Annotated in this window: 47 protein-coding genes (2 of these 47 only partly in view); 26 read left to right on the top strand and 21 right to left on the bottom strand. The window is 69.5% G+C overall.

All coding sequences use genetic code 11. The annotated features are described in order from the left end of the window. Together AAHA49_RS00785 and AAHA49_RS00790 are read left to right on the top strand one after the other, a co-directional pair. Nucleotides 1–343: the end of a nitrilase-related carbon-nitrogen hydrolase gene (locus AAHA49_RS00785; protein WP_339392964.1), read on the top strand. The gene continues 455 nt to the left of window position 1, outside the view; 343 of the gene's 798 nt are visible here — the last part of the coding sequence; the start codon falls outside the window, past its left edge; the stop codon is at nt 341–343. A gap of 97 nt (nt 344–440) precedes the next feature. Beyond that, a complete protein-coding gene (locus AAHA49_RS00790) occupies nt 441–1,223 on the top strand; it encodes a TetR/AcrR family transcriptional regulator (RefSeq protein WP_342036875.1) in 783 nt (260 codons plus the stop codon). Nucleotides 1,224–1,303: 80 nt separating this feature from the next. Here the strand turns inward: AAHA49_RS00790 and AAHA49_RS00795 are convergent, their stop codons facing one another. Continuing rightward, nucleotides 1,304–1,615 carry a hypothetical protein gene (locus AAHA49_RS00795; protein WP_339392966.1) on the bottom strand — a complete coding sequence of 104 codons (312 nt, stop codon included), beginning with the start codon at nt 1,613–1,615 and terminating at the stop codon, nt 1,304–1,306. Further along, nucleotides 1,612–3,192, bottom strand: a complete 1,581-nt coding sequence (locus AAHA49_RS00800) for an acyl-CoA carboxylase subunit beta (RefSeq protein ID WP_339392967.1) — start codon at nt 3,190–3,192, stop codon at nt 1,612–1,614. The genes AAHA49_RS00795 and AAHA49_RS00800 overlap by 4 nt, the downstream gene beginning before the upstream one ends. Before the next feature lie 67 nt (nt 3,193–3,259). Here AAHA49_RS00800 and AAHA49_RS00805 point away from each other — a divergent pair, with 67 nt between their 5' ends. Together AAHA49_RS00805 and AAHA49_RS00810 are read left to right on the top strand one after the other, a co-directional pair. Then, complete coding sequence (locus AAHA49_RS00805) at nt 3,260–4,276, top strand: biotin--[acetyl-CoA-carboxylase] ligase (RefSeq protein WP_339392968.1); 1,017 nt, start codon at nt 3,260–3,262, stop codon at nt 4,274–4,276. Next, on the top strand, nt 4,276–6,009 hold the full coding sequence (locus AAHA49_RS00810; RefSeq protein ID WP_339392969.1) for an adenylate/guanylate cyclase domain-containing protein: 1,734 nt from the start codon (nt 4,276–4,278) through the stop codon (nt 6,007–6,009). Before AAHA49_RS00805 ends, AAHA49_RS00810 begins: the two co-directional genes overlap by 1 nt. A 296-nt stretch (nt 6,010–6,305) precedes the next feature. On the opposite strand, the gene AAHA49_RS00815 is transcribed toward AAHA49_RS00810, so the two are convergent. The 3 genes from AAHA49_RS00815 to AAHA49_RS00825 form a co-directional block, all read right to left on the bottom strand. Then, nucleotides 6,306–9,014 carry a DNA gyrase/topoisomerase IV subunit A gene (locus tag AAHA49_RS00815; protein ID WP_339392970.1) on the bottom strand — a complete coding sequence of 903 codons (2,709 nt, stop codon included), beginning with the start codon at nt 9,012–9,014 and terminating at the stop codon, nt 6,306–6,308. Nucleotides 9,015–9,126: 112 nt separating this feature from the next. Beyond that, entirely contained in the window at nt 9,127–9,681 is a 555-nt protein-coding gene (locus tag AAHA49_RS00820; protein WP_339392971.1) for a TetR/AcrR family transcriptional regulator, read from the bottom strand. Between the two features lie 266 nt (nt 9,682–9,947). Then, complete coding sequence (locus AAHA49_RS00825; protein ID WP_342036876.1) at nt 9,948–12,620, bottom strand: bifunctional acetate--CoA ligase family protein/GNAT family N-acetyltransferase; 2,673 nt, start codon at nt 12,618–12,620, stop codon at nt 9,948–9,950. Between the two features lie 51 nt (nt 12,621–12,671). Here AAHA49_RS00825 and AAHA49_RS00830 point away from each other — a divergent pair, with 51 nt between their 5' ends. Together AAHA49_RS00830 and AAHA49_RS00835 are read left to right on the top strand one after the other, a co-directional pair. Continuing rightward, entirely contained in the window at nt 12,672–13,259 is a 588-nt protein-coding gene (locus AAHA49_RS00830; RefSeq protein ID WP_339392973.1) for a DUF5998 family protein, read from the top strand. Beyond that, nucleotides 13,259–14,431, top strand: coding sequence for an alkaline phosphatase family protein (locus tag AAHA49_RS00835; protein WP_339392974.1), 1,173 nt, complete (start codon nt 13,259–13,261; stop codon nt 14,429–14,431). The genes AAHA49_RS00830 and AAHA49_RS00835 overlap by 1 nt, the downstream gene beginning before the upstream one ends. Here AAHA49_RS00835 and AAHA49_RS00840 read toward each other — a convergent pair. Beyond that, nucleotides 14,391–14,936, bottom strand: a complete 546-nt coding sequence (locus AAHA49_RS00840; RefSeq protein ID WP_339392975.1) for a GtrA family protein — start codon at nt 14,934–14,936, stop codon at nt 14,391–14,393. The genes AAHA49_RS00835 and AAHA49_RS00840 overlap by 41 nt on opposite strands. Nucleotides 14,937–15,096: 160 nt before the next feature. Between AAHA49_RS00840 and AAHA49_RS00845 the strand changes: the two genes are divergently transcribed. The 6 genes from AAHA49_RS00845 to manA all read left to right on the top strand — a co-directional run bounded on the left by AAHA49_RS00845 (nt 15,097) and on the right by manA (nt 24,268). Further along, entirely contained in the window at nt 15,097–16,269 is a 1,173-nt protein-coding gene (locus AAHA49_RS00845; protein WP_422614433.1) for a 5-(carboxyamino)imidazole ribonucleotide synthase, read from the top strand. 1 nt (nt 16,270) lies between these two features. Then, nucleotides 16,271–16,795, top strand: coding sequence for a 5-(carboxyamino)imidazole ribonucleotide mutase (purE, locus tag AAHA49_RS00850; RefSeq protein WP_339392977.1), 525 nt, complete (start codon nt 16,271–16,273; stop codon nt 16,793–16,795). Between the two features lie 36 nt (nt 16,796–16,831). After that, a complete protein-coding gene (locus tag AAHA49_RS00855; RefSeq protein WP_339393027.1) occupies nt 16,832–17,980 on the top strand; it encodes an acyl-CoA dehydrogenase family protein in 1,149 nt (382 codons plus the stop codon). Nucleotides 17,981–18,218: 238 nt separating this feature from the next. Beyond that, on the top strand, nt 18,219–19,742 hold the full coding sequence (locus tag AAHA49_RS00860; protein ID WP_339392978.1) for an LCP family protein: 1,524 nt from the start codon (nt 18,219–18,221) through the stop codon (nt 19,740–19,742). Nucleotides 19,743–20,134: 392 nt separating this feature from the next. After that, nucleotides 20,135–22,702, top strand: coding sequence for an NlpC/P60 family protein (locus AAHA49_RS00865; protein ID WP_339392979.1), 2,568 nt, complete (start codon nt 20,135–20,137; stop codon nt 22,700–22,702). A 249-nt stretch (nt 22,703–22,951) separates the two neighbouring features. Continuing rightward, the gene (gene manA, locus AAHA49_RS00870) at nt 22,952–24,268 is read left to right on the top strand and encodes a mannose-6-phosphate isomerase, class I (RefSeq protein ID WP_339392980.1); all 1,317 of its coding nucleotides are present in this window, start codon (nt 22,952–22,954) and stop codon (nt 24,266–24,268) included. Nucleotides 24,269–24,613: 345 nt separating this feature from the next. Here the strand turns inward: manA and AAHA49_RS00875 are convergent, their stop codons facing one another. From AAHA49_RS00875 to AAHA49_RS00890, 4 genes are all read right to left on the bottom strand, one after another. Continuing rightward, nucleotides 24,614–25,279 carry a CoA transferase subunit B gene (locus tag AAHA49_RS00875; RefSeq protein WP_339392981.1) on the bottom strand — a complete coding sequence of 222 codons (666 nt, stop codon included), beginning with the start codon at nt 25,277–25,279 and terminating at the stop codon, nt 24,614–24,616. A gap of 11 nt (nt 25,280–25,290) precedes the next feature. After that, complete coding sequence (locus AAHA49_RS00880; protein WP_339392982.1) at nt 25,291–26,076, bottom strand: CoA transferase subunit A; 786 nt, start codon at nt 26,074–26,076, stop codon at nt 25,291–25,293. Next, entirely contained in the window at nt 26,064–26,891 is an 828-nt protein-coding gene (locus tag AAHA49_RS00885) for a hypothetical protein (RefSeq protein ID WP_339392983.1), read from the bottom strand. The genes AAHA49_RS00880 and AAHA49_RS00885 overlap by 13 nt, the downstream gene beginning before the upstream one ends. Before the next feature lie 120 nt (nt 26,892–27,011). Further along, complete coding sequence (locus tag AAHA49_RS00890) at nt 27,012–28,139, bottom strand: coenzyme F420-0:L-glutamate ligase (RefSeq protein ID WP_339392984.1); 1,128 nt, start codon at nt 28,137–28,139, stop codon at nt 27,012–27,014. A gap of 307 nt (nt 28,140–28,446) precedes the next feature. Here AAHA49_RS00890 and AAHA49_RS17820 point away from each other — a divergent pair, with 307 nt between their 5' ends. The 3 genes from AAHA49_RS17820 to AAHA49_RS00905 are packed head-to-tail and all read left to right on the top strand — an operon-like array spanning nt 28,447 to nt 33,697. Beyond that, nucleotides 28,447–28,887, top strand: coding sequence for a WhiB family transcriptional regulator (locus tag AAHA49_RS17820; protein ID WP_425286489.1), 441 nt, complete (start codon nt 28,447–28,449; stop codon nt 28,885–28,887). Continuing rightward, entirely contained in the window at nt 28,884–32,243 is a 3,360-nt protein-coding gene (locus AAHA49_RS00900; RefSeq protein WP_342036877.1) for a glycosyl transferase, read from the top strand. The genes AAHA49_RS17820 and AAHA49_RS00900 overlap by 4 nt, the downstream gene beginning before the upstream one ends. Further along, nucleotides 32,240–33,697 (top strand): DUF5719 family protein, encoded by a 1,458-nt coding sequence (locus AAHA49_RS00905; RefSeq protein WP_342036878.1) that lies wholly within the window; start codon nt 32,240–32,242, stop codon nt 33,695–33,697. Before AAHA49_RS00900 ends, AAHA49_RS00905 begins: the two co-directional genes overlap by 4 nt. Nucleotides 33,698–33,734: 37 nt before the next feature. On the opposite strand, the gene AAHA49_RS00910 is transcribed toward AAHA49_RS00905, so the two are convergent. Continuing rightward, nucleotides 33,735–34,097, bottom strand: coding sequence for a metallopeptidase family protein (locus AAHA49_RS00910; RefSeq protein ID WP_339392987.1), 363 nt, complete (start codon nt 34,095–34,097; stop codon nt 33,735–33,737). A 133-nt stretch (nt 34,098–34,230) separates the two neighbouring features. Between AAHA49_RS00910 and AAHA49_RS00915 the strand changes: the two genes are divergently transcribed. Genes AAHA49_RS00915 through ahcY form a run of 3 tightly spaced genes read left to right on the top strand, consistent with a single transcriptional unit; the run spans nt 34,231 to nt 37,528 of the window. Beyond that, nucleotides 34,231–34,554 carry a DUF3499 family protein gene (locus AAHA49_RS00915; protein WP_422614432.1) on the top strand — a complete coding sequence of 108 codons (324 nt, stop codon included), beginning with the start codon at nt 34,231–34,233 and terminating at the stop codon, nt 34,552–34,554. A 32-nt stretch (nt 34,555–34,586) separates the two neighbouring features. Further along, a complete protein-coding gene (locus AAHA49_RS00920; protein WP_422614434.1) occupies nt 34,587–36,029 on the top strand; it encodes a phosphohexomutase domain-containing protein in 1,443 nt (480 codons plus the stop codon). Nucleotides 36,030–36,067: 38 nt separating this feature from the next. After that, nucleotides 36,068–37,528 (top strand): adenosylhomocysteinase, encoded by a 1,461-nt coding sequence (ahcY, locus tag AAHA49_RS00925; protein WP_339392990.1) that lies wholly within the window; start codon nt 36,068–36,070, stop codon nt 37,526–37,528. Here the strand turns inward: ahcY and AAHA49_RS00930 are convergent. Continuing rightward, nucleotides 37,522–38,343: an RDD family protein gene (locus AAHA49_RS00930; RefSeq protein WP_339392991.1), complete on the bottom strand. Its 822-nt coding sequence runs from the start codon at nt 38,341–38,343 to the stop codon at nt 37,522–37,524. The genes ahcY and AAHA49_RS00930 overlap by 7 nt on opposite strands. A 73-nt stretch (nt 38,344–38,416) precedes the next feature. Between AAHA49_RS00930 and AAHA49_RS00935 the strand changes: the two genes are divergently transcribed. Continuing rightward, nucleotides 38,417–39,415 carry a stage II sporulation protein M gene (locus AAHA49_RS00935; RefSeq protein WP_339392992.1) on the top strand — a complete coding sequence of 333 codons (999 nt, stop codon included), beginning with the start codon at nt 38,417–38,419 and terminating at the stop codon, nt 39,413–39,415. A gap of 69 nt (nt 39,416–39,484) precedes the next feature. Here the strand turns inward: AAHA49_RS00935 and AAHA49_RS00940 are convergent, their stop codons facing one another. The 5 genes from AAHA49_RS00940 to AAHA49_RS00960 are packed head-to-tail and all read right to left on the bottom strand — an operon-like array spanning nt 39,485 to nt 44,776. Further along, the gene (locus tag AAHA49_RS00940) at nt 39,485–40,771 is read right to left on the bottom strand and encodes a DUF58 domain-containing protein (protein WP_339392993.1); all 1,287 of its coding nucleotides are present in this window, start codon (nt 40,769–40,771) and stop codon (nt 39,485–39,487) included. Further along, nucleotides 40,772–41,803, bottom strand: a complete 1,032-nt coding sequence (locus tag AAHA49_RS00945; RefSeq protein ID WP_339392994.1) for an AAA family ATPase — start codon at nt 41,801–41,803, stop codon at nt 40,772–40,774. Continuing rightward, nucleotides 41,800–43,026, bottom strand: coding sequence for a DUF4350 domain-containing protein (locus tag AAHA49_RS00950; RefSeq protein ID WP_342036879.1), 1,227 nt, complete (start codon nt 43,024–43,026; stop codon nt 41,800–41,802). The genes AAHA49_RS00945 and AAHA49_RS00950 overlap by 4 nt, the downstream gene beginning before the upstream one ends. Then, nucleotides 43,023–43,724: a DUF4129 domain-containing protein gene (locus AAHA49_RS00955; protein ID WP_339392996.1), complete on the bottom strand. Its 702-nt coding sequence runs from the start codon at nt 43,722–43,724 to the stop codon at nt 43,023–43,025. Before AAHA49_RS00955 ends, AAHA49_RS00950 begins: the two co-directional genes overlap by 4 nt. Further along, nucleotides 43,721–44,776, bottom strand: coding sequence for a hypothetical protein (locus AAHA49_RS00960; RefSeq protein WP_342036880.1), 1,056 nt, complete (start codon nt 44,774–44,776; stop codon nt 43,721–43,723). Before AAHA49_RS00960 ends, AAHA49_RS00955 begins: the two co-directional genes overlap by 4 nt. Nucleotides 44,777–44,867: 91 nt before the next feature. On the opposite strand from AAHA49_RS00960, the gene mtrA reads away from it, so the two are divergent. From mtrA to hpf, 5 genes are all read left to right on the top strand, one after another. Further along, nucleotides 44,868–45,548 (top strand): MtrAB system response regulator MtrA, encoded by a 681-nt coding sequence (mtrA, locus tag AAHA49_RS00965; protein WP_009374854.1) that lies wholly within the window; start codon nt 44,868–44,870, stop codon nt 45,546–45,548. Next, the gene (gene mtrB, locus AAHA49_RS00970) at nt 45,545–47,329 is read left to right on the top strand and encodes an MtrAB system histidine kinase MtrB (RefSeq protein WP_342036881.1); all 1,785 of its coding nucleotides are present in this window, start codon (nt 45,545–45,547) and stop codon (nt 47,327–47,329) included. Before mtrA ends, mtrB begins: the two co-directional genes overlap by 4 nt. After that, complete coding sequence (locus AAHA49_RS00975; RefSeq protein ID WP_342036882.1) at nt 47,326–49,050, top strand: LpqB family beta-propeller domain-containing protein; 1,725 nt, start codon at nt 47,326–47,328, stop codon at nt 49,048–49,050. Before mtrB ends, AAHA49_RS00975 begins: the two co-directional genes overlap by 4 nt. Before the next feature lie 8 nt (nt 49,051–49,058). Then, nucleotides 49,059–49,769, top strand: coding sequence for a ComF family protein (locus AAHA49_RS00980; RefSeq protein ID WP_342036883.1), 711 nt, complete (start codon nt 49,059–49,061; stop codon nt 49,767–49,769). Nucleotides 49,770–49,835: 66 nt separating this feature from the next. Then, the gene (gene hpf, locus AAHA49_RS00985; RefSeq protein ID WP_342036884.1) at nt 49,836–50,501 is read left to right on the top strand and encodes a ribosome hibernation-promoting factor, HPF/YfiA family; all 666 of its coding nucleotides are present in this window, start codon (nt 49,836–49,838) and stop codon (nt 50,499–50,501) included. A gap of 102 nt (nt 50,502–50,603) precedes the next feature. Here the strand turns inward: hpf and AAHA49_RS00990 are convergent, their stop codons facing one another. Genes AAHA49_RS00990 through AAHA49_RS01005 form a run of 4 tightly spaced genes read right to left on the bottom strand, consistent with a single transcriptional unit; the run spans nt 50,604 to nt 54,058 of the window. After that, nucleotides 50,604–51,632: a DUF418 domain-containing protein gene (locus tag AAHA49_RS00990; RefSeq protein WP_339393002.1), complete on the bottom strand. Its 1,029-nt coding sequence runs from the start codon at nt 51,630–51,632 to the stop codon at nt 50,604–50,606. A gap of 56 nt (nt 51,633–51,688) precedes the next feature. Continuing rightward, nucleotides 51,689–52,330, bottom strand: coding sequence for a response regulator (locus AAHA49_RS00995; protein WP_339393003.1), 642 nt, complete (start codon nt 52,328–52,330; stop codon nt 51,689–51,691). A gap of 58 nt (nt 52,331–52,388) precedes the next feature. After that, nucleotides 52,389–53,474, bottom strand: a complete 1,086-nt coding sequence (locus tag AAHA49_RS01000; RefSeq protein WP_342036885.1) for a sensor histidine kinase — start codon at nt 53,472–53,474, stop codon at nt 52,389–52,391. A 26-nt stretch (nt 53,475–53,500) separates the two neighbouring features. Beyond that, the gene (locus AAHA49_RS01005; RefSeq protein ID WP_339393005.1) at nt 53,501–54,058 is read right to left on the bottom strand and encodes a hypothetical protein; all 558 of its coding nucleotides are present in this window, start codon (nt 54,056–54,058) and stop codon (nt 53,501–53,503) included. Nucleotides 54,059–54,194: 136 nt separating this feature from the next. Here AAHA49_RS01005 and AAHA49_RS01010 point away from each other — a divergent pair, with 136 nt between their 5' ends. Both AAHA49_RS01010 and secA read left to right on the top strand, forming a co-directional pair. Next, a complete protein-coding gene (locus AAHA49_RS01010) occupies nt 54,195–55,439 on the top strand; it encodes a winged helix-turn-helix domain-containing protein (protein ID WP_339393006.1) in 1,245 nt (414 codons plus the stop codon). A 54-nt stretch (nt 55,440–55,493) separates the two neighbouring features. After that, nucleotides 55,494–57,671 carry the 5' portion of a preprotein translocase subunit SecA gene (gene secA / locus AAHA49_RS01015; protein WP_342036886.1) on the top strand. Its footprint extends 519 nt past the window's final position, so 2,178 of the gene's 2,697 nt are visible here — the first part of the coding sequence; it begins with the start codon at nt 55,494–55,496; its stop codon lies beyond the right edge, outside the window.

The following is a 57,671-nucleotide window of genomic DNA, read 5'->3' on the forward strand; positions in this document are numbered from 1 at the left end:
CGAACTCAGCCGCCGAGGCGCACGGCTGGCGATCGTCTCCGCCTCGTGGGGTGCGGGGCCGGGCAAGGTCGAGCAGTGGGAGCTGCTCGCCCGGGCTCGGGCGCTGGACTCGAACATGTTCGTCCTCGCCCTCGGTCAGGCCGACCCCGAGGTCACCGGGGTCGACGTGCCGCCGAAGGGACCGACGGGCGTCGGCCACAGTCTCGTCGCCGACCCGTTCGGCGCCGTCGTCGTCGAACTCGGCGGGGAGGAGATGCTCGAGGTCGTCGACCTCGACCTCGGTCTCGCCGATGAGGCCGCCGAGGCGCTGCCCGTGCTCGTCAACGCGAAGCTGGGGTACTGAACCGGCTTCGGCGGGAGTGGGTCGGAAGTGAGCGTGCAGCCCGTGAGCACGGTCACGGCATTTGAGAGGCGATCGCACCGAGCGCGATAATGGCGGCATGGCAGCAGCAGAGGAGACCGTGCCGGAAGAGGGACTGCGGGAGCGGAAGAAGCGCGAACGAGAACAGGCCCTGCGTCGGGCCGCCCTCGACCTCACCGCCGAGAACGGCTTCGCCAACGTCACCATCGAGGCGATCTGCGACCGCGCAGGAGTCTCCGGTCGGACCTTCTTCAACTACTTCGGCAACAAGGAGGAAGCGCTCCTCGGGCGCTCCGACACCGTCTTCGACGACGAGGACCGTCCGGCGATCGCCGAATTCGAAGCCGGCGGCCCGTCAGGGCGTCTGCTCACCGACCTCGAAGGCCTGCTCACCGTCGTCATCCGCAGCCGGCTGCGACGCCGTGAGGAGATGCACCGGTTTCACCAGATCCTCAAGCAGGAGCCTGCGCTCATGCAGCTGCAGATGTCGCGCATGGGCAGCAACGAGCGCCTCTTCCGCGAGATGATCCACCGTCGACTCGAGGGCGGGCCACCAGTCGACGGCTCAGCACCCGTCGACGGCGTCGCACCGGACGACGGCGCCACACCGGCTGGGCACGCAAGGGAGACGGATACGACTGACGACGCGACCGCCTCGGCGGGGGAGGTCGGGAACTGTCTTGGTGACGAGGGGCCACCCGTGTCCCCACGGGCCGAAGCGGTGGCCGCCTTGGCGATGATGGCGATCAGGACGACCTTCATGCGCCTGCGCCGCGACGAGGGCGACCCGGATCCCGTCATCCGCGAGATCTTCGCCGAACTCCGCGCGGTCTTCGCCGAGGATGAGCGCAGCGCGGACTGACCAGCTGCCCGGCACTCGGGTCAGCTGCCCGGCGGCCGAGTCACCGGCCCGCCGTCTGAGTCACCGCCTCGGCGACTGAGTCAGCGTCCCAGCGGCTGCGTCCAGGTCTGGGGCAGACGCCGGCGGACGTTGCGGCGCGGGGCGTTGAAGCCGGCACGGTCGTGCTTCTTCGTCTCCACCTCGGCGAGGGCTTCGGCCTGGTGGGCGGCATAGGCGAGCGCCACCTGTCGGATCGCGACGACGGCGGCCACGGCTGCGGCGCTGGCCATCTCGTCGCTGACCGGCTGACCGTCGTCGGCGCGCACCCGAGTGCGGTCTTCGACCGACGCAGACGTCTCCGGCGTCGACGCGGACCGTGCACTCGATGCGGTCTCGGTGAGTTCCTCGCTCATAGGGGGATGTTACCGTGCTTGCGCGCCGGCGCGTCGACGTGCTTGTTCTTCAGCGCCCGCAGGGATCGCACGATGCGCGCCCGGGTCTCGCTCGGCTTGATGACGGCGTCGATGTAGCCCTCCTCGGCCGCGAGGTACGGGTTGAGCAGAGCGTCCTCGTAGTCCTGGATGAGTTCGTCGCGCAGGGCGTCGACGTCCTCACCGGCCTCCTCTGCGGCCTTGAGCTTGCGGCGGTAGACGATGTTCGCGGCCCCCTGGGCACCCATGACGGCGATCTGCGCCGAGGGCCACGCGAGGTTGATGTCGGCGCCGAGCTGCTTCGAACCCATGACGCAGTACGCGCCGCCGTAGGCCTTGCGGGTGATGAGCGTGATGAGCGGGACGGTGGCTTCACCGTAGGCGTAGATGAGCTTCGCACCGCGGCGGATGATCCCGCCGAGCTCCTGATCGGTGCCGGGCAGGAAGCCGGGGACGTCGACGAAGGTGAGGATCGGCAGGTTGAAGGCGTCGCAGAGGCGGACGAAGCGGGCCGCCTTCTCCGAGGCGTCGATGTCGAGGGTGCCGGCCAGCTGCATCGGCTGGTTGGCGATGACGCCGACGCTCACGCCTTCGACGCGGCCGAAGCCGGTGACGACGTTGGGGGCGAAGAGCTCGGAGACCTGGAGGAACTCCCCGTCGTCGAGGACCGTGGTGACGACGTCGAGGATGTCGTAGGGCTGCGAGGGCGAATCCGGCATGAGGGTGTCGAGCGCTTCGTCCTCGGTGGTGAGCTCGAGGTCGGATTCGAAGACGTCGGCGTCGGCCGGGTCGAGGTTGTTCTGGGGGAGGAACGAGAGGAGGTCGCGGACGTAGTTGAGGGCGTCCTCCTCGTCGCTGGCGAGGTAGTGGGCGTTGCCGGAGACCGTGTTGTGGGTGCGTCCGCCGCCGAGCTCCTCGTGGCCGACCTCCTCACCGGTGACCGTGCGGATGACGTCGGGGCCGGTGATGTACATGTGGCTGGTCTTGTCGACCATGATCGTGACGTCGGTGAGCGCCGGGGAGTACACGGCACCGCCGGCCGAGGGGCCCATGATGAGCGAGATCTGGGGGATGACGCCGGAGGAGGCGACGTTGAGGCGGAAGATCTCGGCGAAGAGCGCGATCGAGCCGACGCCCTCCTGGATGCGGGCGCCGCCGGAGTCGTTGATGCCGATGATCGGGCAGCCGAGCTTGAGCGCGAGCTTCTGGACCTTGACGATCTTCCGGCCGTTCGCCTCGGCGAGAGAGCCGCCGAGGACGGTGAAGTCGTGGGCGAAGACGGCCACGGTCTTGCCGTCGATCGTGCCCAGGCCGCAGACCACGCCGTCACCGTCGGGACGGTTCGCGGCCATCCCGAACTGGGTGTTGTGGTGGCGCGCGAACTCGTCGATCTCCTGGAACGATCCGTCGTCGAGGAGCTGGTCGATGCGTTCGCGGGCGGTCTGCTTGCCGCGCTTGTGCTGGTTCTCCACCGACTTCTCGTTGCCGGTGTGGGCCGCGTCGCGGCGGGCTTCGAAGGCGTCGATGCGCTCGGCGGTGGTGCGTGGAGTTTCCGTCATGCCCCCACCTTATCGAGGGCGCACGAGTTCATTGTGCACTCCCACCAAAAGAATCTAGAGTGGACTGGTGACCAGCCAACACGCGCCCTTCCTCGTCGATGTCCGCTCGCTGCGCGCCCGCGCCGAGGCCGCCGGAATCGACCTTCCGCTCATCATCTGGGACGAGACGAGTCCGTCGACGAACGATGAGCTCGCGGCCCTGGTCCGCAGTCCTCAGACGCTGTCCGCCGAGGCGGGGGGGGGCGCCCCCGCCGACGAGGTGAATGGTTCCTCCGCCGAGGCGGTCGTCCGCGAGATCGCCGGGGACGTCGACCTCCCCGACGGCCTGCCCGAGCTGACGATCCTCGGCACCGACTACCAGAACGCCGGTCACGGCAGGCTCGGACGCACGTGGACGGTTCCGCCGCGCAGGTCGCTGACCTTCTCGATCCTGCTGCGCCCGAGCGTCGGGGTCGAATCCTGGGGGTGGATCCCGCTCATCACCGGTGAGGCGGTGCGTTCTGCCGTCGCCGAGGTGGGAGTCCCCGCCGTGCTCAAGTGGCCCAACGATGTGCTCACCGCCGAGGGGAAGAAGCTGTGCGGGATCCTCGCCCGCATCGAGATGCTCGACTCGGGTCCGCACATCGTGCTCGGCATGGGGATCAACACGCGACTCGAACCCGAAGATCTGCCACGGGAGGACGCGAGCTCCCTGGCGATCGAACTCGGAGATGCGGGTACGGGTCCTGGCGGTGAGCCGGGTTCAGAGATCGATCATGAAGCGTTGCTAGTGTCGATCCTCAGCACACTCATTCCTGCCCTGAGGGAGATCGACGAGTATGGTGACGAGGACTTCAGCCGCAGCCGGACCGCCGAGCAGGTGCGTGCAGGCATGGTGACATTGGGAACCAGGGTCAAGGTCGAACGCCCCGACGGAGGGCACCTCATCGGCCGCGCCACCGGACTCGACCCCTCCGGCGACCTCGTCATCGATGACGAGATCACCGTGAGCGCCGGCGACGTCCACCATCTGCGCCCGGCCCCTGAGACCCTGTCCGACGAGACCGCCTCCGGGACGACCCCATCCGGGGCGACAGAGAGATGATGAGTGAGGACACCCAGCACGGGTTTGCGTCTGCCGCCGGCGACGACACGCAGCGTCGCGATGATTCCCCGCACACCGTGACAGAGAGGCAGTCCCATCACCACCCGGCCGATGAGCGGCAGGATGGCGTCGAGGCCGGACGGGCAGGTGCCAGGCGGGATGATGCCGGGCAGAATCACGTCGATCGGCAGGCTGCCGCGCAGGTTGACGTCGAGCGGCAAGCTGCCGAGCGGGAGGATGCGGGGCAGGCTTACCTGGAAGGCTCGGATGCCGATGAGCTGGATCCCCAGCCGTCGGATGTTCGGCCGTCGGCTGCCCAGTCCTCGGATGCTCGGCCGACCGGTGAGCGACGCCCCGCTGACCGCGGAGCTGCACACGACGCGGCGGTCGCAGGGGCCTCGGCAGCGACCGGTCCTGCGGCGGCCGGCGCTGCAGCGTCCCGCCCCGGTTCTGCCGGAGTCCGCGGTCGCTTGCGGGTCGATGACAGCGAACTGCCTGCCACCTCGGCGATGCCGATCATCCGTGAGGACATGATTCCCGGTCGCGCATCCGGTGAGAGCACCGGTGGGGGAGCGACCGACCCCGCGGAATCCGGGACCTCGACGTGGGACGACTTCTCCGAGGGACTGCACGAGGATCCGCGCACCTCGGCGATCGACATCGTCGACGAGGACGACGATCCGATCTACGAGACCCGATCCGCGGCCGAGCGTCTCGAGGAGATCCTCCTCGACGGCAAACGCGTGCTCGATCGGCGGGAGGCGGCGAAGCTCGGCGGGATCTCGACGGTCTCGGCGAGGAAGATGTGGCGGGCGCTGGGGATGTCCCAGACCGACGCGCACGACAAGGCGTACACGGTCAGCGATGCCCATGCCCTGCGGATGTGGGCGAAGCCGGTGGCCGACGGGCTCATCGACCAGGAGACGGCGCTGTCCCTGGCGCGCGCGATCGGGCAGACGACGGACCGCCTCGTCGTGTGGCAGATGGAGACGCTCGTCGAATACCTCACCGAGGAGAAGGGGATGAGCGAACCCGAGGCCCGGCGGGAGGCCCTCGAGGTCATCGAGGATCTCATCGACCCGATGCAGAAGATGCTCGTGTACTCGTGGCGGCGCAACCTCGCCGAGGTGATGGGCAGGCTCAACGTCAACGTCTCCGACGGGCTCGCGATGGACAACCGGCAGGGCTGGTACGACTCGTCGATGCCGCTGGCCCGGGCCGTCGGGTTCATCGACCTCGTCTCCTACACCCGGCTGTCGCAGAAGCTCGAACCGCGTCAGCTGGCGAACATGGTCCAGGAGTTCCAGGGCATCTGCTACAACATCGTCGCCACCGGCGGCGGGCGGATCATCAAGACCGTCGGCGACGAGGTGTTCTTCGCGGCCGAGACGCCGATGGCCGGCGCGGAGATCGCGATGACGCTCATGGAACGCGTCACCGCGGCCTCGGATCTGCCGCAGGCGCGCGTCGGATTCGTCTGGGGCCGGGTGCTCTCCCGCCTCGGCGACATCTTCGGCTCGAGCGTCAACCTCGCGGCCAGGCTCACGGCCGTGGCCGAACCCGGCACGATCTTCACCGACGAGGAGACCGCGCGGGTGCTCTCGACCTCCGACGCCTACGTGTTCGAACCCCGCGGATCGCTCACCCTGCAGGGGCTGGGGGAGACGGGGATCTGCCGGATGGAGCGGGGCACGGCCGCACGGATGAAGCTCGACCTCGACGACGAATCCTGAGCCGCCTCGGTCACCGCAGCGGCATCGGTCGCCGCGTCACGTCGTCGGCGTCAGGTTCCGCCGCACGTACCAACAGTCACCCTCAGCGCTACGTCCTACCCTTCCTGGTGTAGGAGAAGAAGCTGCGGGTGCCGTTCGGTGAGCGGAGTGGAGGACGTAGAGCCGAACGTGCGATTGAGTGCTGGATGTAGGACGTGGCGCTGCGGGTTCCGGTTGATGCGGCACCCGCAGTGCTTCGACTCGAAGTGCACGTCAGGAGGACACGCTTCGGCGAGCTCGTGCGTGCGGAACACGCGTCAGAAGAGCGCTGAGTCGTCGTCCTCGGCATCCTCGTCGTGGGAGACGATGACGCCGTTGTCGGTGTCGATGCGGGCGCGGGAGATCGCCTCGCGCGCGTCGTCGAGATCGAGGTCGAGACCCTCGAAGCTCGTCGCCAATCCGCCCGAAGCGGCCGCCTGCGGCTCACCGCCGCCGCCCGAACCGTCAGAGCCCGACGCCTCAGAGCCCACTCCGTCGCCGCCGCCGTCACCCAAGTCCCCATCGACCGTGCCACCGGTGACGTCCTCACCGGGGGCGCCGAGGCGAGGCAGCGTGCCGATGACATCGATCTTCGCCTCGAGCGGGGAGCCGGTGCCGTCGCGGCGAGACATCTCGCCCGGCAGGGCCCTCGCCCCACCGGCCTGCGCGGCCGCCTGCGGCGAATCGCCGACCCAGGCGAGCGAGAGCTCGGTCTCGCCCTTGAGGAACTTGTGGGCGCGCACGCCCGAGGTGGCGCGTCCCTTCGTCGGGAACTCCGCGAACTCGCTGACCTTGATCGACGAGGACGGTGCCCCGTAGAAGTTCTCGCCGCTGGCGATCGTCACCACCGACAGGCTCATCTCCTCGTCGGCCTCATGGGGGACCGCACCGAAGAAGATCGCCTTGGCCTCGGCGCCGAGCTTGATGCCGGCCACACCCGAGGCGTTCCAGCCCTGCGCGCGCAGACCCGAGGCGTCGAAGGCGAGCAGCTGGGCCCCGGAGGTGACGAAGACCGCGAGCGATGCGTCGATGTCACGCGGTTGGGCGAGACCGATGACGGAGTCCTTGCCCTTGAGTGCGATCGCATCCCATTCGGTCTTGTTCGGCCGACCCGCGACGGACACGCGCTTGACGACACCGTCGGCGGTGCCGAGGAGGAACTCGCGTTCGAGGTCGATCAGCCCGATGACCTTCTCGTTCTTCTCCAGCGCCGCGTACTCGGCGATTTTGACGCCTCCTGCGACGTTCGGCCGCGAGGCTCCCGGCGGGAGCGCCGGCAGGTCGACGACGTCGATCATGTGCAGGGTCCCGGACGAGGTGACCGCCCCGATCTTCCCCTGGGTCGTCGCGACGACCTCGGAGACGAGCGCGTCATGGCTGGCACGTTTGCCCGACCGGGAGAGCACCGCGGCATCCGAGGTCCGCGCGATCCGGCCCGACGTCGAGAGCAGCACCCGGGTCGGGGCGTCGGCGATCCTCAGGTTGTCCGGGGCCTTCTTCCCCTTCGCCGTGAGCTCCTTCATCGACCCTTCGATGAGGACCGTGCGACGGGGCGTGCCGATGATCTCGGCGGTGGCCTCGAGTTCCGTGGCGACGAGCTCGCGCAGCTTCGACTCGTCGGCGAGCAGACCTTCGAGGTACTCGATGCGGTTCTTCAGCTCGTCCCGCTCGGCCTCGAGTTCGAGACGCGAGAACTTCGTCAGCCGCCGCAGCTGGAGGTCGAGGATGTAGGTGGCCTGCAGCTCCGAGAGGTCGAAGACGTCCATGAGCCTCGTCCGCGCGGTGCCGGCATCGTCCGAGGAGCGGATGAGCTGGATGACCTCGTCGATGTCGAGGATCGCGATGAGCAGGCCCTCGACGAGGTGGAGGCGGTCCTTGGCCTTGCGCAGCTGGAAGACCGTGCGCCGACGGACGACGTCGATGCGGTGGGAGAGGTAGACGGTGAGGAGCTCGCGCAGCCCGAGGGTGCGCGGCTGGCCCTCGACGAGGCAGACGTTGTTGATGCCGAAGGACTCCTCGAGCGGAGTCTGCCGGTAGAGCTCGGCGAGGACCGCCTCGGGGTTGAAGCCGTTCTTGACCCCGATGACCAGGCGCATGCCGTTCTTGCGGTCGGAGTAGTCGTCGATCGAGGCGATGCCGGTGAGCTTCTTCGCCCCCACGGCGTCCTTGACCTTCGCCACGACCTTCTCCGGGCCGACGAGGTAGGGCAGCTCGGTGACGACGATGCCCTTGCGGCGGGCGTTGATGTTCTCGATCGAGACCGTCGCCCGGGTGCGGAACGTCCCGCGCCCCGTCTCATAGGCCTCCCGCACCCCGTCGAGGCCGATGATCCGCCCACCCGTGGGCAGGTCGGGGCCCGGGATGAAGCGCATGAGCTCGGCGAGATCGGCCTCGGGGTTGCGGATGAGGTGGCAGCACGCGGCGATGACCTCACCGGGATTGTGCGGAGCCATGTTCGTCGCCATGCCCACCGCGATCCCCGAGGCTCCGTTGATGAGGAGGTTGGGGAAGGCGCTGGGCAGGACGTCGGGCTGGGTGAGGGTGTTGTCGTAGTTGGGGACGAAGTCGACGACCTCTTCGTCGAGGCCGGCGATCATCTGCATCGACGCCGTCGTCAGCCGGGCCTCGGTGTACCTCGGAGCGGCCGGACCGTCGTCGAGGGAGCCGAAGTTGCCGTGGCCGTCGACGAGCGGGACCCGCATGATGAAGTCCTGGCTCAGCCGCACCAGCGCGTCGTAGATCGCCGAATCCCCGTGCGGGTGGAGCTTGCCCATGACATCGCCGACGATGCGGGAGGACTTGACGTGGCCGCGGTCGGGCCGCAGACCCATATCGCCCATCTGGTAGACGATGCGCCTCTGCACCGGTTTGAGGCCGTCACGGGCGTCCGGCAGAGCCCTCGAGTAGATGACAGAGTACGCGTACTCGAGGTACGAACTCTCCATCTCCGCCGAGACGTCGACATCGATGACTCTGCCTTCGGTCATGGAACTCCTGTCTCACACGCCGGTCCGCTGTCCCTCAGCGGCGGCACCCGTCGATTCTAACGTTCGAATCGTGTTCCCCGGCTCACCCGGTCGGGCTCGTGTCGTCAGGCGTTCACTGCGCAGGCGCGTAGTCGTTCATCCAGGCGGCGAGTTCGTTGATGTAGGACTCGACATGCTCGCGCTTGGGGGCACCCGACATCAGCTCGCTGATCATCATCCCCAGCACCGAGCTCGTGATGCGGCGGGCCAGGTCGGCGTCGATGCCGCTGAGCTGCATGACGAAGGAGTCCACCGTGGCCATGTTCGCCTTCTTCGCCGCGAGCGCCTCGGCGGGCAGGGCCGGGTCGAGGCTGAGCATGACGGAGGTGTAGAAGCGGTTGCGGTCGGTGGTGAGCAGGTCGAAGCACAGTCCGATGGCAGCGTCGACGAGCGGGGTCCCACCCGTCGTCGTGTTCTCGACGAGGCGATCGAACTGGCGGGAGTTGAGCTCGCCGATGCGCTCGAGGATTCCGGTGACGAGGGCGTCACGCGTGCGGTAGACGTTGGATGTCGAGCCGACGGGGAGTTCGGCCATGGCGTCGACCGCACGATGGGTGAGTCCGCGGACCCCCTGCTCGGCGACGACGGCGATGGCGGAATCCGTGACGACATCTTTGCGCGAAATCAATGCTCTCTGCCTCGCTCTCGTGGACACCCCTGAAGCACAAGGGTGCCTGCTGACGGTAATGACCCACTTCGGTCACAGACTGCGGCCGGGGACCGGCCGTGCTATTTAGGGCACAAATGCATAACTATTCATGCTCGAACGGATACAGACACTACATGTTCGGTCGATGGATTGGTATATGACTCGCCAAAAAGTCAGTCGGTTCCCACCAATCGGGTCGGCTGCGTCCAGGACCGCCGCGAAATCGGCAGACATCCGATCTCTGCTCAGCTGAGCAGCCGCCTGGTCGTGTCGATCCGTGTCGCATCGGCGAGCAGCGAGATGCGCACGTCGAGGATGTGGCTCTTCGTCTCGGTCGCGACGATCGGGTGCATCTCGACGTCGAGGATCTGCGGATGGCGTTCGACGAGGACGGAGAGGCGTTCGAGGACGTCGATGAGCGGATCGATGTCGACCGGGGGCAGCCCCCGGTAGCCGAACAGCCTCGGCGAGGACTTGATCGACCGGATCATGTCCCCGGCGTCCTTGTCCGTCAGCGGCGCGACCCGATGCTCGACATCGCCGAGGAGTTCCGTGGTGTCCCCGGCCAGGGAGAACGAGAGCATCGGTCCGAGCAGGCGGTCCTCGCCGGCGCGGATGACGCAGGGCACCCCGGGCGGCGCCATCGCCTGGACGTCGACGAGCAGCTCCTCGTCCCCGGGCAGGGAGGAGATGAGGCTCTGGATGGCGGTGAAGTCCTCCGTGAGCTCCTCGGGCGTGTCGATGTTGAGGCGGACCCCGCCGAGCTCCATGCGGTGGCGCAGCGACTTCGTCACGGCCTTGAGCGCGACCGGGTAGCCGATCGTCTCCGCGGCTTTGAGTCCTTCGGCCACCGAGGCGGCCGTGATGTAGGGGACCGTCTCGATCCCGTAGCAGCTGAGCAGGTCCCGGGCGCGCTCGCGGGAGAGGACGACGGGGCAGCCGGGGCCGGCGCCCTCGAGTGCGGCATCGACGATCTCGCGCACCCCTTTGTCGTCGAGGTCCTCGATCTCGAGGAAGCGTCCGTGGTCGGCCGCACGCCACCGGGAGTAGTCGGTGGCCCGGGCGAGCGCCCACACGGCGTCCTCGGGTCCGAGGTAGCTGGGCACCGTGTGCGTCACCCGTTTGCCCTCGTCATCGGTGAGGAAGCTCGTGAGCTCGTCCTGGACGCCGTGGATGCCGAGGAAGCATGCGACCGTCGTCTTCTCCGACCGGGCCGCGGCCTCGGCGAGGCGGGCGGCGATCTCGTTCTCCTCGGCCCCGGCCGACGGGGTGAAGGTGACGATGACGGAGTCGATGTCGGAGCGGGCGTACATCGCCTCGAGCTTGGTGCCGAAGGTCTCGGCCTCGACCTCGGGGTGGAGGGAGACGACCGCGGATTCGACGGTCAGCCCTTCGGCGCGGGCGCGCTGGACGATGAGCGTCGACAGGGCCGCGGAGTTGCCGATCACCCCGACCCGGCGCCCGGCCGGCAGCGGCTGGGTGGAGAAGACCTGCGCCAAGTCGAAGAGCTGGTGGACGGTGTCGGCGCGGACCACTCCGGCCTGGCCGAGCACCTGGTCGAGGGCGTGCGGGGCGAGCGAGGAGGTGCGCACGACGTGTCCGGGCGGCAGTTCGCGGCCCGTGACATCGGATTTGACGACGATGACGGGTTTGACGCGGGAGACCCGGCGGGCGATGCGGGAGAACTTCCGCGGATTGCCGATCGATTCGAGGTAGAGGCCCACCGTGTGCGTGGCCGGGTCCTCCTCCCAGTACTGGAGGAGGTCGTTGCCGGAGAGGTCGGCGCGGTTGCCGGCGGAGACGAACGTCGAGATCCCCAGGCCGCGGTTCTTCGCCGTGGCGAGCAGGGCCGTGCCGAGCGCCCCCGACTGGCTGAACAGGCCGAGGGTGCCGGGTTCGGGCAGGAACGGGGCGAGCGAGGCGTTGAGTCTGACATCGGGGGCCTCGTTGACGATGCCGAACGAGTTCGGTCCGATGAGCCGCATCCCGTAGGCCCGGGAGGTGGCGACGACCTGACGTTGGAGTTCGGCGCCGGCCCGGCCGGTCTCGGCGAAGCCGGAGGAGATGACGAGGACGGCCTTGGCCCCGTGGGCGGCGCACTCCTGGACCACCTCGGTGACGGAGTCGGCGGGCACCGCGATGACGGCGAGATCCGCAGTGCCCGGCAGGGCGTCGAGGCTCTCATACGCGGGCACGCCGGCGACCTGGTCGGCTTCGGGGTGGACGACCCAGAGGTCCCCGGTGAAGTGGGCTGAGACGATGTTGCGGATGAGGAGGTTGCCCGTCGAGTTCCGCTTCCGGCTGGCGCCGATGACGACGACGGAGGACGGGTGGAGGACGGTGCGCACGCTCTTGGCCTCCGCGCGGTGCTCGCGCGTGGCCTGGACCTCGATCGAACGGGCCGTGGGGTCGATGTCGAAGGTCACGGCCACGACCCCGTCGTCGAAGCCGCGGCTGACCTCGTAGCCGGCGGCCTGGAAGACCTGGAGCATCGAGCGGTTCTGGGGGAGCACCTCGGCGGTGAATTTCCTCAGCCCCGACTCCCGGGCGGCAGCGGCGAGGTGCTCGAGGAGGATCGAGCCGATGCCGCGCCCCTGATGGGCGTCGGCGATGTTGAAGGCGACCTCCGCCGAGGTGGGGGAGATCCGGTCGTAGCGACCGACCCCGATGATGTCGTCGCCGATCGTCATCACCAGCGCTACCCGGTCGTTGTGGTCGACGTTGACGAACCGGTCGAGGTCGCGTTGGGGCAGCTTGGGCAGGGGAGCGAAGAAGCGCAGGTAGATCGACTCGGGCGACTGGGCCTCGTGCATGCGGGCCAGCGCCTCGGCGTCGGAGGGCACGATCGGGCGCAGATGGGCGGTGCCGCCGTCGCGGAGGACGACATCGGCTTCCCACCCGGCAGGATAGTCTTCCATGGCTCAAGCATAAATGCGGGGCGCGGGGACGAGTACGGCACAATGGAGTCCATGGCATTACCCGAAGTCCTCGTCCGCGACCTCCAATCGGCCGGATACTATCCGCAGCTCACCCAGGGCATCCTCACCGATTCCCTGTTCGGCGAACCGGTGCTCAGCCACTTCGTCCACATCGACACGCACGTCGACATCGAGTCCATCCACCGTCACGTCACCGCGTTCGTCCTCACCGAGACCCGCCTGCTGCTCGCCCACGTCGACGACGACCCGGCCGTGGCCCCCGGTGGGAAGGCGCGGGCCGTGACGAGCAGCGAGGACATCGAACTCGAACGCCTCGGCACCGTCATGGTCGGGCGCACCTTCGCCGACCCCGCCTCGTATACGCCGGGCGAGGCCCCCGTCGAGGTCTCGCTGACCCTCTCCTGGGGTGCCGCCCGCCGGATCGAGGCGTTCCCCGAGACCTGCGGTGACCCCGACTGCATGGGCGACCACGGCTACGGCGGATCGACCTTCGCCGAGGATGTCGTCCTCCGCGTCTCCGCCGAAGCCGAGGGGCAGGCCGCCGTCGACCGCATCGCCGCCTTCGCCGACCGCCTGCGCCAGGCCGTCTTCCACGCCCGCCTCCGGTCGCGGCGCTGATGGTGGGATCCCCGACCGAGAGCCTCGAGACCCTGCTCGGACCTCCCGACTACGCGGGACCGATGCTCTCCGACGTCGTGCCCGCCGCGGCGCTCGCCCTCGGTGCCGGCCACATCCTCGACGGCACGGCGCTGAGCCGGGCCGAGGCGCTGGGCGCCGACCGTGAGGTGCGCACCGCGATCGTCGTCCTCATCGACGGACTCGGAGAGCGGCTGCTGAGCCGCGACAGCGGGTACACACCCTTCTTCCGCTCACTGGCCTCCGCCCGCCGCCCGATCTCGGCGGGCTTCCCGTCGACGACGGCGAACTCCCTGTCCTCCCTGGCCACCGGCCGTCTGCCCGGGGCCCACGGCGTCGTCGGCTATCGCCTCCTCGACCCGGCCAAGGACGCCGTCTTCAACCAGCTCACCTGGGACCTCGACGTCGACCCTGTCGCCTGGGTGCCCGATGCGACTCTTTTCGAACGCCTCGAATCGGCCGAGGTCGACGTCGTCAGCCTCGGCGAGGCGAAGTTCGCCGGTCGGGGACTCAACCGGGCCTCGCTGCGCGGCGGCCGGTTCCGGGCCTCGAAGACGCTCGAGGAGCGCAGCGCGCAGGCGCTTGCCGAGGTGCGCGCACCGGGCACCCGGCTCGTCTACCTCTACTGGGGCAACCTCGACAAGACCGGCCATGTGCACGGTTCGAACTCGGCGGCCTGGACCGAGGAGCTCGAGCGCATCGACCTCGTCCTCTCCCGGCTCGCCCAGGACCTGCCGCACGATTCGGCTCTCTTCGTCACCGCCGACCACGGGATGGTCGACATCGACCACGACACTCGCCTCGACCTCGTCGACGCCCCCGAGCTCAAGTCGGGGCTGCGCCACCTCGGCGGGGAGCCGCGTGCCCTCCATCTCTACGCCGAACCTGGCGCCGAGGCGGACGTGGCGGCCGCGTGGACGGAGACCCTGGCCGGGCGCGCCCTCGTCCTGCCCCGCGCCGAGGCCATCGCCCGCGGGTACTTCGGACCCGTCGACCCGCGGGTGCTCGGGCGCATCGGCGACGTCATCGCGATCTGCGCCGACGGCTTCGCCGTCGTCGATTCGGACACGGAGTCCGCCTCGGCGCTCGCCCTCATCGGCCATCACGGCGCGACTACCGAACGCGAACTCCAGGTCCCTCTGCTGCTCGTGTGAGACCGGCGTCGGCGACGGCATCGTCCGTGACTGCGGGGTCGGTGTCGGCGACGACGACCTCCCGCCTCGGCGAGGCTGTCGTCGAGGCGCTGCCGGGCACGCGGTAGAGCACGCGGGAGTACATGAGGTAGCGGAATATGTTGCCGAGCAGGACACCGACGACGTTGCCGGAGATGTTGTCGGCGAGCGGCGAGGTCAGGCCCATGACGTAGTGGCTGATGACGAGGCAGAGGCCGGCGATGCCGAGGCCGATCGCATTGACGGCGAAGAAGCCTGCCGCCTCCCGCCACGGACGATGGGTGCGACCGTCGCGGAACGTCCAGTGCCGGGACCCGAGCCAGCTGACCGTGGTCGCCGCGGCCACCGAGACGACCTTGGGGATGAGCGGGCCGATGTCGGTGGTGAAGAGGATGAGGTTGAAGACGGCGAGGTCGACGAGGAAGGCGACGGCGCCGACGGCGGTGAACTTCGCCAGGCGGGAGAACTCGGTGCGCGTGCGGCCCACGGTCCCCTCCTCACCTCGTGGCACTCGACGAGGTCCATCGTACGACAGTGAGGATGTCGGTCAGCTGGGAGCCGCGAGCGTCCTGGGCCGGGCCGCCGTTAGGATGGGAGGCGTGACTTTTCCTACCATCGGCGTCATCGGCGGAGGCCAGCTGGCCCGCATGCTCGCCCCCGCAGCTGAGGCACTGGGAGTCCGGTTCGCCGTCCTCGCCGAGACCGCCGACGCCCCGGCCGCCCAGGTCATCCACGACGTCGTCGTCGGCGACTACACCGACTTCGCGACGCTCAAGGCCTTCGCCGAGACCGTCGACGTCATCACCTTCGACCACGAGCACGTCCCGCCCGAGCACCTCGAGGCGCTCGTCGCCGCCGGGCACGCGGTCCGTCCCGGCCCGCAGGCGCTCATCTTCGCCCAGGACAAGATCCTCATGCGCCGCCGGATGGACGAACTCGGCCTGCCCAACCCCCGATGGGCGGAGATCACGAGCGTCTCCGATGCCGAGGCCTTCGCCGCCGAGGTGGGCCTGCCGTTCATCCTCAAGACCCCGCGCGGGGGCTACGACGGCAAGGGCGTGCGCGTCATCTCCTCCCTCGACGAGGTCGGTGAGTGGCTGCGCGAGGTCCCCGTCCTCCTCGCCGAAGAGAAGGTCGACTTCACCCGTGAGCTCGCCGTCATGGTCGGCCGGTCCCCGATGGGGCAGACCGCCGTGTGGCCCGTCGTCGAGACCTGGCAGCAGGACGGGGTGTGCAAGGAGGCCATCGCCCCTGCCCCCGGCCTCTCGGGCGACAAGGCGAAGGAGATCACCGAGGCGGTCCTCACCGTCGCAGGCGCCCTCGACGTCACCGGGGTGATGGCGATGGAGATGTTCGAGACCCCGGACGGCTTCCTCATCAACGAGTTCGCGATGCGCCCCCACAACACCGGCCACTGGACCCAGGACGGGTCGGTGACCAGCCAGTTCGAACAGCATCTGCGTGCCGTCCTCGACCTGCCGCTCGGCAGCCCCGAGGCCAGGGAGGACGTGTCGGTGATGGTCAACATCCTCGGCGCCGAACACGAGGACCTCTACCAGCCCTACCTCCACGTCATGGCCCACGACCCCGCGGTCAAGGTCCACCTCTACGGCAAGGGGGTGCGGCCGGGACGCAAGGTCGGCCACGTCAACGCCTACGGCGATGACCGGGAGCTCGTCCTCGCCCGTGCCCGGCATGCCGCGGACTTCATCGCCGGCGTCGACACCGACCCGCATCCCCGGATGCCCGAGGCCACCGCCTCGGCGGCCGCGACACCGACGAACCTCACCGCACCGAACAACCCCGGGGAAGGGGCCTGACATGAGCACTCCAGCAGACACACCCGCACCGGCGGTCCCCGTCGGCATCGTCATGGGCTCGGACTCGGACTGGCCGACGATGGCCGCCGCCGCCGAGGCGCTCACGGAGATCGGCATCGCCTCGAGCGCCGAGGTGGTCTCCGCCCATCGGATGCCCGAGGACATGGTCGAGTGGGCGAAGACCGCGGCCGACCGCGGTCTGCGCGTCATCATCGCCGGAGCAGGCGGAGCCGCGCACCTGCCGGGCATGATCGCCTCGATGACCTCGCTGCCGGTCATCGGCGTGCCCGTGCCGCTGAAACACCTCGACGGCATGGACTCGCTGCTCTCGATCGTCCAGATGCCCGGCGGGGTCCCCGTGGCCACGGTTTCGATCGGCGGGGCGAGGAACGCGGGTCTGCTCGCCGCCCGCATCCTCGGTGCCGGAACGGACGCCGAATCACTGCGGATCCGGGCAAGTCTCGACGAGTATCGGGCGCGCCTGCGCCAGGTCGCCCTCGACAAAGGGGCGGCGCTCGGGCAATAATTGCTGACTGAACGATCGATCAGTCAAAGGAGCATGATGTTCGACCTCTACCAGCCCAGTGAAGAGCACGAAGAGATCCGCGCGGCGGTGCGCGACGTCGTCGAGAAGCGGATCACCCCCTTCGCCGCCGAGGTCGACGCCGAATCCCGGTACCCGCAGGAAGCCCACGACGCGCTCGTCGAGACCGACTTCTTCGCCGCCCACGTCCCCGAGCAGTACGGGGGAGTGGGCGCCGACGCGCTCGCGGTGGCGATCATCATCGAAGAGGTCGCCCGCGGCTGTGCCTCCTCCTCCCTCATCCCCGCCGTCAACAAGCTCGGCAGCATGCCCGTCCAGCTCGGCGGCGATGAGGCGATCAAAGCGAAGTACCTCGCCCCGCTCGCCCGCGGCGAGGCCGGATTCTCCTACGGTCTCTCCGAACGCGAAGCCGGTTCGGACACCGCCTCGATGAAGACCCGTGCCACCCGAGACGGCGATGACTGGATCCTCAACGGCGTGAAGACGTGGATCACCAACGCCGGGGTCTCCGAGTACTACACGGTCATGGCCGTCACCGACCCCGACGGGGCGCGCGGACGCAACATCTCCGCGTTCGTCGTCGAGAAGTCCGATGAGGGCTTCACCTTCGGGGAGAAGGAGCGCAAGCTCGGCATCAAGGGCTCACCGACGCGGGAACTGCTCTTCGACAACGTCCGGCTGCCCGGTGACCGCATCGTCGGTGCCCCCGGTGAGGGGCTGAAGATCGCCCTGCGCACCCTCGACCACACGCGGGTGACGATCGCCGCACAGGCCGTGGGCATCGCCCAGGGCGCGCTCGACTATGCGCTGGCCTACGTCAAGGAGCGCCAGCAGTTCGGCAAGCGCATTGCCGACTTCCAGGCGATCCAGTTCATGCTCGCCGACATGGGCATGAAGCTCGAAGCCGCCCGTCAGCTTACCTACACCGCAGCGGCCAAGAGCGAGCGCGGGGATGAGGACCTCACGTACTTCGGGGCCGCAGCGAAGGCCTTCGCCTCCGATGCGGCGATGGAGATCACCACCGACGCCGTCCAACTCCTCGGTGGGGCCGGCTATGTCGTCGACCATCCCGTCGAGCGGATGATGCGGGACGCGAAGATCACGCAGATCTACGAAGGCACCAACCAGATCCAGCGTCTCGTCATGGGCCGCCAGCTGCTCGGCTGAGCGCAGCTCGCAGTCCCCGCGGCGACCGACCGCCCTCGCACCCGTGCGAGGGCGGTCGGTTGCGTGAGTGTGGGGCAGAACACGTGCGCAGGCACGACATGCGAGGACCGGATGTGCGGGATTCGGCCGCGCCCACGGGACACAATGGATGGACACAGAGGACTCGGACGTTGGTTTGGCAGGATTGATGCCTGTGCAGGGACGGTGGGTCGGCACGCGAGCAGAAGAAGGTGAGGCAGTGGCCGAGACGAGATACATCGACCCCATCCGCTTCCCGTCCTACGCTTCGCAGCCGACGCGGGACGTGCGGGCGTGGTTGCTCCTCCTCGTCTCAGCCCTGCTGCCCGGCGGCGTTCAGCTGCTCTTCCGCTCCCGGCGCTGGGCGAAGATCTCCCTGTCGATCACCGCGATCAGCTGGATCCTCCTCATCGCCTCGGTCATCGCGATCCTCATCAACCGCACCTTCGCGTTCACGATCGGCACGAACCCCTACATCCTCACGTTCCTCACCATCTGGGTGCCCGTCGTCGGCCTCAACTGGGTCATCTGCCTCTTCGACACCGTGCGCAGGATCCGGCTGGTGACCCTGTCGAAGAAGGCGCGCACGCGGTTCCTCGGCGCCTTCTGCGCCCTCCTCCTCGTCGTCACCGGGCCTCTGGCGTGGGGGACGACGATGCTCAACTCCCAGCGCGGGCTCGTCAGCGACCTCTTCGCCTCCGGCAAGGCCGCGAAGCCCGTCGACGGCCGCTACAACATCCTCCTGCTCGGCTCCGACGCCGGCAAGGGCCGCACCGGCATCCGTCCCGACTCGATGTCGCTCGTCTCGATCGACGCCGAGACGGGCAAGACCGTCATCGTCGGTCTGCCCCGCAATATGCAGAACGTCCCCTTCGCCGAGGGCTCGCCGCTGGCCTCGATCTACCCGCAGGGATTCAACTGCGGCAACGAGTGCCTGCTCAACGCCGTGTTCCAGCAGGGGGAGAAGTACAAGGACAAGTTCCCCGACCCGAAGCGAGCAGGCGAGCAGGCGACGATGGACGCCGCCTCGGCGATCACCGGGCTCAAGGTCCAGTACTACGCGATGGTCAACCTCAAGGGCTTCGAGAAGCTCATCGACTCCCTCGGCGGGATCACCCTGGTCTCGGGCAAGCGCGTGCCGATCTCCTCGAAGGTCAACCCGGCCACCGGCAAGCACGGCCCCGTCAAGGGCTGGATCGAGCCGGGCAAGCAGAAGCTCGACGGCTACCACGCGCTGTGGTTCGCCCGCTCGCGCGAGTTCTCCAGCGACTACGAGCGGATGATCCGGCAGCGGTGCGTGCAGGAGGCGATGGTCAAGCAGCTCGACCCGGCCACTGTGCTCACCCGCTACCAGGACATCGCCGCAGCCACCCCGGGAGCTGTGTCCACCGACATCCCCTCGACCCAGGTCGACATGTTCGTCGACCTGGCGCTCAAAGTGAAGAGCCAGAAGATCGAGTCGCTTGACCTCACTCCGCCGCGCGTGACACCATCGCAACCGGACTTCGCCGAAGCGCGCCGCCTCGTTGCGAATGCGATCGACAAAGCCACCAAGGACGCTGAGAAGCAGAGCAATGCGCTCTCAGCCCCCGCAGGCGTCGCCGCAGGCACCTCCGCGGCAGCCGTGGTCAGTGCCTCCGCAGGCACCGAGGCGGCCGCCTCGCAGGCGACCGACGTGAGCGCCTCGGCGAGCCCTGAGAAGGGATCCGAGGCCGACGCGCGGTCGATCTGCTACGTCCCGTGAGGCGCTGAGACCGGGGTCGGTCACGGCGTGTCGGTCCGGTCGAGGATGACCGAAGCAGGACCCGACGAAAAAACTTTCGCTCGGTGTGTCGCCCAAGAACACTGGGAACCACACCCGTGTAATTATGTTCATTCGTTATTTGGCTAGTCTGACACGCCGGAAATGTGTAACAATTTTGAGATGTTGGGGTTGCCCACCGTTCTGCCGACGGTGAAGCGGACTCCCAAGGCCTGAACTTCCCTGACTTCCTCGAAAAGGCTGTAACGATGAAATACATTCTGCCCACAGTCGCGGGCTGCGCTTCAGTCGCACTCGTCGGCACCTTAGCGGTCACGGCTCCGACCGCCTTTGCTGCAACCGTCGAGCCGGAAGTGACCCAGAAGGCGCTCAACGTGAGCGAGGACGGACTCAAAGTCCCCGGCGCGCGCGACTCCAGTGACTCAGCTGCCTCCGTCGCCAACCAGAGCGCATCGAGCAACCTTCCGAACATATTCAAGTCGCAGACCGCACTCGCAGCCACCCAGGTGCCTGCCACGGTCAACGTCAGCGCGCAGCCGGCGTCGGCGACCGTCACCCCCGCCTCGGCGGGCCTGACCTCACCCGAGGGATCGGGAGACTCCACCACCCCCGCAGAGGGCGAGCAGAGCCAGTCCGGCGACGCCGCTCCCGCCGAGGAGACCGCACCGGCGGAGGAGACCGCTCCGGCGGAGGAGACGAAGGAGCCGTCGAAGGACGGCGACGACATCTCCGGCTCCGTGCAGCAGAAGACCGAGGACGGCGTGAACATCGCGCTCATCTCCGACGTCCTCGACGTGCCGTCGAAGAACCCCAGCCTCGTCGGCGTCACCTTCTCCGACGCCGCCAGCAGCATCCGCATCCAGGTCCGCGTCAAGAGCGGCAGCGGATGGGGCGCCTGGCAGACCCTCGATGAGGAGAAGCAGGAAGAGGCGAAGAACGAAGGCTCCGAGCCGTTCACCGTCAACCGCGCCGACGGTGTGCAGATGCGCATCCTCGGCGATCAGGCTCCCAGCGACGCCGAACTCGTCCTCGTCGACCCGAAGCGCTCGTCCGCAGACGCCCAGGCGGTCGCCGAGAACGCTCCCGTCCAGATCGACCCGCAGTCGACCGGTGCGACCGAGGAATCGGCCGCGACCGACGCCGGAACGACCGACGCGGGGACGACCGTGCCGGCCGTCGACGGCTCGGGCGCCGAGGCGACGAACGTCTCAGCTGCCGGTGCCGCCACGGTGAGCACCCAGAACTACGTTCCCGGCACCTCCACGGTGGACACCGTCGCGAAGTCGGCGAAGGTGCCCATGCCGAAGATCGCCTCCCGCAAGTCCTGGGGCGCGAAGCCGTACAAGGGCAGCGTCAGCTACGCGAGCGGCATCAAGCAGGCCGTCGTCCACCACACCTCGGGGTCGAACAGCTACTCCGCTGAGGACGTGCCCTCGATCATCCGCGGCATCCAGTCCTTCCACCAGAAGGGACGCGGCTGGTCCGACATCGGATACAACGTCGTCGCCGACAAGTACGGCCGCCTGTGGCAGGCCCGCGACGGCAAGCTCGAGAAGGCCGTCATCGGTGCGCACGTCGCCGGGTACAACACCGGAACGTTCGGCATCTCGGTGCTCGGCACGTACAACGGCTCGGCTCCTCCGAAGAAGACCCGTGACGCCGTGGCGGCCGCGATCGCCTGGAAGTTCTCGCTCAACGGGCTGACCGCGAGCAAGTCGACCCTCGTCGGCCACCGCGACCTCGGCAACACCGACTGCCCGGGCGATGCGTTCTACGCCAAGCTCGGCGAGGTCCGCAGCACCGTCAACGCGATCCTCAAGTCCGGTGACCTGCCTGCCGACGACAAGACCGAGTCGCCGAAGCCCAAGCCGAAGCCGAAGACCGCGATCGAGTCCTACGCCGAGAAGAACAACCTCGGCAAGGCCACGAGCAACGAGTTCGACGTCAAGGGCATCGCCGGCGCCAAGGGACGCAACTACGAGAAGGGCGTCGTCTACTGGTCCCAGAAGACCGGTGCCTACCACGTCAAGGGCGCGATCAGGGGCGCACTGACCGGTGACGTCATCCAGCAGGTCGGGCTGCCCACGGGGACCGAGAAGGGCGGCCTGAAGAACGGTGGAGCGTATCAGACCTTCTCGAAGGGAACGTTCCACTGGTCGCCCAAGACCGGGGCGAAGTACACCACCGGTGTGCTGCAGAGCTACTGGAAGTCCAAAGGGTACGAACGCGGGCACCTCGGGTACCCGAAGACCAACCCCACGGTGAAGAACGGTCGCGCCGAGCAGCTCTTCGAAGGCGCCAGGCTCGTCTGGGCCGAAGGCTACGGGACCACGGAGTTCTCACCGAACGGCAAGATCTCCGGCGGTGTCGTCGATGAGAACTCGCCGCCGGGAGGCAATGCCGCAGACGGCGGTTCGGGTGCAGACTCCGGGGAAGGTGCTGCAGCCGACGGAAACGATTCGAGCAATCCTGCGCCGAAGCCCAAGCCGACGAAGCCGGCCCCGAAGCCGACGAAGCCCGCGCCGAAGCCCTCGCCCAAGCCGACGAAGCCTCCCAAGGAGGACAAGCCGAGCAAGGAAGAGCAGATCCAGGCCCAGCGCAACGCGATCGTCAAGGACGCGAAGTCCTACCTCGGTGTGAAGTACGTCTGGGGCGGGACCACGCCGAAGGGATGGGACTGCTCCGGGTTCACCCAGTACGTCTACGGCAAGAACGGCATCAAGCTGCCGCGCACGACCAGCCAGCAGCGCAATGTGGGCAAGGTCGTCTCGGTCAAGGACGCCAAGCCCGGTGACCTGATCTGGATCCCCGGTCACATCGGCATCATCTCCGAGACCAAGGGGCAGATGTACGATGCGGGCTCGACCCGGACGAACACGGCCAAGCGCAGCTACGAGTGGATGCTCAGCCGCGGCGCCAAGGTCATCCGCGTCGTCGGCTGATCGAGAAGCCGCTGAGAAGTCAGTGAAGCGCTGAGAGATCAGCGCAAGCAGGGCCCCGCAGTGCCAACGCGCTGCGGGGCCCGCGCGCATTCACGGCGGGTACCCCTATTGTTCGACGAGCCTGCCGCAGTGAACTCTTGATGTACGGCCCTGAACAGGAGATGAAGTCACAGCGTCATCTCCGGAATCCGGGACGCGCACACGCTACGGTGGTGGGATGAGCACGAGCGAACGGAAGGAGCTGGGTCGGTGCGGCGGCTGAACAACACGGTGAAGAACTTCGACTGGGGCACCCCGGATGCGATCCCTGCGATCCTCGGCACCGTCCCGGACGGAACGCCGTGCGCCGAGCTCTGGCTCGGGGCCCACCCGCTCAGCCCCTCACGTCTCGAGGTCGCGGCCGCACAGGAGACGAACTCCGCTCTCGGCTACGGCCGCGTCGGCTCCTCCTCATCGGTCGACGTCCGCGCGAACGGCCGGGTCGCCTCGGGTCCGAACCTCATCGAATACATCGCCGGCGATCCCGAGGGCCTCCTCGGCCGGGATTCGCTCGAGGTCTTCGGCCCCCGTCTGCCGTTCCTCCTCAAGGTCCTCTCCGCCCAGCGGGCGCTCTCGATCCAGGTCCACCCCACGCCCGCGCAGGCCGCAGCCGGTTTCGCGCGGGAGGAGGAGACCGGCCCCGATCTCGATGCGCCCGAACGCAACTACAAGGACGCCTCGGCGAAACCCGAGCTCATCTACGCGCTCACCGAGTTCCACGCGCTGTCCGGATTCCGCCCGCGCAAGGCCGTGCGGGCGACCTTCGAGCGCTTCCTCTCGCTCTCGCTCTCCGCGACCTCGCTCGACTTCCTCGGTGAGATCCTCGGATCGCTCAAGGCGCTGAGTGAGGCGAAGGCGTTCTCGCGCACCGTCGAGCGCATCCTCGGCGACCCGCGGGCGCCGGGCCTCGTCGACGAGATCGCCGGCCAGGACTTCGCGACGCCGCCGCGGGGTCACGCTTCGCAGATCGGGACCGCGGTCGATCCGATGCAGACCTTCCGCGAACTCGTCGCCGACTATCCGGGCGACCCCGGTGTTCTCGTCGCGCTCATGCTCTGCCGCGTCCACCTCCAGCCGGGCGAGGCGCTCGCGATGGACTCCGGCGTCCTCCACGCCTACCTCGGCGGCACGGGGATCGAGATCATGGCGTCGAGCGACAACGTCCTGCGCGGGGGACTGACGAGCAAGCACGTCGACATCCCCGAGCTCACGGCGACCGCGACCTTCACCTCGGGGGCGCCGAGGCTGATCGAACCCGATCGCGACGGCGTGCTCAAGGGCGCGACCGAGGACTTCGCCCTCCAGGCCCTGCGGTGCCCGCGACTCAAGCGCATCGATCGTCGCGGTGCGGCGATCGCCCTGTGCACCTCAGGGTCGATCACGCTGACCTCGGTGGGCGCCTCGACGACGCTGACCCGTGGGCAGAGCGTGTTCATCGGCGCGAACGAACCTGCCGTGACCGCCGACGGCCACGGCGACCTCTTCATCGCGACCACCGGTCTCGACCGCGCCCTGCCCTTCGCCTGAGAGCGGAGGTCCGCCTGCCGGCGCGGTCGGCGGCTGCTCGATGGCGGCTGGCGGCCAGCGGCACCTGACTCGCGGCTACCGGCCAGCGGCACCTCACCGGCGGCTCCTGACCTGCGGCACTTGATCCGCGACACCCCGCAACCCGCACGGTCAGCGGCTCGTCCTACCTTTGCACGGGTAGGACGAGCTGCTCCGGGTGGTGTGTGCTGAGCTCCTGGTGGTGTGTGGAGCCAAAGGTGGTGCGTGTAGCCGCGGGTGGTTCGAGGAGCCAAGGGTGGTTCGTGCGGCCGCGGGTGGTCGCGAAGCGGAGACCAGCGCCCCAGCGCGGCGCAGCGCGCCGGCGGCTCAGACGTCGGGGACGGAGACGGTGGGGACCTCGCCCTCGACGATCACCTCGGCGCCGGTCTTCTCCCTGACCTCCTCGACGGTGACCCCGGGAGCGAGCTCGACGAGTGTGAACGCATTCCCGGAGACGTCGAGGACGGCGAGATCGGTGATGATGCGCTCAACGACGCCCTTGCCGGTCAGCGGCAGATCGCAGACCTCGAGCAGCTTGTGCGAGCCGTCCTTGGCGACGTGGTCCATGACGACGATGACGCGCTTGGCGCCGTGGACGAGGTCCATCGCCCCGCCCATGCCCTTGACCATCTTGCCCGGGATCATCCAGTTCGCGATGTCGCCGTTGGTCGCGACCTGCATCGCGCCGAGGATCGCCGCATCGATCTTGCCGCCGCGGATCATGCCGAAGCTCGCCGCCGAATCGAAGTACGAGGCGCCGGGCAGCATCGTCACGGTCTCCTTGCCCGCGTTGATGAGGTCCGGGTCGACCTCGTCCTCGGTCGGGTACGGGCCGACGCCGAGGAGGCCGTTCTCGGACTGGAGGACCAGGCTGACGCCCTCGGGCAGGTAGTTCGGCACGAGGGTCGGCATGCCGATGCCGAGATTGACGTAGCTGCCGTCGGCGAGTTCCTGCGCGGCACGTGCCGCCATCTGGTTGCGTGTCAGTGACATAGGGGCTCTCCTCAGGCGCTCGCGGCGGGGGTGGGGCGCAGGGTGCGCTTCTCGATCGGCTTGTCGGCGACCTGCTCGGGGGTCAGGGGCACGACGCGGTGGACGAAGACGCCGGGCACATGCACCTGGTCCGGGTCGATCTCGCCGGGCTCGACGAGCTTCTCGACCTCGGCGATCGTGATCCGACCGGCCTGCGCGGCAGGGGGATTGAAGTTGCGTGCCGAGGAATGGAAGACGAGGTTGCCGTCGCGGTCGCCGATCGCGGCCCGCACGAGCGCATAGTCGGGAGCCAGCGACTCCTCGAGGACGTACTGCTTCTCCTCGCCGAAGGTGTCGAAGACCCGCGTGTCCTTCGCCGGGGACTCCTTGATCACGTTGCCGTCCGCATCGTACTTCCACGGCATGCCGCCCTCGGCGACCTGCGTGCCCGCACCGGTGATCGTGTAGAACGCGGGGATCCCCGCACCACCGGCCCGCAGCTTCTCCGCGAGCGTGCCCTGCGGGGTGAGCTCGACCTCGAGCTCACCGGAGAGGTACTGCCGGGCGAACTCCTTGTTCTCCCCGACGTAGGAGGCGATGATGCGGCGCAGCCGGTGGTCGGCGAGCAGCACGCCGAGTCCGCGGCCGTCGACGCCGGCATTGTTCGAGATCACCTCGAGGTCGGTCGTCCCCTGGTCCCGGATGGCCCGGATGAGGTATTCGGGTACGCCGACGACCCCGAACCCGCCCACGGCGATCGACGATCCATCGGCAATATCGGCCACCGCCGCTGCGGGCGTGTCAACTACTTTGTCCATGAGCCCAGTCTGCCACGGACGTCCCCGAGGGTCCGTGCGAGGTCCGTGATGTGGGCCACCTCGACTCCCGTGCCCAGCACGGTCTCACCCCCGCCGAGGAGGTGGTGCAGGAATTCGGGCCACTCGTCCGGCCGTGGGGTCGAGTGGGAGACGAGGATGCCCGTGGGCCGAGTGCCTGTGTCCGCATCGCTTGCGGCGGCTTCGGCCCAGGGGATCTCCCTCGTGCCGTCGGCGCCGGCCACGGCGAGGGTCCCGGAGCGGACCAAGCGCCGGGACGCCACGTCGGGGTAGGCGCGGATCGCGGAGTTGACGTCGATGAAGTCGGCGTCCACGGGAGTGCTCAGGGCCAGTGCGGGCGGATTGAAGACGAAGATCTCCTCCGCCGAGGCGATCGCCGGGTCGGTCTCGAAGCCGAGGGGGACGAAGGCATGGAAGTCCCCGTCCGGGACCGTCGCGGGATCGATGCCGCCGGCCCCAGAGGATTGGGGGTCGCTAGCGGGGGAGTCGCCGCCGTTCGCGGGGGAGTCGGCTGCGCTTCCGGTGCCGCTGTCCGTTGCGTCCCCGCCCCGTGCGAGGATGACGCGGCCGCCGCCGAGGAGGACGCTGAGGACCGCGACGAGTTCGCGCCAGTGGAGACCGGACGGGGAGGGGACGAAGAGCGTGAAGTCCGGTCCGAGCTCGTAGTCGCCGAAGAGCCCGACTCCCTTGTGCACCCAGTTGGCGATGACGGGGCCGGTGAGGTCGAGGCTGTCGTAGTCGGGTCCGCGCCAGAAGAGCACGGGACCGCCGGTGCGGCTGAGTCGGGTCAGTGCCATGGGTGACCTGCTTTCGTCGGGGCGAGAACGTCCGGGGGCGGAACGTCAAGGGTTCGTAACGTCAGGGGGTCGGAATGTCAGGGCTGGCGGAGCGCCCGCGGTCAGTCCGCGGGAGGCCGCTCAGGGGGTGAGGAGACCGATGTCGATCGTCACCCCACGGGGGAAGGAGCCGAGCTCGCCGTCGGCCCAGTGCCATTTCGTCGTCGCGGAGAGGTCTTCGGCGAAGAGCGCGGTGTGCATGCGTTCGACGAGCGAGCCGAGGCCGACCATCGCCTCGAGCAGCGGGGGACCGTCGGCCTGCGTCATCGCCGGCGAATCCGAGGGGCTCATGATGATCCGCGACCCCGCGCCCTCGATGCGCATCCGCCAGGCCGCGTGCCCCGGAGTCCGGGAGATCCCGCCGCGGACGACGCGGATCGCCCGGGAGACGCGTTCGAGGATGTCGTCACCGCCGTCACCGGCCGCCGGACGGCCCGGCACGGTCTCGACGCCGAGTCCGCGCTGGATCGCCTCGACGTGGCCGTAGCGGAACCAGTCCTCACCGAGGTCGCGGCACAGTGCCTTCGCCCCCGCTCTGCCGTTGTCGAGGTAGCCTCCCGCGCCGCGCACGAGCGCCATGGGCAGACCGCGGGCCGCGCCCTTGACGAGGTCGGCGGCCGCGGCGATCTCATCGGCGATCGCCCGCACGGTCACCGTCTGCACGCGTCCGTCGTCATCGGGCAGGCCCCGCTGGTCGTCGAGGCCGGAGAACCCGGAGAGCCCGAGCGCGATGTCGCCGACCCCCACCCGCCACGGACGCGAGGTCGTATCGGAGACGACGACGCCGATGCGCACGTCGAAGGCCTCCTCGACGCGGGCGCGCAGCTCGTCCGCCGAACGGTCGGCGTCGATGGGATGGAGGACGACGTCGCCGCCGGAGTTCGACTGATCGAGGCCCGCCGCGGCCTGCACCGTGCCGGCACGGGTCCGCACCACCTGAACGGTCGTGCCCGAGGCGTAGCTGCGTTCGGCGACGAGGTGGGTCGAGGAGTGGGCGACGAGATCTTCGAACTCGGCGCGGTCGGCCACCCTCGTCAGCCGCCCCGCGGCCTTCGAGACGACCTTCGAGGCGATGACGAGGACATCGCCGTCCTTGAGGTCGATGCGGTTGCGGCGGAGGCTGGTCACGAGGATCGCCGCGAGGTCGGACCCGGGACGGATGTCGTCGTCGACCGGAGGGGCGTAGACCGTGAGGAGTCTGTCGTTCATGCCCGCGCTCGCTGTCATCCCTCCATATTCCCACCTCGGGCGAACGAATCCGAAATTCTCACAGTCTCATCTGGCGGACCCCATGGATAGTGGCAGGGAGGCATGTGCATCCCCATATGTTGTGTCGGCGGCGCGTGTGCATGTGAAGGTGTGCTCGAATACGAGCTCGCGGACCGCCCAGATACTCCACGAGGGCTTGACTCGACGGTAATGACACGCGTGTAATTTATACCTAAGGGGAACGCGCTTAGCACGAATTCACGGATTCGGTTGGCACAACACGCTGAGCGTGGGAAAGGGGAACATCGTGCAGAGCGCACAGAGAAAGAGGCTCGAGCAGGAGGAGCACTCCGTCGTACCGGGAGTGACATCCCGCAGCGCCGGCGACTGGTTCGTCGAACCCGGCGCCAGGACTCCGGACACGCTTCCGGACCCGCTGGCCATCGACCCGAACGACCTCACTCCGCTGCCCGTCGACGATACCGCAGTCTCACCGCTGTCGCTGCTCCTCGGCGCCGCCGAGGACGGGGAACTGTCCTGGCAGGACCAGGCGCTGTGCGCCCAGACCGACCCTGAGGCCTTCTTCCCAGAGAAGGGCGGCTCGACGCGGGAGGCCAAGCGCGTCTGCGAATCCTGCGAGGTCCGCTCCGAATGCCTCGAGTACGCCCTGGCCAATGACGAGAGGTTCGGGATCTGGGGCGGCATGTCCGAGCGCGAACGCCGCCGACTCAAGAAGCGAGTCGTGTGAGGCCTGCTGTCACCGTCGTCGTCCTCTCCGGCGACGACTCCTCCCGTGCCGAGCTCGAATCGGCTCTGCGGCGGACCCACCCCGAGATCCCCGTCGTCGATCTCGGGGGCCTCGCCGTCACCGAGGCGATTGAGCTGCCCGCGGTCTCCGGCAGTGAGTACCTGTGGTTCCTCACGCCCGACTCGCGCCCGGAGCCCGGCTGCCTCGACGAACTCATCGAAGCGATCAGCGCCACCGAGTCCATCGCCGCGGTCGGTCCCAAGCTCATGGCCGGGGAGAGGATCGTTTCCGCAGGAGTGACGACCACCTCGGCGGGGGTGCGCCTCAACCCTGTCGGATCCGGCGAGATCGACCAGGGCCAGCGCGACGGCGAGGGCGAGACCCTGGCCCTCGACCTGCCGGGCATGCTCATCGCCACCGCCGAACTCTCCCGGGTCGGCGCCCCGAGCCGGGCGCTGGGACCGGCCTACCGCGGCATCGAGTTCTCCCGCCGCTTCCGCGACCTCGGCAAGCGCGTCGTCCTCGCCCCGCACGCCCGCTTAGGCATCTCCGCCACCGAGGCGGCCCAGCTGGGCACTTCGCCCCGTCCTCCGCGCGCCGCCGCCCACATCCGGACCGAGCAGCGCTACCGGCTCAGCCTCGCCCGGCCCGGACTCGTGCCCTTGGTCTGCCTGCTCGCGCTCACTCGCCTCGGCGACGGACTCCTCGCCCTCCTCGGCAACGACCCGCGCACCGCGGGATGGCACTTCCGCGCGCTCTTCGGCCTCTCCGCCGACGTCAGCGCCACCGCCCGGCTGCGCAGGGCCAACGCGAAGCGCGCGCGCCTGGGCAGACGCGCGAACAGCGCCCACCTCTCGGCGCTCTACGCCGACCCCGACGAACTCGCCGTCCAGAGACGCAGCCTCGTCGAGGCCGGCGCCCGTCCGACCCCCGGCGAGACCGCCGACACACTCGACGACGCCGACCTCCACCAGGTCGGGGACACCGAAGAGGCCATCGACTCCTTCTCCCGCCTCGAGGTCAGCGGCTCAGCGGGCATCTTCACCCACCCGCTGACCTACCTCATCCTCATCTCAGGCGTCCTCAGCGGCCTCGTCTCCTTCCGGCTCTTCGGTCCAGGCCACCTCGTCGGCGGGGCCCTCGGCTCGACCGATGTGAGCTTCCCCGACCTCGTCGGGCGCCTCTTCGGAGGCTTCCTCGACGTCGGCACCGGCGCCGACGTCCCCGCCGACCCGCTGCAGCTCGTCCTCGCCGTCCTCGGTCTGCCCTTCCTCGGCGACATCGACCTCACCGTCCGCGTCCTCATCCTCCTCGCCCCGGTCGCCGCCGCGATCGCCGCATACGCGGCCGCGGGGATCCTCGTGCGCGGACGCTGGATCAGGGCGCTGGCCGGACTCCTCTGGGTCGTCGCCCCGCTCTTCCTCACCGCGCTCTCGACCGGTCGCCTCGGCGTCGTCCTCGCCTGGATCGTCGCGCCGCTCTTCGTCCTCGCGCTGACCCGCAGCCTGCGCACCGGTTCGGTGTCCGCCGCGGCGACGGGCGGACTCCTCCTCTTCGTCCTCGTCGCAGGCGTCCCGCTGCTGCTCGTCGTCGGCATCGTGCTCACGATCGTCCTGCTCGTCCTCCGCCGGGGGGCACGCCATCTGTGGCTGCTCGCTCCCACGCTCGTCCTCGCCTGGCCGTGGCTGCTCGGCGTCGTCACCGAACCCGGGACGCTGCTCACGATGCCCGGGCAGGCGCTGGCACCGAGCGCTCCGCCGACCTACCTGCTCGCCGTCGGCTTCCCCGCCCCGCTCGACCTCCAGTGGCTGACCGGTGTGCTCACCTCGCTCGGCGTCGCCCCGGGTGTGGCCGGCACCGTGGGCCTGTGGGCGCCGGCGATCGTCCTGCCCATGCTCGTCCTCGCGTTCCTCACGCTCATCGAGGCCCGCATCCCGCTGCCGATCCTCACCTGGACCGTCGGGCTCTACCTCGCGGGCCTGCTGCTCGCGACCCTGCAGGTCCACCTTCCGGCCCAGGTCGGTCCCTTCCACCTCATCGGCTCCTACCCGGCGGCCGGTCTGACCCTGACCAGCCTCGGCGCGATCGCCCTCCTCGTCCTCGGTGCCGACCGCCTCGGCGCCCGCAGTCGGGTCGCGCCCATGCGCGTGCTCACCGGTCTCGTCGCCGTCGCCGCCCTCGGCTTCGCCGTCCTCGGCACCGGTCCGGCCTTCACCACCGCCGACACCGTGCGGACTGCTGAGCACGGGTCGGTGCCCGCACTCGCCGCCGATCGTGCCGCCGGAGCAGCCGAAGCGCGCACCCTGCGCCTGAACGAGGTCGACGGCGAAGTGCTCGCCACCCTCGTCTCCTCTGACGACGGCACCGTGGTGGGCACCTCGACGATCCGCTCCGCCGAGGCGGTCGGCGGGCCGCCGTGGCAGCGCAGGCCCCTGCCCATCGGCTCCGACCAGGTGCTCGTCGCCCAGGCCGCCGCCGCGCTCTCGGCCGATGACGCCGGTGACGTCCGCGACCTCCTCGGCCGGCTCGGCGCCGACTTCGTCCTCGTCGATTCCGGCGACGACTCGCTGCGCAGCTCCGTGGCCGCGGCCACCGGGCTCGTCGAGGTCGGCCCCACCGAGTCGGGCACGCTGTGGCAGGTCGACAAGCCCTACAGCGGCCGGTACCTCATCGCCGAACCCGACGGCACGCTGAGCACCGCCCCGGTCTCCGGGGGGACGATCGAGATCGCTCCCGGTGCGGAAGGACGCACGCTCATCGTCGCTGAGTCCGCACACGGGCTCGAGGCCGCGATCGACGGCACGTCGCTGCCGCGCCCGGCCGAACCGAGCGCCGACTGGGACGAGGAGTTCTCCCTGCCCGCCGCCGGCGGCACCGTCGAACTGCGCGAGGGCTCCCCGCTTGTGGCCGCCGGTGTCATCGCCGGCTGGGTCCTCGGGCTCGTCTGCCTCGTCGTCGCCCTGCCCATCGGCAGCCGCGCGCGACCCCGCAGGACCGCCTCGGCGACTCACTCGCCGGTGAAGCCTGCGGAGTCGAAGAGTGCTGAGCCGGAGACTGCGGGGCCGGAGGGGACTGATTCGGCGAGTGCGGAGTCACCGGCTGAGGCAGGCGCGGCAGCCGATCGGACATCGTCGACGGCGACCGCCAGGAGCCGGAAGTCCTCGAAGAAGGCCTCGAGGAAGTCCGCGAAGACCAAGGCCACCAAGGCCAAAGCCACCAAGGCCGACGGGTCGACGACCACGATTTCCGACGGCAGCGCCAGTTCCGACGACAGCACCGGCTCGGCCGACGGCACCGGCCGCAGAGACGGGAGTCCGGAGCCTCCCGTGCGGACACTGACGAAGGAGACGCCATGAAGCACAACCGCAGCCTCGTCACCTTCGCCGCGATCGCCGTGCCCGGAGTCCTCGTCGCGACGACATCGTTCCTCACCCCGCTCGCCTCGGGGACGCTGGACCGCAGTCCCGAACAGGTGCGGATGCCCACCGCGGACACCCGCGTCATCTGCCCCGGCCCGCTGCTCACCGACAAGGCCGCCGAAGGCACCGATGCCGAGTTCGTCGACGACTCCAATGTGAGCACCCGCGTCGTCTCCGCCACGGCACCCATCGGCGCCGCCGACGGCTCGGTCAGCGCCGCGCGCCTGCAGGTCGCCGACCTCGGCGGCGCCGCGGACTTCGACAACCCTGCCTCCGCGGGCTTCGTCTCCGGCGACGACCCCGTCGAGAGCACGAAGATCGTCACCGGCTTCGCCCGCCCCGGGGCGCCCGCGCTGACCACGGCGCTCGAGACCGTCGAAGGCACCTCGGGCGATCTCACGGGACTCGCGACACTCACGTGCGCCGCCCCGGCCTCGAACTTCCGCATCGTCGCAGGCTCCGGGCAGGCCGGTTCGAACTCCCAGCTGCTGCTGAGCAACCCCGGCACCGTCGCCGTCCAGGCGAGCATCCAGGTGATGTCGGCCGCCGGCGCCCGCGGGGAGCCGACCCGGCTGAGCATCAAGGCCGGATCGCAGCGCGCGGTGCGCCTGGCCGGTCTGGCCGGCGATGCCGCAGAGCTCGCTGTCGACGTCTCCGTCGACGGGGGAGTCCTCGCGGGCTCCGTGCAGGAGACGAAGCTCGACGGCCTCACCCCGCAGGGCATCGACCTCGCGGCCACCGGTGCGAACGCGGCCGACGAACAGGTACTCACCGGGCTGAGCGGCAAGAACGTGCGCGTGCGCGTGGCCAACCCCTCAGGCGACCTCGCCGAGGTGGGACTCAAAGCCTACGGGCCCGACGGCGAGTACGAGGTTCCCCGGTCCTCGCTCACCGTCGTCGCCGGCGGCGTCGCCGAGGCCGACCTCGGCGAACTCACTGACACGAGCATCGTCCTCACCTCGAACCAGCCCGTCCAGGCCGCGGCGACCGTGGCGACGAACGACGGCGGCAAGGGGGACTTCGCGACGCTCACGGCCACCGAGGATCTCGCCGACACCCAGATCATGGCGCTGCCCCGCACGGGCACCGCACAGCTCTACCTCTCACCCGGCCAGGGCCAGGTGCAGGTCTCGGGCATGCGCGACGACGGCACGCTCACCGATCCCCGCACCCTCGACCTCGCGCCCACCGCGACGACGAAGATCAGCCCCTCCGAGGTCTCCCCGGACGCCGTGCGCGCGCTCGTCATCAGCGCAGCGAACGCAGCAGGCTCGCAGTCCGGCGGCGTCCACGCGAGCCTGCTCGTGAATTCCGAGACGGGGCTCTCCGCGGTCATGCCCGCCCCCGCTCCGGCCGGTGTCGCCTACCGCGACATCAGGCTCGGGCAGTGAACACTGCCCGTCCCCGCTGCCGGGCCGGGCACGGCGCTCAGGGACCCCGGAGGAGTTCGACCTGATCGGCAAGCACCTCGGCGATGAGGCTCTCCCGCTGCCCGCCGAGGCTGTGGTATTCGATGGGCCTGCGGTAGAGGACGATGTGGGTCCGCCGCTGGTTCGTCGCGGGGAACACCCGCCCGAAGCTCGGTTCGCCCGAGGAGGCCGGCGGCACCGCATCGACGGCGAGGACGACATCGGCGAGGAGTTCGGGATCCCGGGCGCGATGCCGGGCGAACTCCTCGGCGGCGAGCCGGGCGAAGCTCTCGGCCCGGGACTCACGTGCGGGAACGTCGGCGCGGAAGAGCGGGGAGCGCAGGCCCCTGCCGTGTCGGTCCCGTCTGCGGCGTGTGCTCATGAGCGCTCATTCTACCGAGCCCGCCCCGGCGGCGCCTGCCGGATCCGGAGAGGTCCGACGTGTAGAGTTGTCGACTGTGTCAGCGTTACGAACGTGCTCGAAAGTCAGCTGCTCGCGCAGCGCCTCCGCGACCATGACCTATGTCCACGCGGACGCCTGCGTCGTCATCGGTCCCCTCGCCCGGCGCGCCGAACCCGGCGCCCATGATCTGTGCGCCGACCATGCCGCTCGACTCACCCCGCCGGTGGGCTGGGAGCTCATCCGCATCGGCGCGACCGACGAGCCGCCCGAGCGCACCCACGACGACCTGCTTGCGATCGCCGACGCGGTCCGCGAAGCCGCCGGCACCGCGGCGCGGCAGTCCGGTTCGACGCCGGCCCAGCCCGCCGCCGAGACCGAGGACGCCCGCACCCAGGAGGGCCGCAAGCACGGCCACCTGCGCATCATCGGCCCGTGAGCGCCACCGAGCCCGAACCGAAGGACACCCCCATGTCAGGTGAGAACATCCCCTCAGCCCGCACCCGCGCCCTGTCAACGGCCGTCGGTGCCTACGACATCCGGGGACGCATCCCCGACGAACTCGACGACGACATCCTCTTCGCCCTCGGCTGGGCCACCGCCGAGGCGATGCGCGAGATCCACGGGTCGACCGAGGTCGTTCTCGGCCACGACATGCGCCCGAGCTCGCCCGGATTCGCCCAGGCCTTCGCCGTCGGCGTCGAAGCGGCAGGCTCCCGAGCCGTGCTGCTGGGCCTGTGCTCGACAGACCAGCTCTACTTCGCCTCCGGAATCTTCGACCTCCCCGGGGCGATGATCACCGCGAGCCACAACCCCGCCGACTACAACGGGATCAAGATCTGCTCGCCCGGGGCCGGCGGAGTGAGCCTCGACTCCGGTCTCGGCCGCATCCGCGACCTCGCCCCGCATGCTCCGGTCCCCGACCCCACCGCACCCTCGGTGGCCGAGGACAGTGAGGCGGCTGCGACGATGCGCAGAGACTACGCGTCCCGGATCCGGGAGCTCACCCGCATCGACGACGTCACCGGCCTCACCGTCGTCGTCGACGCCGGCAACGGCATGGCCGGGCGGCTCATCGGCGAGGTCTTCGGCACCGACGCCGGTCTGCCGGCCGTGCCGCTGAGAGTCATCGGCCTCTACACCGAACTCGACGGGACGTTCCCCAACCACGAGGCGAACCCGCTCAAACCCGAGAACCTCCGCGACGTGCAGGCCGCCGTCGTCGAGCACAGCGCCGACCTCGGGCTCGCCTTCGACGGCGACGCCGACCGCTGCTTCTTCATCGACGAGACCGGGGCGACGATGTCGGCCTCGGCCGTCGGCGCACTCGTCGCCGAACGCGAGATCGCACGCGCCCGCAACACCGGACGCGACACCCCGACCGTCATCCACAACCTCATCACCTCCCGCAGCGTGCCCGAGGCGATCGCCGCCGCCGGCGGTCGGGCGGTGCGCTCGAAGGTCGGCCATTCGGGGATCAAGACCCTCATGCGCACCGAGGGCGCGGTGTTCGCGTGCGAGCACTCCGCGCACTTCTACTTCGAGGAGTTCTACTGCGCGGATTCGGGGATGCTCGCCGCCTGCCACCTCATCGCGGCCCTCGCCGAGGCCGAGGTGCTCGCCTCCTCGCTCGTCGCCGACCATGACACGTACCGGCAGTCGGGGGAGATCAACTTCACCGTCGCCGACCCCGATGCGGTGCTCGCAGCCTTCGCCGAGGCGGGCCCCGGTTTCGCCCCGACGCTCATCGAGGACCTCGACGGGATCAGCCTCCAGGGCGAGGACTGGTGGGTCAACCTGCGCAAGTCGAACACCGAACCCCTCGTCCGGCTCAACGTCGAAGCCCCGGACGACGTGCGGATGCGCGAGCTCACCGCTCGGGCCACCGAGGTCGTCCAAGGTCGCGTCGCATGACCGGCACCCGCCCCACCCCACAGACCCCAGGAGGTTCCATGCTCGAGTCCACCGACTACAAGGTCGCCGACCTCAGCCTCGCCGAGGCGGGACGCCACCAGATCCGCCTCGCCGAACGGGAGATGCCCGGGCTCATGGCCCTGCGGGAGGAGTATGCCGATGCCGCTCCGCTCGCCGGTGCCCGGATCGCCGGCAGCCTCCACATGACCGTGCAGACGGCGGTGCTCATCGAGACCCTCACGGCCCTCGGCGCCGAAGTCCGGTGGGCCAGCTGCAACATCTTCTCCACCCAGGACGAAGCGGCCGCGGCCGTCGTCGTCGGGCAGGGCACACCCGCGGCGCCGAGCGGAGTGCCCGTCTTCGCGTGGAAGGGCGAGAGCCTCGAGGAGTACTGGTGGGCCGCCGATCGGATCTTCGACTTCGCGGACGGACCCACCCTCATCCTCGACGACGGCGGGGACGCGACGATGTACGTCCTCGAGGGCGCCGCCGCCGAAGCCGCCGGTCGGGTGCCGACCGCCGGCGAGGACGATCCGGACGAACGCCGCGCGTTCCTCGCCCAGATCCAGACCGCGATGACCGCCTCCCCGGGACGTTTCACCACACTCGCCGGGAAGATCCGGGGCGTGAGCGAGGAGACGACGACCGGGGTCAATCGTCTCTACCGCCTCGCCGAGGCGGGACGTCTGCCGTTCCCGGCCATCAACGTCAACGACTCGGTGACGAAGTCGAAGTTCGACAACCGCTACGGCATCCGCCATTCCCTGCCCGACGGGCTCAACCGCGCCACCGACGTCCTCATCGGCGGCAAGGTCGCCGTCGTCGTCGGCTACGGCGATGTCGGCAAGGGTGCCGCCGAGGCCCTGCGCGGGCAGGGCGCCCGCGTCATCGTCACCGAGATCGACCCGATCTGCGCGCTCCAGGCGGCGATGGACGGCTACCAGGTGGCCCTGCTGCCCGAGGTCGCCGAGACCGCTGACATCGTCATCACGACGACCGGCAACACCCGCGTCGTCGACGTCGATGTCCTCCAGCGACTCAAGCCCGGAGCCATCGTCGGCAATGTCGGCCACTTCGACGACGAGATCGACCTCGCCGGTCTGCGCCGCCTCCCCGGAGTGAGCGCGACCGAGATCAAACCCCAGGTCCACGAATGGACGATCCCCGTGCCCGCCGAGGCAGGACTCGAGCGGGAGACCACCCAGATCCTCGTCCTCTCCGAGGGCCGGCTGCTCAACCTCGGCAATGCCACGGGCCACCCTTCGTTCGTCATGAGCGCCTCATTCAGCAACCAGGTGCTCGCCCAGATCGAACTGTGGACCCACGGCGAGGACTACACGATCGGTGTGCACCGGCTCGGCAAGGATCTCGACGAACTCGTCGCCCGCCTCCACCTCCCGGCGCTCGGGGCCAGGCTGAGCGAGTTGACGAAGGATCAGGCCGAGTACATCGGCGTCGACGTCGCCGGCCCGTACAAGCCCGAGCACTACCGCTACTGACGCAGCCGCAGACCGTGCGGCAGCCGGTCGACGCTGGCGGCGAAGGCAGCGGCCCGCGCGCCTCGGCGCTGCGCCTTCTCCCGGTCGGCCACCCGCCCGCGGGCGACGACGGCTGCGAGGAACTGCTCGGGCAGGGTGCCCTCCGGCGGGGCGGGAGCGACGTGCGGATTGAGCTCTACTGCGAGCTCGATCGCGCGCTGCCAGCGTGACTCGTGCGTGAGCCCCGGGGCGATGGAGAGGAACTGGACGATCCGGCGGCGCAGTCCCGTCGGCACGCCCGAGACGTCGGTGACCTGCAGCCACGGCAACAGCTGCGGGGCGACATGGGCGTCGACCGGCGGCGGGGGCGTCGCCCGCTCGCTCACGGCGATGGTCCCGGCCATATAGTCGCCGAGGCGCTTCGTCTGCGGGGAGAGGAGACCGGTCAGGGCGGCGATCCCGCCCCCGGTCGCGATGACCTCGAACTGCCACAGCAGCGCCCGGACGAACGAGTGCCGCACCCGGATCGCCCCGCCGTCGTCGCGGACGATCCGCAGACCGAGGATGAGCTTGCCCAGCGACCGGCCCCGGGTGAGGACCTCGACGAGCATGAGCAGGAGGACGAAGACGCTCACCGACATGATCGTCATCACCGCGGTCAGCAGCAGACCGTTGAGGTCGAGGATGCGCAGCAGAAGCCAGAAGGTCGCCAGCAGCAGCCCGATGTTGACGAGCGTGTAGGCGACGACGTCGATGAGGCAGCTGAGCGCGCGAGCGGCCAGGGCCGCGGGTTGGACGCTGAGTTCGACGGCCTCGCCTGTCACCAGAGTGCTCACCCCACCATCCTGGCACACCCGACCCGCCTCCGAACGACGATCCGGGGGCGTGGGCATCGTCTAGGGTGGAGGCATGGATCCCAACCTGCTGGCCGAACTCCACGGCGAGAAGTGGCGGGAGCTGTCGGACCTGGCCCGTCGCAACCGGCTCGATCCGGCGCAGTCGGCGCGGTTCCTCGACCTCTACCGGGCGGCGTCGAAGGACCTCTCGCAGATCATGACGGTGGCCCCGGACTCCCTCGAGGCCGCGAGGCTCTCGACGATCGTCCACCGCGCCCGGAACCATCTCTCCTCCGTTCCCGCAGGCGGCCTGTCCGGTCTCAGCCGGTTCTTCGTCGTCTCCCTTCCCGTCTGCCTCTACCGTCTGCGCTGGGACGTCCTTGCCGTGACCGTCTTCTTCCTCGCCGTGTCCGTGCTCGCCGGCGTGTGGGCGGGTACCCACCCCGAGGTGCTCGAGACCTTCGGCGACCGCGCCTACCGGCAGCAGTTCGCCGAGCACGACTTCGTCGAGTACTACAAGGAGAACCCCAACGGCTTCTTCGCCGTGGGCGTGTGGACGAACAATGCGTGGATCGCCGTCCAGTTCGTCCTCCTCGGCGTCACCGGCGTCTTCGTCCTCCAGGGGCTCATCGTCAACGCCGTCAACGTCGGCTTCTCCGGGGCGATGATGTTCGAGTTCGACCGCGGGGCCGACTTCTTCCTCTACATCCTCCCGCACGGCATCCCGGAGATCAGCTGCATCATGCTCGCCGCCGCCGCGGGTCTGCGCCTGTTCTTCGCGTGGGTGGTCCCGGGCCCGCAGCTGCGTCGGACGAAGCTCGCCACCGAGGCGAGGTCCCTCCTCGTCGTCGCCGGCGGGCTCGTCATCATGCTCTTGGTCTCCGGCCTCATCGAGGGCTTCGTCACCCCCAATCCGCTCCCGCCGGTGCTCAAGATCGGCATCGGCGTCGCCTGCACCGCCGCGGTCGTCGTCTATGCGGCCGTCCTCGGCCGGCGGGCCTGGTCAGCGCGGCTGTCAGCGGATCTCGACGCGCACGAAGCCGGATACGAGATCGTCGCGACCGACCGCTGAGTCGTCACCGACCGCTGAGCCGCGTCTCCCGTGCCCGCCGAGGCGGTCGGTAGTCCGGGATCCCGGACCTCAGAGCCGCCCGGTGGCTTTGAGGCCGATGTAGAGGTCGGCCAGCGCCCCCGGCAGCCTCTCGGGAGGGGCGCTCACCGAGTCGATGCCGAGGCCGCGCAGGCGTGCCCGCACGGCCTCGGCGGTGAGCAGCTCAGCGGCGGCCGCGGCGGCGGTGAAGACCTCCGTGGCATCTCCGCGGTGCGTCGTGAGCTCGTCGAGCTCCGGGTCGCTCACCGCGGCGAGGACGACCCGGTGCCGGGAGGTCAGTGCGGGCAGGATCGGGAGGATCTCCTCGGCGACGGTCGCCTCGTCGAGCGCGGTGAGGAGGACGACGAGGGCGCGCTGCCGGGTGGTGGCGAGCACGGCGGCCGCGATCTGCTCCCAGTCGGCGTCGTAGAGCTCCGGGTGGACGGGGGTGAGAGCCACGGAGAGATCGTGGACGGGGTCCTTCGCCCGGTGGGAGGAGGCTCTGGCGCGGACGCGGGCGTCGGCGACGAGAACCTCGACGCGGTCCCCGGCCCCGGCGGCCAGCGCGGTGAGCAGCAGCGCTGATTCGAGGGCGGCATCGAAGACCGTGCCCTCGCCCGAGCGCCGTGCCGAGAGCCGTGAGGAGTCGAGGACGATGACGACGCGGCGGTCGCGTTCGGGACGCCACGTCTTCACGACGAGGTCCTGGGCGCGGGCACTGGCCCGCCAGTCGATCGAGCGGACGTCGTCGCCGTCGACGTAGTCGCGCAGCGAATCGAACTCCGTGCCCATACCGCGGATCATCACGGCCGAGCGGCCGTCGAGCTCCCGCAGCTTCTGCTGCTTCGACGGCAGTTCGCGGCGGGAGAGGAAGGGTGGGAGGACGCGGATGTCGGCGGGCACGCTCATGCTCCGCTGGCGGGCGATGAGACCCAGGGGGCTCAGCGTGCGCACGGTGACGAGGTCGGCGCTCAGCGCTCCGCGGCGCCGCGGGGAGAGCACCGTCGTGATCTCCCGGGTCTCGTGCGGGGCCAGCGTCGCAGTCGTCCGCGTCTCATGGGCCCCGGCGCTCGGCGGCCACGCGTCGCGCACCCGCACCCGCAGGGTGCGCTCGGAGTCGTTGACGATGGTGAGCACGCTATGGGTGTCATCGCCGAGGCGGACCATCGGTCCCGGGGTGCGCTGGAGGCCGATGAGGGCCGGGGAGGGGGCGAGGAACCGGTCGACGACGGCGAGGAGGACGATGACGCCTAAGACGAGAAGTCCCGTCGACCATGTGGGCACGAGCATGACCGGGATGATCCCGGCCACGGTGAGCAGGAGCAGACGCGTCGTCATTCAGCGCGGCACTTCGGTGGTGGACACGATCGAGTCGAGGACGTGGCCGACGCTCAGCCCGTCCATCTGCGCTTCGGGGCGGAGGATGACCCGGTGGCTCAGCGTCATGGGGACGAGGAACTTCACATCGTCGGGGGTGACGTAGTCGCGGCCGCCCAGCCAGGCGTACGCCCGGGCGGCGGCGAGCATCCGGGTGGCCCCGCGCGGGGAGACGCCGAGTGCGAGAGAAGGCGCCTGACGGGTCGCGCGGGCGAGGTCGACGATGTAGGCGATGATCTCGGGGGCGATGTGGACGGCGGCCACGGCCTGCCGGGCCCGGGCGATCATGTCCGGGGTGAGCACCGGGGACAGGCCGGCGGCGGACAGGTGCGAGGCGTCGAAGCCGCGGGCATGCCGGTCGAGGATCTCGAACTCGCGGTCGCGGCCGGGCAGGGTGAGGACGAGTTTGAAGAGGAAGCGGTCGAGCTGGGCTTCGGGCAGCGGGTAGGTGCCTTCGTACTCGAGCGGGTTCTGGGTGGCGGCGACGATGAAGGGCTCGGGCAGGGCGCGGGAGCGCCCGCCCACGGAGACCTGATGCTCCTCCATCGCCTCGAGCAGGGCCGACTGCGTCTTCGGCGGGGTGCGGTTGATCTCATCGGCGATGAGGATGTTGGTGAACACGGGCCCCGGCCGGAACTCGAAGTCCGCGGCGGCGGCGTCGTAGACCAGCGACCCGGTGACGTCGGAGGGCATGAGGTCGGGGGTGAACTGGATGCGGGTGTGGGAGAGGTCGACGGCGGTGGCGAAGCTGCGTACGAGCAGGGTCTTCGCGACCCCGGGCACGCCCTCGAGGAGCACATGGCCCTGGCAGAGGAAGGCGAGGAGGAGACCGGTGACCGCGTCGTCCTGCCCGACGACGGCCTTGCCGATCTCCGCGCGCACCGCGGAGAAGGCCGCCCGCAGCGGATCAGGTGCCACCGCCTCGGCGGGAGGGGTCGGAGGCTGGGCGGGGGCCGGGGGAGTCGCGGGGTGCGGCCGGGGATCTGTGCTCATGGGATCTCGCTTTCGATCGTGCTGATGAGCTCGGAGAGCTCGGTGAGTTCGCGGTCGTCGGCCGGCTGACCGGTGGTGAAGGCGTGCGCGAGCTGCGCGGGGTCGCGGCCGGTGGCGGCGGCGATGCGGGAGAGGATCTCCGCTTCCCCGACCTCCGGGCCCAGCGCGAGGCGGCGGGCGATGGACAGCAGTGCGGCGGTGCGCAGGGCGTGGAGGGCACCGCTGCGGTCATGGCTGCGCTGCGCGAGCGCCGCCCGACCGCGGACGGTCTCGATCGCGGGGACGATGACGGGCAGGCGTTCGAGAGCCAGCGGCCCGAATCGCCGGCCGATCACGAGGAGTCCGACGAGGAGGCAGGGCAGGAGCCACAGGGCGCCGGCGACGAACCAGTCCGGCAGGTAGTCCAGCGTCGACGGCGGGGCGGCGTCGCCGGGGTCGGGGCGCGGGTAGAACACGACGAGGCGCTCCTCGGCCGAAAGGGTGGACAGGGCGAGGGCGGCGTTGCCGTTCTCGGTGATCGTCCCGTTGCTCACCCATTCGGGACTGCCGAGGACCGTGAGCGGGAACCGGCCGCCGTCGTCGACGACGAGCAGACCGGCTTCGGCAGAGTCGGTGACGCCGGGCCCGGAGAACGGGTAGCACCTGAGCACCTGGTTCGCGGCCGCCTCGGTGGGGGTGTAGAGGCTCTGACCGGTGCTCACATCACCGGCGGCGCGGGCAGCAGGCAGGGTGCAGTCGGGCTGGGACACCGGGTCGGGCTGGGCCAGGGGAGCATCGGGGGCGAGCTCGATGCGGGTCGTGAAGGCGGCGATGCCGGGACCGGGGTCGACGAGGACGAGCCGGTTGCCCCCGGTGCGCAGCGCCGAGGTGAGACCGGCGACCTCGGATTCGGAGAGGAGGTCCGTGCCGGTGGGGATGAGCAGGGTCGTGCCCGGGCGGGCGGCGGCGGCCCGGGCGGCGGCGACGTCCTCGGTCGTGGTCACCTCGGTGTCGTGGTCGGTCAGGGTCTCGACGAGGGCCTTCATCCCGTCGCGGGCCGTCGAGTCGTAGTGGAGCGGGTCGGAGGCCTCCCGGTTCCCGGTCATGAGCATCGTGAGGATGACGGCGACGAGGACGACGACCGCCGCGACGATCCACACCCCCGCCGAGCGGAGGCGGGCACGCAGAGGCGTGGTCGTCGCCCGCCGGGTGCCGCGCGTGGCGACGTCGATGCCCGCGCTCATCGCCGTCCGCCCGAGGGCTGGGGGACCGGGATGTGCGTGAGCTCGGCGTCGAAGGCGGAGAACTCGGCGTAGAGGCTTCGCAGCTCCTCAGGCGTGCGGTCCCGGGCGGAGCCCCGGCCGAATACGAGGTCGTTGAAGACCGTCGCGACCTCGCTCAACTGCCGGGCCCGCGACGGCAGGACCGCGGAGGCGTGGACGGCGATCTCGGTCGCCGTCGACGCGGATTCGAGGTCGACGATGCGACGGGCGCCGAGGACGGCGAAGATCGCCCGCGAGCGGTCGACGACGGCCCTGCGGTGGTCGCCGGCCGCCGCGGCCGCCTCGGCGCTCTCCCGCCACGGCCCCGGTTCGGGGGAGGCGACGACGGCGTCGAAGGCCGCCAGCGGCACGTGCGCCCGGCGCAGGCCCAGCACCCGGACCCGCCAGACGATGAGGGCGATGATCGCCGCGACGGCGAGGACGACGAGGAGGAGCAGCCAGGGGGAGTTCCCGGACAGTGCGGCCGAGAGCAGCCCGGTCATCGTCTCGTCGATCCACCGTCCGATCCGCTCGAGCAGGGTGAGGTCGTTCGCGGAGTACTCCGCCCGGCTGAGTTCTTCTTCGAGCCACTGCCGCCCGGTGTCGCGGTCGACGGCCGCGGCGAGCGGAGCGGCGGTGAGCTGGGCGAGGCCGAACGGGGCGGCGGTGAGGAGGGTCATGCGGCCGACACCTCCTCTCGGCGGATGAGCTCGAGGTCGAAGCCCTCCGCGCGCATCCTGGAGTCGAAGTAGCACACGCTCACGAGGCAGGAGAAGTAGCCGAAGAGCACCGCCTGCGAGACCGTGGTGAGCGCGAGCACGACCCCGCCGGCGACGATCCCCACGGTGCCGAGCACGACGGCGTCGGCGCCGCTGGTGGAGATGACGACGAAGGCGAGCACGCTGAGGATGATGAGGAGGGGGGAGATGATGAGCTGGACGAGCTGGTTGGACAGGAGGTAGCCGAGGGCCAGCTGGCCGAAGGTGCGCCAGAAGCCGCGAGCCGTCAGCGTCCAGGTCCGCCGCAGGCCCGCGCGCACGCCGAGGCCCTCGATCGCGATGGCGGCCCCGAGGAAGGCCAGGCGCAGGTTGAGCCACACGGTCGCGCAGATCCACAGTCCCAGCGCCCCGAGTGCGAGGACGACCGCGAGCACCGGAGAGTCGACGAGGGCGAGGAGGATCGAGGGCAGGCCGAAGAGGACGAGGAGGACGAGGTCGACGGCCGTGACGAGCGCCGAGGCGAGCACGAGGCGCCATCGCCGACCCCGCAGCTGCGTCCAGCACTCCCGCAGATTCGTGCGCCTGGCCCCGAAGGAGGCCTGTGCTGCGACGGCGACGATGCCCGAGAGCAGGTGGGCGAGGCCGAGGCTGAGCAGGCTGAGGATGAACGATCCGGCTTGGGCGAGCGTCGAGAAACCGGTCAGTGCGTCGTCGTTGCCGCCGAGGTCGTCGAGGAACGGCAGGAACGCGATCGTCGCGGCGGTGAGCGCGGCCGTGAGCAGCAGCGTCCAGAGGGTGAAGACGATGAGCGGGGCGCCGATGGCAGGGCCCGGGACGAAGCGCAGCAGCCGGAAGCCGGAGTCGAGGACCTCGAAGAACGTCAGCGGACGCTTCGGCAGCACTCCGCGCCGCAGCGGAGGCTGCCATGGGCGCGGGGAGGGGGCCGGGCCGCGGGCCTGCCACCGGCCGGTATGCCAGTCGACCTGCGAGGTCCATGCGTTCTTAGCTCCCATCACCGACCATCCTGCCATGGATGCCGGCGCCGCGGCCCGGGGGTGAGTGTCATGGTCGAAACTTCTGCTGACTTTGGGAGACAATGGAGGTATGAACGCTCGTATCCTCGTAGTTGATGATGACACGGCCCTGGCCGAGATGATCGGTATCGTGCTCAAGAGTGAGGGCTTCGAGCCCTTCTTCTGTGCGACCGGCGACCAGGCCTTCGACGAGTTCCAGAAGGTGGGACCCGACCTCGTCCTCCTCGACCTCATGCTCCCGGGCAAGGACGGACTCGAAGTGTGCCGTGAGATCCGCGAGGTCTCGTCCGTTCCCATCATCATGCTCACCGCGAAGTCGGACACGGTCGACGTCGTCCTCGGCCTCGAGTCCGGCGCCGACGACTACGTGCCGAAGCCGTTCAAACCCAAGGAGCTCATCGCGCGCGTGCGCGCCCGCCTGCGCATCTCCGAACCGCAGGCGCCCGAGCTGCTCACCGTCGGCGACGTCGTCGTCGACGTCGCCGGGCACACCGTGACCAAGGGCGGGGCGCCGATCTCGCTCACCCCGCTCGAATTCGACCTCCTCGTCGCGCTCGCCCGCAAACCGTGGCAGGTCTTCTCCCGTGAGACGCTGCTCGAAGAGGTCTGGGGCTACCGGCATGCCGCGGACACCCGGCTCGTCAACGTCCACGTGCAGCGTCTGCGGTCGAAGATCGAACGCGATCCGGAGAAGCCGGACATCATCGTCACGGTGCGCGGCGTCGGATACAAGGCAGGCCGAGCCGCGTGAAACCCACCTCCGCCGTGCGCGGAGCGCTCCGCACCACCGCTGCAGGTCTGAAGGCGTTCTGGGAGTTCGTCCGCAGATCCTTCAGCTACTCCCTGCAGGTCCGCATCGTCGTCCTCACCGTCGTCCTCACCTCGGTGGCGATCTTCGGGGTGGGCACGTACATGTCCCAGCAGATCTCGCGGGGACTCTTCGATACCCGCCTGAAGTCCCTGTCCTCCCAGGCCGGGACCGTCGTCTCCGAGCTGCGCAGCGTCGCCCCGGCCGACGGGCAGGCGGTGACGCAGGAGACCCTGTCCGCGCAGCTGTCCTCGATCTACAACCGCACGACGGGGTCGGTCTACGCGCTCTCGCTCGTCCCGAAGGACCCGAACTCAGCGTTCTCGACGATCAGCGTGGGCATGGACTCCTCGGCGGAGTCGCTGCCGGCGATGCCGGTCAGCGACGACCTCGAGGAGGCCATCAGCCAGGCGCCGACCGATGACATGCTCTACCAGTCGGTGAGCCTGCCGGCCGATTCCGGCCCGGGCCTGCTCATCACGCAGGAGCTGACGATCCCCGGTGCCGGGCAGTTCCAGCTCTACTACCTCGGCGACCTCCGCGAACAGCAGGGCACCCTCGACTTCGTCCAGCGTTCGATGCTCGTCGCCGCCCTCGTCCTCGTCGTCCTCGTCGGCGCCGTCGCGTGGATCGTCACCCGCCTCGTCGTCACCCCTGTGCGCACCGGCGCCGAGGTGGCCCGGCTCATCGCCGACGGCGACCTCGACGAGCGCATGCCCGTCCACGGCAACGACGAGATCGCGGTGCTCGGGGAGAGCTTCAACGACATGGCCGACACCCTCCAGCATCAGATCCAGCAGATGGAGCGGCTCTCCGTCCTCCAACGCCAGTTCGTCTCCGACGTCTCGCACGAGCTGCGCACCCCGCTGGCCACGATCAGGGCCGCCGCCGACCTCATCTACGACGCCCGCGACGACCTCGACCCCGTCACCGCCCGCAGCGCCGAACTGCTCAACTCGCAGGCCGAGCGCTTCGACAATCTGCTCTCCGACCTCCTCGAGATCTCCCGCTACGATGCGGGGGCCGCCGCGCTGGTCGCCAAGCCCGTCGACGTCTGCGCGATCGTCACCTCCGTCGTCGAGAACGTCTCGATGGTCGCCGACCAGATGTCGACGCACATCGTCGTCCACGCCCCGTCGTCGCCGGTCATGGCCGAGATCGACCGGGTGCGGATCACCCGGATCATCCGCAACCTCGTCGTCAACGCGATCGAGCACGGTGAGGGCAAGCCGATCGACGTCTACGTCGCCTCGAACGCCGAGGCGGTCGCGGTGAGCGTGCGCGACCACGGGGTGGGGATGAACGAAGAGCAGGTCGAGCACGTCTTCGACCGGTTCTGGCGCGCCGACCCCGCCCGCAAGCGCACCCTCGGCGGCTCCGGCCTGGGACTGGCGATCTCGCTCGAGGACGCCCATCTCCACAACGGCTGGCTCCAGGTGTGGGGCAACCCGGGGGAGGGCTCGTGCTTCCGCCTGACGATTCCCCGCCGCCCCGACCAGGAGATCACCTCCTCGCCGCTGCCCCTGCCCCCGCGCGACGCCCAGATCCGCGGGGCCGCGCTCGTGGCCGGACCCCTGTCCTCGGACGGATCCGTGCGGATCCAGACCGGGTCGATCCCGATCGTCGTCGAGACCGAGCCCGAGGAGTCCGAGGAGCCGCCGGAGACACCGCCCAGCGCAGAGGCCCGAACCACCGCCGACACACCGCAGGAGGGACGAGGATGAGCACGCCCGCGCACCTTCGCCGACTGACCGTCATCGTCCTCGCAGCGCTCTCCGCGCTCGTGCTCTCGGCCTGCTCCTCGATCCCCACGGACTCGCCGGTTGGTCACATCGAAGCGCAGACGAGTGAGCCGGGAGCCGACAGCGCCCGTGCACCCGATGGTCCCAAGCCCGGTGACAGCGTCGGGGAGATCGTGCGCGGCTTCCTCGCCGCCGGCGCCGGGACGGCGAACAACTTCGCCGTCGCGAAGTCCTTCCTCACCGAGGCCGAAGCGCAGGAGTGGAATCCGCTCGCCTCCGTCTCCGTGCTCTCCGGCGACACCGAGGTCGACTCGCTCAACTACGAGGTGACCTCGGATCAGAAGACGCTGACGATGTCGGTGCCGGTCGTCGGCATCGTCGACTCCTCGGGGATCTTCTCCTCCGCGACCCCGAGCACACGGTCGAACCTCGAGTTTTCGCTGCGTCAGGAGAACGGCGAATGGCGGATCTCCTCGGCCCCCAACGGCCTCGTCATCTCCCCGACGACGTTCCGCACGATCTTCCTCAACTACTCGCTCGAGTTCTTCACCTCGGACTTCTCCTACCTCGTCCCCGACTCGCGGTGGTTCCTGCGCTCCTCGTCGACGCCAACGGCGATCATCAACGAACTCCTCGCCGGTCCCGCCCCCTACCTCGCCGGGGCCGTCGTCACGGCCGCCCCCGATGGGGCGAAGCTCAACGACTCGAACGTCGTGACCATCGAGAGCGGAGTCGCCCACGTGTCCCTGGGCAACCTCACCCCGGCGCCGACGGACCGGGAGAAGGGGCTCATCAGACAGCAGATCTCCTCGACGCTCAAGGCCATCCCGTCGATCTCGAGCGTCGAACTCACGATCGGCGGGCAGGTCGTCTCCGAGAGCCTGCAGCCGAAGACCGACTCCTCCGTCCAGGTCGACGGTCCGCCCGTCGTCATCGCCGGTGACCGGATCTCGCGGATCTCGGGCACCACGGTGGCCCGCGTCGAGAACAGTCCGGACCTGAAGGGTGCCGAGGCGAGCGATCCCGCCGTATCCTTCGATGACTCGCTCTACTCCTACCTCTCCGGCGGCGGCAGGGAGCTCAAGCGCCTCAAAGCCGACTCCTCCGATCCGCGCACGGTGCTGCGCGGCGAGGGGCTCGTGGGTCCGAGCATCGACCGCTTCAACTCGATCTGGACGGGGGAGCGGAAGAACAAGGGCGAGATCATCGCCGTCGGCCGCGACGACGAGGTCTACCGGGTCTCCGCCGACTTCCTCTCCGGCCGCGAGCTCATGGACTTGGAGATCTCCCGCGACGGGACGCGACTGGCCGTGCTCAGCAGGCAGGGCAGCGAACCGGCGCGCATCGACGTCGTCGGCATTCCCCGTGACCGCGCGGGCAACCCCTCGGCCTCCCTCGCCGATGCTCCGCTCGAAGTCGGGTCGTACTTCTCGCAGATCCGCGACATCTCGTGGGCGGGATCGACCTCTCTGGCGGCCCTGGCGCAGATGCCCGGGGAGACCGTGCAGCCCTACCGTGTGGGCGTGTCCGGACCACCCGAGCAGCTCGGTCAGCTGCCCGGCGGCGGCGATCGGATCGCCGCCGGCGAGGACGGTCGGTCGATCCTCGTGACGAGCAGCGCGGGGGAGATCTACTCGTACAACTCGAACGCGTGGCAGAAGCTCATCGACGTCACGGCGAAGGATCCCGCCTACCCGGGCTGAGGCCGCCGATGGGTCTGCTCAGTGAGGTCACGGAGCTGTTCCTGCCGCGCCGGTGCGCCGGCTGCGGACGCGAGACGGTGTCGCTGTGCACGGCGTGCCTGCAGCTGCTCGCGGGAGTTCCGCGCGCCATGGAACCGCGATACGGAACGCTGCCCGTCGTCGGTGTCTCGGAGTACAATTCTCGGCTGTCCCACATGGTGGTCAATTTCAAGGACAACGGGCGCCGCGACATCCTCGACCCGCTCGCGCTCGCGCTCACCCGGGCCGTCGTCGCGGCCCTCGATCTCGCCGGCCATCGCGGCGGACCCGTCCTCCTCGTGCCCGCTCCCAGCTCGCCGCGGGCCAGGCGACGCCGGGGAGGATCGCACACCGCGGCGCTCGCGCTGCGCGCCGCTGAACTCGCCCCCGAACTGTCACTCGAGGTCATCGACGTCCTGCGCACCTCGCGGCGACGCGATCAGGTGGGCCTGGGCGCACACGCCCGGGAGGCGAATGCGGCGAAATCGCAATTCCTCAGCCGGGATGTCGACGCCGAGGGAATTGTGCGAATGCGGACGAAGACTGCGACGACGGTGCTCGTCGATGATTTCTCGACCACCGGGGCGACCTTGGCCGAAAGCGCACGAGTCTTGACATCGGTGCAGGTCAGGCCCACTGCAGCCGCGGTCATCGGGCTCGGCCGTGGGGGCACTCGATTTGTCTCTCCCTTTACTGTATAACGGTGTTTACCCATCCAAGGGAATGGGATCGGATTCATCCGAAGAACGAGTCGCTAAGGACCCATCATGGACATTGTTGTCACCGGACGCCAACTGACCATCTCCGACAGCTTTCGCGCGCACATCGAAGACAAGATCGCCAAGGTCGAACAGCTCGCACCGCGGGCGCAGCGTGTCGAGGTCCACGTCGCTCATGACAAGAACACGAAGCAGCCGGAGACGAGCGAGCGGGTCGAGCTCACCGTCGTGGCCAAAGGGCCGGTGATCCGCGCCGAGGCGATGGCCAGTGACAAGTACGCAGCCCTCGACCTCGCATGGGCGAAGCTCGTCGAGAGACTGCGACGGGCCCGGGACAGGAACAAGGTCTCCCGCGTGGGACGCCACCGCAAGGAGTCCACCGCCGAGGCGCTGGCGAAGATGCCGATCGCCGACGCCGGTGCGGACGCGGACACCGCGGGCGAGGCGGACGCACAGGTGAGCACCGACCGGACGAACGGCCGGATCAAGGCCGAAGGCGATTCGCCGGTGGTGTTGCGGGAGAAGTCGTTCGCCGCCGCCCCGATCGGCATCGAGGAGGCCCTCAACCGGATGGAGCTCGTCGGTCACGACTTCTACCTCTTCATCGACGAGGCCTCGCAGAAGCCCTCCGTCGTCTACCGCCGCAAGGGCTGGAGCTACGGCGTCATCGCCCTCGACGAGGACCTCGAACCCGAAGAGGTCCTCACCGAGTGAGACCGGGCGCAGATCCGCAGAAGGCGGCACTCCCATTCCGGGGGTGCCGCCTTCTGCCTGCCGCGGTGTCGCACACGCCTCGAGGCGGGCGCGGTGGGCGGATCAGCCGTTCGCGCGGGAGGGACCCCAGGTGACGATGCGCCACAGCTTCTCGAGCGGGCCCTGCGTGAAGAACCGCAGCCATATCGCGGAGACGACGATCTGGATGAGGAGGATGACGCCGCTGAGCACGAGGCCTGCGAGGTAGCCTCCCTGGTCGTCGTAGGCCGAGAGGTCGGGCACGAGAGCGTGGGCTGCGACGAGGAGGAGGGTCGCCCCGACGTAGTTCGACAGCGCCATCCGACCCAGCGGGGCGAGCAGTGCCTCGAGCACCGCCTTGGCCGGGGTGAGCATGAGCAGCATGATGATGACGACGTAGGTCAGGGCCATCGTGATGCCGAGGCCGGCGTTGATCCACTGGTCGATCTGACGCGTCTGGAAGTCGGTGAGCATGAGTCCGGCGACGCTGATGGCCGCGGCGACACCGCCGACGACGGCGAGCAGTCCGGGATGGGCGAGGGCGCGGCGGACGAGGTCGGTGTAGCCGACGGCGAAGCCGAGGAGGAAGAGTCCGGGGATGATCGTCAGGCCCCCGCCGGTGGCGATGGCGCCGAGCAGCAGGATGCCGCCGGCCGCCGAGGTGATGGCGGGCAGGAAGCGGGCCGGGATGAACGTGGCGGGCAGGAGGACGACGAGCGCGGTGATCGAGTAGGGCAGGAGCGCCTCACCCGGCTGGAGGAGCATGTGGCCGGCGCCGAGGACGCCGAGGAAGAGGAAGCGGCGCAGGAGCGCGAGGCGGGGCTTCGTGCTGCGGCGGTCGGCGGAGAGCCACATGATGCCGAAGCCGATGCCGAAGAGGAAGGAGAAGATCGGGAAGAAGCGGTTCTGGACGAAGTCCTGGCTGAGCGCGTAGAGCGGGTAGACCGCGTCGTTCGCGTCGACGGAGGACAGGCCGAACATCGGCGGCAGGTTGACGAGCAGGATGCCGCAGAGGGCGAATCCGCGCAGCACGTCGAGGGCGGCGATGCGGCGGGTCCGGCGCAGGGGCGCGTTGTCGATGGTCGGGTCTGTGTCAGGCGTGGGTGTTCTCATGGTTCCCATCCTTCCGGCTCTCAGCCCCCCGGGCATCGGCCGCGTGGCCGGTCTCCTCAGCCGTTCGGCTGATTCATCGCCCCGGACTCCCACATGGCTGCTGCGATCTCGACGCGGTTGCGCGCGCCGAGGTGGGTCTGGATGTTCGCGAGATGGGTCTTGACGGTGCCGAGGGAGATGAAGAGCTCCGCCCCGATCTCCTGGTTCGTCCGTCCGATCGCGACGAGGCGGGCGACGTCCTGTTCGCGTTCGCTCAGCCGTGCGACCCGATCGTCCCCGGCCGGCCGTGCATCGGCGCGCCGGCTGAGCAGGTCGAGGGTGAGCGAGGGGGAGATGAGGGCGTCGCCGCGGGCTGCGGCCCGGATGCCCGCGAGCAGCAGGTCGGGGCCGGCGTCCTTGAGGAGGAAGCCGCTCGCCCCGCCGGCGAGTGCCGCATCGACGTAGTCCTCGTCGTCGAAGGTCGTGACCATGATGACCTTCGCCAGCGGGGTCAGCCGGGGCAGGGCGGCGAGCCCGTCGAGGCGGGGCATCCTGATGTCGAGGAGGACGACGTCGGGGCGTTCGCGTTTGGCGATCTCGATCGCCTCGACCCCGTCGGCGGCCTGTCCGACCACCGTCATCTCCGGATCGGCGTCGAGGATGAGCGTGAAGCCCATCCGCACCATCTCCTGGTCGTCGACGACGAGTACTCGGATCATGCTGCTCCTCTTTCCGGGGTCGTGCCCATCGGTGTGCGTGGCCGCATCGCGTTCGGGTTCACTGTGCCGAGCCCAACGGCAGTCGGGCGCTCAGGCGCCAGGTGTCGCCGTTCTGCGGTGCCGCCGACAGGGTCCCGCCGAGGCTCTCGACTCGGGTGCGCAGTCCCTGCAGACCCGTTCCGCTGCCGCGTCCGATGCCGCCGGAGCCTCCGGAGTTCTCGACGGTGAGCTCGACGCCCGTGGCATCGGAGGCGATCGCCATGCTCACGCGCGCTCCTGGGCCGGCATGCCTGCGGATGTTCGTCAGCGCTTCGAGAAGGATGCGGTCGAGGACGGGCCACAGGGAGGTAGGCACGGCAGCGGTGAGGCTGAGGCTGCTCGTCGTCTCCGCGTCGTCACTCGTCCCGAAGTCGTCGAGGCGCTGGCGCAGGTTCTCCGCGCCGGCGGCCGTCGGCGTCCGCACGGCCGTCGGGGCGGGATTCGCGACGGGGGAGCGGATCTCCTCGAGCGCGCGGGATCCGGACTCCTCGATCCGTCCCAGTGTGGTCTTGAGCAGGGTGGGATCGTCGCTGCGCGCCGCGGCCTGGGAGAGGACGACGATGCCGGTGATCTCGTGGGCGACGAGATCGTGGAGGTCGGTGGCCATGCGACGGCGCTCGGCCTCGGCGGCGGTCGCGTGCCTCTCGAGCAGCGAACGGTCGACCATGCGCATGAGCAGGCCGAAGGCGATGGCGACGACGACGAGCGTGGAGACGGCGAAGGCGAAGGTGAGACCGTCGCCGGGGATGAGGGCGGGGACGATGACATTGCCCAGTCCGACCGCGATGAGCAGCCACACGATGCGCTTCGCCGACTGCCAGCGGGCGAGCATCGCGAGGGCGACGAGGGAGAGCCACAGCGTCGTCGCGCTCACGAGTCCCGAGGCGGCGGCGAGGGCAAGGGCGAGCAGGAGGCCGAGTCCGGCGACGAGCAGGGCCCGGGCGCGGATGCCGGGTCTGCGCTGCGCGAGGACGAGCCCGGGCACCGCGGTAGCCGCGGCCACGAGGGACGCGGCCACGAGCCACCACCCGTTGCCGGTGCCCAGGTCGAAGAGGACGACGAGGGGCACCGGCACGAGCCACAGCCAGGGCAGAACAGTCTTCATCGGCAGTCAGTCTAGTCGGCGAAGGTTCAGGAGCAGCCGTTGCCGGGGTACTCGAGTTCGGCGACGATGCCCTTGTCGGTGGCGGAGACATTGAGCAGCTCGGCCTTGGTCGTCAGCTTCACCTCGCCGACGCTGCGCTTGTTGCCGAAGGCGGACAGCGTCTTGCCCTTCATCGACGCGGTGAACGTCACCTCCTTGCCGTCCAGGCGGGCCTTGTCGGTGAAGGCGCCGTCGGCATCGGTGACCGGGCGCACATCGCCCTGCGGGTAGTCGAAGGTGATGAACCGGGTGAGGCGGTCGGCACGGCCGTTGCTGAGACGGTGGATGAGGATCTGATCCTTGTTCGTGCCCGGGGCCGGGGCGAGATCGACGTAGGTGAGGTCGACCTTGTCCTCGATCGCGGAGAGGATGAACGGGCGACCGTGGACCTCGATGTTCTCCGACTTGACGTTGCATTCGCCGAGGTAGTCCTCGACCTGCGCCTCGAGCTGGGCCTTCGAGCGGTACTCCCAGATGAAGAGTGCGCCGACGGCGACGGCGATGGCGGAGAGGACGGCGGTGAGGGCGATGAGAGCCTTCTTCATGATGGATCCTTTCGAGGTTTCCGTTGTGTGGTCTCCATCCTTCCGGGCCGGGCGCCTCCGGTCCTCAGCCGTTCGGCCGATCCGCCTCAGCCGAACGGGCAGAGCTGCGTCAGGGCCGTGACCTAGGGTGGGAGGCATGCAGAGAATGTCACTGGCAGCGGCCAGGCGGACGGCGATCGCCGCGACCGGACTCGACCGGCCGCGCCCGCAGACGGTCACCGCGCGTCACCTCAAGGCGACGTTCGCCCGGATGGGGCTCACCCAGATCGACTCCGTCGCCCGCGTCGTGCGCTCCCACTACCTGCCGTTCTTCTCCCGTCTGGGCCCCTACGACCGCAGCCGACTCGACCGCCTCCTCTACACGGCCCCGCGCATGGGGGTCGAGTACTGGGCGCACGCGGCCGCCTTCGTGCCCCCGACGACCTGGAGCCTCTTCGCCCGCACTCGGGCCGAATGGTGGCGCAACGACTACGGACAGCGCGACCCCGAGACGGGGGAGGAGTTCCGTCGCCTGCTGTGTGCCCTGCTCGAGGCGCTCGAGGGTGGTCCGCAGACCGCGCGCACCGTGGCCGCGCTCGTCGACCATGAGATCCCCGAACGGCATCGGGGCCACTGGGGATGGAACCCGAGCCAGGTGAAGATGGCGCTCGAAGCCCTCTTCGCTGCCGGGGCCGTGAGCGCGGCCGGACGCAACGACCATTTCGAGCGCATCTACGCTCTGCCCCGCGACGTCAGCCCGCTGCTGGGCGACCAGCCGCTGACCTTCGGCACCGCTGACGACCCCGAACTCGGTCTGCGCACGGACGGCTCACCGCGCCGGCGGGGGATCTCGGGGACGGACAACGACGTCCTCGCCCTCACCCGCATCGCCGCGCAGGCACTCGGCATCGCCCGTCCCGACTGCCTCGCCGACTACTTCCGCCAGCTGCAGGCCCCGACGGACGAAGCGATCTCGACGCTGCTCGAGACCGGGGAGCTGATCGCGGTCGAGGTCGAGGGCACGCGGGCGCTCAAGTGGCATGCCGCCCGGACCCCGCGCTCGGTGTCCTCCCGCGCGCTGCTCGCCCCGTTCGACCCGCTCGTCTTCCACCGCAGGCGGATCGAATGGCTCTTCGACTTCCGGTACCGGATCGAGATCTACACGCCCGCGCCCAAACGCGTCCACGGCTACTACGTGCTGCCGTTCCTCCTCGGCGACCGCCTCGTCGGACGCGTCGACCTCCACCGGGACGCAGCGGCCGGGGTGCTGCGCGCGCACCGGGTGACGTGGGAGCCCGGCGAGGAGCATTGGGACGAACTCGTCGCGGAGCTGAGCGAGATGGCGCGGTGGCTGCAGGTGGAGGCTGTGGATGTGGCCGGCACTCACGTGCCATTAAGCTAGGGCCTATAGAGTTCTTGAGTCGTCGTCTGGCGCAGCGCGCCGTTTAGGAGAGAAGTGGCTAATATCCTCGAGAAGCTTCTGCGCACCGGTGAGGGCCGGACGCTGAAGAAGCTCCGCCGGTACACGGACGCCATCAACCAGCTGTCCGATGAGTTCAGCGCCATGTCCGACGCCGAACTGCGCGAGGAGACCGACCGCTTCAAGAAGCGCGTCGAGGACGGCGAGTCGCTCGATTCGCTGCTGCCGGAGGCGTTCGCCGCTGTCCGGGAGGCCTCGGGCCGGACCCTGGGCATGCGCCACTTCGACGTCCAGCTCATGGGCGGCGCCGCCCTGCACATGGGCAACATCGCGGAGATGAAGACCGGCGAGGGCAAGACGCTCGTGGCCACCGCGCCCGCGTACCTCAACGCGCTGACCGGGAACGGTGTCCACGTCATCACCGTCAACGACTACCTGGCGACCTACCAGTCCGAGCTCATGGGACGCGTGTTCCGGTTCCTCGGCATGGAGACCGGCTGCATCCAGGCGAACATGCCCTCCGACGAACGCCGGAAGCAGTACGCCGCCGACATCACCTACGGCACCAACAACGAGTTCGGCTTCGACTACCTCCGCGACAACATGGCATGGTCGGCCGAGGAGCTCGTCCAGCGCGGGCACGCCTTCGCCATCGTCGACGAGGTCGACTCGATCCTCATCGACGAGGCTCGCACCCCGCTCATCATCTCCGGCCCCGCCGAAGGCGACGCGAACCGGTGGTACGACGAGTTCGCGAAGGTGGTCCGTCGCCTCAAGACCGACCGCGACTACGAGGTCGACGAGAAGAAGCGCACCGTCGGCGTCCTCGAGCCCGGCATCGAACGCGTCGAGGACTACCTCGGCATCGGCAACCTCTACGATGCGGAGAACACTCCGCTCATCAGCTTCCTCAACAACGCGATCCGCGCGAAGGAGCTGTTCAAGAAGGACAAGGACTACGTCCTCCTCGACGGTGAGGTCCTCATCGTCGACGAGCACACCGGTCGTGTGCTCAAGGGCCGGCGCTACAACGAGGGCCTCCACCAGGCCATCGAGGCCAAAGAGGGCGTCAAGGTCCAGGCGGAGAACCAGACGCTGGCGACGATCACCCTGCAGAACTACTTCCGCCTCTACGACAAGCTCTCGGGCATGACGGGCACCGCGGAGACCGAAGCCGCCGAGTTCATGTCGACGTACAAGCTCGGCGTCGTGCCGATCCCGACGAACAAGCCGATGCAGCGCGTCGACCAGTCCGACTTCGTCTACAAGAACGAGGTCGCGAAGTTCGACGCCGTCGTCGATGACATCGTCGAACGCCACGAGACCGGCCAGCCGGTCCTCGTGGGCACGACGAGCGTGGAGAAGAGCGAGTACCTCTCGAAGCACCTCGCCAAGCGCGGAGTCCGCCACGAGGTCCTCAATGCGAAGAACCATGCCCGTGAGGCCGCGATCGTCGCACTCGCCGGACGCAAGGGCGCGGTGACCGTGGCGACGAACATGGCCGGCCGCGGCACCGACATCATGCTCGGCGGCAACGCCGAGTTCATCGCCGTGTCCGAGATGGAGAAGCGCGGACTCGACCCCGTCGAGGACGCCGACGCCTACGAGGAGCAGTGGCAGGACGTCCTCGCCGAGGCCGAGGAGAAGGTCGCGGCGGAGGCCGAGGAGGTCGTCGAACTCGGCGGTCTCTACGTGCTCGGCACCGAACGCCACGAGTCCCGACGCATCGACAACCAGCTGCGCGGACGCTCCGGCCGTCAGGGCGACCCGGGGGAGAGCCGCTTCTACCTCTCGCTCACCGACGACCTCATGCGCCTCTTCGGCTCCGGGGCGGCCGAACGGATCATGGCCACCGCGAACGTTCCCGACGACGTTCCGCTCGAATCGAAGATGGTCACCCGCGCGATCCTCTCGGCGCAGACGCAGATCGAACAGCGCAACGCCGAACAGCGCAAGAACGTGCTCAAGTACGACGACGTCCTCAACCGGCAGCGCACCGTCATCTACGACGAGCGCCGCAAGGTGCTCGACGGCGAGGACCTCGCCGACCAGGTCGCGAGCTTCCGCGAGCAGGTCATCGACGCCTACGTCCAGGCGGCGACCACGGGTCCGGTCGAGGAGTGGAAGGTCGACGAGCTCTTCGAGGCGCTCGGCAAGATCTACACCCCCTCGATCACGGAGGAGGACCTCGCCGAGGAGGTCGGCGGCCTGGGC

The organism is Brevibacterium ammoniilyticum (assembly GCF_038429965.1).
In the GTDB taxonomy this organism is placed as follows: Bacteria; Actinomycetota; Actinomycetes; order Actinomycetales; family Brevibacteriaceae; genus Brevibacterium; species Brevibacterium ammoniilyticum.

Excerpts from the sequence above, each read along its gene's own strand:
- AAHA49_RS00905 (WP_342036878.1), top strand. The coding sequence starts at position 32,240 with ATGAAGCACAACCGCAGCCTCGTCACCTTCGCCGCGATCGCCGTGCCC.
- AAHA49_RS00815 (WP_339392970.1), bottom strand. The coding sequence starts at position 9,014 with ATGACCGAAGGCAGAGTCATCGATGTCGACGTCTCGGCGGAGATGGAG.
- hpf (WP_342036884.1), top strand. The coding sequence starts at position 49,836 with ATGGACATTGTTGTCACCGGACGCCAACTGACCATCTCCGACAGCTTT.
- AAHA49_RS00915 (WP_422614432.1), top strand. The coding sequence starts at position 34,231 with ATGACCTATGTCCACGCGGACGCCTGCGTCGTCATCGGTCCCCTCGCC.
- mtrA (WP_009374854.1), top strand. The coding sequence starts at position 44,868 with ATGAACGCTCGTATCCTCGTAGTTGATGATGACACGGCCCTGGCCGAG.
- AAHA49_RS00835 (WP_339392974.1), top strand. The coding sequence starts at position 13,259 with ATGGTGGGATCCCCGACCGAGAGCCTCGAGACCCTGCTCGGACCTCCC.
- AAHA49_RS00890 (WP_339392984.1), bottom strand. The coding sequence starts at position 28,139 with ATGAACGACAGACTCCTCACGGTCTACGCCCCTCCGGTCGACGACGAC.
- AAHA49_RS00935 (WP_339392992.1), top strand. The coding sequence starts at position 38,417 with ATGGATCCCAACCTGCTGGCCGAACTCCACGGCGAGAAGTGGCGGGAG.
- purE (WP_339392977.1), top strand. The coding sequence starts at position 16,271 with ATGAGCACTCCAGCAGACACACCCGCACCGGCGGTCCCCGTCGGCATC.
- AAHA49_RS00975 (WP_342036882.1), top strand. The coding sequence starts at position 47,326 with ATGAGCACGCCCGCGCACCTTCGCCGACTGACCGTCATCGTCCTCGCA.
- AAHA49_RS00940 (WP_339392993.1), bottom strand. The coding sequence starts at position 40,771 with ATGACGACGCGTCTGCTCCTGCTCACCGTGGCCGGGATCATCCCGGTC.
- AAHA49_RS00830 (WP_339392973.1), top strand. The coding sequence starts at position 12,672 with ATGGCATTACCCGAAGTCCTCGTCCGCGACCTCCAATCGGCCGGATAC.
- ahcY (WP_339392990.1), top strand. The coding sequence starts at position 36,068 with ATGCTCGAGTCCACCGACTACAAGGTCGCCGACCTCAGCCTCGCCGAG.
- AAHA49_RS00995 (WP_339393003.1), bottom strand. The coding sequence starts at position 52,330 with ATGATCCGAGTACTCGTCGTCGACGACCAGGAGATGGTGCGGATGGGC.
- AAHA49_RS00800 (WP_339392967.1), bottom strand. The coding sequence starts at position 3,192 with ATGACGGAAACTCCACGCACCACCGCCGAGCGCATCGACGCCTTCGAA.
- AAHA49_RS00955 (WP_339392996.1), bottom strand. The coding sequence starts at position 43,724 with ATGACCCTCCTCACCGCCGCCCCGTTCGGCCTCGCCCAGCTCACCGCC.
- AAHA49_RS00990 (WP_339393002.1), bottom strand. The coding sequence starts at position 51,632 with ATGAGAACACCCACGCCTGACACAGACCCGACCATCGACAACGCGCCC.
- AAHA49_RS00980 (WP_342036883.1), top strand. The coding sequence starts at position 49,059 with ATGGGTCTGCTCAGTGAGGTCACGGAGCTGTTCCTGCCGCGCCGGTGC.
- AAHA49_RS00810 (WP_339392969.1), top strand. The coding sequence starts at position 4,276 with ATGAGTGAGGACACCCAGCACGGGTTTGCGTCTGCCGCCGGCGACGAC.
- AAHA49_RS00825 (WP_342036876.1), bottom strand. The coding sequence starts at position 12,620 with ATGGAAGACTATCCTGCCGGGTGGGAAGCCGATGTCGTCCTCCGCGAC.
- AAHA49_RS00960 (WP_342036880.1), bottom strand. The coding sequence starts at position 44,776 with ATGGGAGCTAAGAACGCATGGACCTCGCAGGTCGACTGGCATACCGGC.
- AAHA49_RS00910 (WP_339392987.1), bottom strand. The coding sequence starts at position 34,097 with ATGAGCACACGCCGCAGACGGGACCGACACGGCAGGGGCCTGCGCTCC.
- AAHA49_RS00855 (WP_339393027.1), top strand. The coding sequence starts at position 16,832 with ATGTTCGACCTCTACCAGCCCAGTGAAGAGCACGAAGAGATCCGCGCG.
- AAHA49_RS00950 (WP_342036879.1), bottom strand. The coding sequence starts at position 43,026 with ATGAGCGCGGGCATCGACGTCGCCACGCGCGGCACCCGGCGGGCGACG.
- AAHA49_RS01005 (WP_339393005.1), bottom strand. The coding sequence starts at position 54,058 with ATGAAGAAGGCTCTCATCGCCCTCACCGCCGTCCTCTCCGCCATCGCC.
- AAHA49_RS00845 (WP_422614433.1), top strand. The coding sequence starts at position 15,097 with ATGCTCGCCCCCGCAGCTGAGGCACTGGGAGTCCGGTTCGCCGTCCTC.
- AAHA49_RS01000 (WP_342036885.1), bottom strand. The coding sequence starts at position 53,474 with ATGAAGACTGTTCTGCCCTGGCTGTGGCTCGTGCCGGTGCCCCTCGTC.
- AAHA49_RS00945 (WP_339392994.1), bottom strand. The coding sequence starts at position 41,803 with ATGAGCACAGATCCCCGGCCGCACCCCGCGACTCCCCCGGCCCCCGCC.
- AAHA49_RS00795 (WP_339392966.1), bottom strand. The coding sequence starts at position 1,615 with ATGAGCGAGGAACTCACCGAGACCGCATCGAGTGCACGGTCCGCGTCG.
- AAHA49_RS00885 (WP_339392983.1), bottom strand. The coding sequence starts at position 26,891 with ATGGCACTGACCCGACTCAGCCGCACCGGCGGTCCCGTGCTCTTCTGG.
- AAHA49_RS00880 (WP_339392982.1), bottom strand. The coding sequence starts at position 26,076 with ATGGACAAAGTAGTTGACACGCCCGCAGCGGCGGTGGCCGATATTGCC.
- AAHA49_RS00790 (WP_342036875.1), top strand. The coding sequence starts at position 441 with ATGGCAGCAGCAGAGGAGACCGTGCCGGAAGAGGGACTGCGGGAGCGG.
- AAHA49_RS00920 (WP_422614434.1), top strand. The coding sequence starts at position 34,587 with ATGTCAGGTGAGAACATCCCCTCAGCCCGCACCCGCGCCCTGTCAACG.
- AAHA49_RS00875 (WP_339392981.1), bottom strand. The coding sequence starts at position 25,279 with ATGTCACTGACACGCAACCAGATGGCGGCACGTGCCGCGCAGGAACTC.
- AAHA49_RS01010 (WP_339393006.1), top strand. The coding sequence starts at position 54,195 with ATGCAGAGAATGTCACTGGCAGCGGCCAGGCGGACGGCGATCGCCGCG.